General features: G+C 25.3%; 60 protein-coding genes and 2 pseudogenes. 18 read left to right on the top strand and 44 right to left on the bottom strand.

From position 1 onward, the window contains the following. Both BN7997_RS15840 and BN7997_RS12540 read right to left on the bottom strand, forming a co-directional pair. Positions 1-401: pseudogene (locus BN7997_RS15840) on the bottom strand (IS982 family transposase); the annotation flags it as partial. A gap of 132 nt (positions 402-533) precedes the next feature. After that, positions 534-2,228, bottom strand: a complete 1,695-nt coding sequence (locus BN7997_RS12540) for a M3 family oligoendopeptidase (RefSeq protein WP_071121091.1) — start codon at positions 2,226-2,228, stop codon at positions 534-536. A 186-nt stretch (positions 2,229-2,414) separates the two neighbouring features. On the opposite strand from BN7997_RS12540, the gene yidA reads away from it, so the two are divergent. Further along, positions 2,415-3,227, top strand: coding sequence for a sugar-phosphatase (yidA, locus tag BN7997_RS12545; protein WP_071121092.1), 813 nt, complete (start codon positions 2,415-2,417; stop codon positions 3,225-3,227). 233 nt (positions 3,228-3,460) lie between these two features. Here yidA and BN7997_RS12550 read toward each other — a convergent pair whose 3' ends face one another. From BN7997_RS12550 to BN7997_RS12560, 3 genes are all read right to left on the bottom strand, one after another. After that, a complete protein-coding gene (locus tag BN7997_RS12550) occupies positions 3,461-4,324 on the bottom strand; it encodes an Rpn family recombination-promoting nuclease/putative transposase (protein ID WP_071121093.1) in 864 nt (287 codons plus the stop codon). A gap of 542 nt (positions 4,325-4,866) precedes the next feature. After that, the gene (locus tag BN7997_RS12555; protein ID WP_071120551.1) at positions 4,867-6,108 is read right to left on the bottom strand and encodes an IS256 family transposase; all 1,242 of its coding nucleotides are present in this window, start codon (positions 6,106-6,108) and stop codon (positions 4,867-4,869) included. A 213-nt stretch (positions 6,109-6,321) separates the two neighbouring features. Continuing rightward, the gene (locus BN7997_RS12560; RefSeq protein WP_071121094.1) at positions 6,322-7,149 is read right to left on the bottom strand and encodes a hypothetical protein; all 828 of its coding nucleotides are present in this window, start codon (positions 7,147-7,149) and stop codon (positions 6,322-6,324) included. 265 nt (positions 7,150-7,414) lie between these two features. Between BN7997_RS12560 and BN7997_RS12565 the strand changes: the two genes are divergently transcribed. Continuing rightward, positions 7,415-7,966 (top strand): helix-turn-helix domain-containing protein, encoded by a 552-nt coding sequence (locus BN7997_RS12565; RefSeq protein WP_071121095.1) that lies wholly within the window; start codon positions 7,415-7,417, stop codon positions 7,964-7,966. A gap of 372 nt (positions 7,967-8,338) precedes the next feature. On the opposite strand, the gene BN7997_RS12570 is transcribed toward BN7997_RS12565, so the two are convergent. Then, entirely contained in the window at positions 8,339-8,590 is a 252-nt protein-coding gene (locus BN7997_RS12570) for a Mor transcription activator family protein (RefSeq protein WP_071121096.1), read from the bottom strand. Between the two features lie 143 nt (positions 8,591-8,733). Here BN7997_RS12570 and BN7997_RS12575 point away from each other — a divergent pair, with 143 nt between their 5' ends. After that, positions 8,734-9,396 (top strand): N-acetylmuramoyl-L-alanine amidase family protein, encoded by a 663-nt coding sequence (locus BN7997_RS12575; RefSeq protein WP_071121097.1) that lies wholly within the window; start codon positions 8,734-8,736, stop codon positions 9,394-9,396. Between the two features lie 321 nt (positions 9,397-9,717). On the opposite strand, the gene BN7997_RS12580 is transcribed toward BN7997_RS12575, so the two are convergent. Both BN7997_RS12580 and BN7997_RS12585 read right to left on the bottom strand, forming a co-directional pair. Beyond that, the gene (locus BN7997_RS12580; RefSeq protein ID WP_071121098.1) at positions 9,718-11,097 is read right to left on the bottom strand and encodes a cation:dicarboxylate symporter family transporter; all 1,380 of its coding nucleotides are present in this window, start codon (positions 11,095-11,097) and stop codon (positions 9,718-9,720) included. Positions 11,098-11,242: 145 nt separating this feature from the next. Beyond that, positions 11,243-11,842, bottom strand: a complete 600-nt coding sequence (locus tag BN7997_RS12585; protein ID WP_071121099.1) for a helix-turn-helix domain-containing protein — start codon at positions 11,840-11,842, stop codon at positions 11,243-11,245. A 248-nt stretch (positions 11,843-12,090) separates the two neighbouring features. On the opposite strand from BN7997_RS12585, the gene BN7997_RS12590 reads away from it, so the two are divergent. The 3 genes from BN7997_RS12590 to BN7997_RS12600 are packed head-to-tail and all read left to right on the top strand — an operon-like array spanning position 12,091 to position 12,757. Further along, positions 12,091-12,312, top strand: coding sequence for a DUF1659 domain-containing protein (locus BN7997_RS12590; RefSeq protein ID WP_071121100.1), 222 nt, complete (start codon positions 12,091-12,093; stop codon positions 12,310-12,312). 29 nt (positions 12,313-12,341) lie between these two features. Then, positions 12,342-12,569: a DUF2922 domain-containing protein gene (locus BN7997_RS12595; RefSeq protein ID WP_071121101.1), complete on the top strand. Its 228-nt coding sequence runs from the start codon at positions 12,342-12,344 to the stop codon at positions 12,567-12,569. Between the two features lie 41 nt (positions 12,570-12,610). Beyond that, complete coding sequence (locus tag BN7997_RS12600) at positions 12,611-12,757, top strand: YvrJ family protein (protein WP_071121102.1); 147 nt, start codon at positions 12,611-12,613, stop codon at positions 12,755-12,757. A 174-nt stretch (positions 12,758-12,931) separates the two neighbouring features. On the opposite strand, the gene BN7997_RS15845 is transcribed toward BN7997_RS12600, so the two are convergent. From BN7997_RS15845 to BN7997_RS12615, 4 genes are all read right to left on the bottom strand, one after another. Then, positions 12,932-13,099: a hypothetical protein gene (locus tag BN7997_RS15845; RefSeq protein WP_195906824.1), complete on the bottom strand. Its 168-nt coding sequence runs from the start codon at positions 13,097-13,099 to the stop codon at positions 12,932-12,934. Between the two features lie 458 nt (positions 13,100-13,557). Continuing rightward, positions 13,558-14,574 (bottom strand): hypothetical protein, encoded by a 1,017-nt coding sequence (locus BN7997_RS12605; protein ID WP_071121103.1) that lies wholly within the window; start codon positions 14,572-14,574, stop codon positions 13,558-13,560. Positions 14,575-14,955: 381 nt separating this feature from the next. Beyond that, positions 14,956-16,680, bottom strand: a complete 1,725-nt coding sequence (locus BN7997_RS12610) for an RNA-binding domain-containing protein (protein ID WP_071121104.1) — start codon at positions 16,678-16,680, stop codon at positions 14,956-14,958. Between the two features lie 97 nt (positions 16,681-16,777). Then, complete coding sequence (locus BN7997_RS12615) at positions 16,778-17,032, bottom strand: Mor transcription activator family protein (RefSeq protein WP_071121105.1); 255 nt, start codon at positions 17,030-17,032, stop codon at positions 16,778-16,780. Positions 17,033-17,182: 150 nt separating this feature from the next. Here BN7997_RS12615 and BN7997_RS12620 point away from each other — a divergent pair, with 150 nt between their 5' ends. From BN7997_RS12620 to BN7997_RS12635, 4 genes are all read left to right on the top strand, one after another. Continuing rightward, on the top strand, positions 17,183-17,845 hold the full coding sequence (locus BN7997_RS12620; RefSeq protein WP_071121106.1) for an N-acetylmuramoyl-L-alanine amidase: 663 nt from the start codon (positions 17,183-17,185) through the stop codon (positions 17,843-17,845). An 86-nt stretch (positions 17,846-17,931) separates the two neighbouring features. Beyond that, a complete protein-coding gene (locus tag BN7997_RS12625) occupies positions 17,932-18,156 on the top strand; it encodes a DUF1659 domain-containing protein (protein WP_071121107.1) in 225 nt (74 codons plus the stop codon). 29 nt (positions 18,157-18,185) lie between these two features. Continuing rightward, entirely contained in the window at positions 18,186-18,413 is a 228-nt protein-coding gene (locus BN7997_RS12630) for a DUF2922 domain-containing protein (protein WP_071121108.1), read from the top strand. Positions 18,414-18,476: 63 nt separating this feature from the next. Further along, positions 18,477-18,623 carry a YvrJ family protein gene (locus BN7997_RS12635; protein WP_071121109.1) on the top strand — a complete coding sequence of 49 codons (147 nt, stop codon included), beginning with the start codon at positions 18,477-18,479 and terminating at the stop codon, positions 18,621-18,623. 182 nt (positions 18,624-18,805) lie between these two features. Here the strand turns inward: BN7997_RS12635 and BN7997_RS12640 are convergent, their stop codons facing one another. Further along, positions 18,806-19,831 (bottom strand): DUF4179 domain-containing protein, encoded by a 1,026-nt coding sequence (locus BN7997_RS12640; RefSeq protein ID WP_071121110.1) that lies wholly within the window; start codon positions 19,829-19,831, stop codon positions 18,806-18,808. Between the two features lie 12 nt (positions 19,832-19,843). After that, positions 19,844-20,383 (bottom strand): sigma-70 family RNA polymerase sigma factor, encoded by a 540-nt coding sequence (locus tag BN7997_RS12645; protein WP_071121111.1) that lies wholly within the window; start codon positions 20,381-20,383, stop codon positions 19,844-19,846. Positions 20,384-21,035: 652 nt separating this feature from the next. Between BN7997_RS12645 and BN7997_RS12650 the strand changes: the two genes are divergently transcribed. The 4 genes from BN7997_RS12650 to BN7997_RS12665 all read left to right on the top strand — a co-directional run bounded on the left by BN7997_RS12650 (position 21,036) and on the right by BN7997_RS12665 (position 24,087). Continuing rightward, the gene (locus BN7997_RS12650) at positions 21,036-21,587 is read left to right on the top strand and encodes a hypothetical protein (RefSeq protein WP_071121112.1); all 552 of its coding nucleotides are present in this window, start codon (positions 21,036-21,038) and stop codon (positions 21,585-21,587) included. A 49-nt stretch (positions 21,588-21,636) separates the two neighbouring features. Further along, positions 21,637-22,695, top strand: coding sequence for an IS1595 family transposase (locus tag BN7997_RS12655; protein WP_071121113.1), 1,059 nt, complete (start codon positions 21,637-21,639; stop codon positions 22,693-22,695). 66 nt (positions 22,696-22,761) lie between these two features. Further along, complete coding sequence (locus tag BN7997_RS12660; RefSeq protein ID WP_071121114.1) at positions 22,762-23,559, top strand: CPBP family intramembrane glutamic endopeptidase; 798 nt, start codon at positions 22,762-22,764, stop codon at positions 23,557-23,559. A 246-nt stretch (positions 23,560-23,805) separates the two neighbouring features. Then, positions 23,806-24,087: a hypothetical protein gene (locus BN7997_RS12665; RefSeq protein ID WP_195906825.1), complete on the top strand. Its 282-nt coding sequence runs from the start codon at positions 23,806-23,808 to the stop codon at positions 24,085-24,087. Between the two features lie 1,176 nt (positions 24,088-25,263). Here BN7997_RS12665 and BN7997_RS12670 read toward each other — a convergent pair. The 5 genes from BN7997_RS12670 to BN7997_RS12690 form a co-directional block, all read right to left on the bottom strand. Continuing rightward, complete coding sequence (locus BN7997_RS12670) at positions 25,264-25,959, bottom strand: ATP-binding protein (protein ID WP_083335116.1); 696 nt, start codon at positions 25,957-25,959, stop codon at positions 25,264-25,266. Next, a complete protein-coding gene (locus tag BN7997_RS12675; RefSeq protein WP_071121116.1) occupies positions 25,928-26,887 on the bottom strand; it encodes a DnaD domain protein in 960 nt (319 codons plus the stop codon). Before BN7997_RS12675 ends, BN7997_RS12670 begins: the two co-directional genes overlap by 32 nt. Positions 26,888-26,983: 96 nt before the next feature. Further along, positions 26,984-28,261: a YqaJ viral recombinase family nuclease gene (locus BN7997_RS12680; protein WP_083335117.1), complete on the bottom strand. Its 1,278-nt coding sequence runs from the start codon at positions 28,259-28,261 to the stop codon at positions 26,984-26,986. 199 nt (positions 28,262-28,460) lie between these two features. Next, positions 28,461-29,294: a phage antirepressor KilAC domain-containing protein gene (locus tag BN7997_RS12685; RefSeq protein ID WP_071121117.1), complete on the bottom strand. Its 834-nt coding sequence runs from the start codon at positions 29,292-29,294 to the stop codon at positions 28,461-28,463. A 57-nt stretch (positions 29,295-29,351) separates the two neighbouring features. Continuing rightward, positions 29,352-29,567 (bottom strand): helix-turn-helix transcriptional regulator, encoded by a 216-nt coding sequence (locus BN7997_RS12690; protein ID WP_071121118.1) that lies wholly within the window; start codon positions 29,565-29,567, stop codon positions 29,352-29,354. 249 nt (positions 29,568-29,816) lie between these two features. Here BN7997_RS12690 and BN7997_RS12695 point away from each other — a divergent pair, with 249 nt between their 5' ends. Continuing rightward, complete coding sequence (locus BN7997_RS12695; protein ID WP_083335118.1) at positions 29,817-30,221, top strand: helix-turn-helix domain-containing protein; 405 nt, start codon at positions 29,817-29,819, stop codon at positions 30,219-30,221. Positions 30,222-30,305: 84 nt separating this feature from the next. Then, positions 30,306-30,824, top strand: coding sequence for an ImmA/IrrE family metallo-endopeptidase (locus tag BN7997_RS12700; protein WP_071121119.1), 519 nt, complete (start codon positions 30,306-30,308; stop codon positions 30,822-30,824). A gap of 211 nt (positions 30,825-31,035) precedes the next feature. On the opposite strand, the gene BN7997_RS12705 is transcribed toward BN7997_RS12700, so the two are convergent. Both BN7997_RS12705 and BN7997_RS12710 read right to left on the bottom strand, forming a co-directional pair. Beyond that, a complete protein-coding gene (locus tag BN7997_RS12705) occupies positions 31,036-31,503 on the bottom strand; it encodes a globin domain-containing protein (RefSeq protein WP_071121120.1) in 468 nt (155 codons plus the stop codon). A gap of 127 nt (positions 31,504-31,630) precedes the next feature. Next, positions 31,631-32,005 carry a YbaN family protein gene (locus tag BN7997_RS12710; protein ID WP_071121121.1) on the bottom strand — a complete coding sequence of 125 codons (375 nt, stop codon included), beginning with the start codon at positions 32,003-32,005 and terminating at the stop codon, positions 31,631-31,633. A gap of 147 nt (positions 32,006-32,152) precedes the next feature. Between BN7997_RS12710 and BN7997_RS12715 the strand changes: the two genes are divergently transcribed. After that, complete coding sequence (locus BN7997_RS12715; RefSeq protein WP_071121122.1) at positions 32,153-32,548, top strand: RrF2 family transcriptional regulator; 396 nt, start codon at positions 32,153-32,155, stop codon at positions 32,546-32,548. Positions 32,549-32,852: 304 nt separating this feature from the next. Then, positions 32,853-33,722: a hypothetical protein gene (locus BN7997_RS12720; RefSeq protein ID WP_071121123.1), complete on the top strand. Its 870-nt coding sequence runs from the start codon at positions 32,853-32,855 to the stop codon at positions 33,720-33,722. Between the two features lie 157 nt (positions 33,723-33,879). Here BN7997_RS12720 and BN7997_RS12725 read toward each other — a convergent pair whose 3' ends face one another. From BN7997_RS12725 to BN7997_RS15140, 23 genes and pseudogenes are all read right to left on the bottom strand, one after another. After that, positions 33,880-34,383, bottom strand: coding sequence for a GNAT family N-acetyltransferase (locus tag BN7997_RS12725; RefSeq protein ID WP_071121124.1), 504 nt, complete (start codon positions 34,381-34,383; stop codon positions 33,880-33,882). Between the two features lie 89 nt (positions 34,384-34,472). Next, positions 34,473-34,985, bottom strand: a complete 513-nt coding sequence (locus BN7997_RS12730) for a hypothetical protein (protein ID WP_071121125.1) — start codon at positions 34,983-34,985, stop codon at positions 34,473-34,475. A gap of 94 nt (positions 34,986-35,079) precedes the next feature. After that, positions 35,080-35,502 (bottom strand): DUF3997 domain-containing protein, encoded by a 423-nt coding sequence (locus tag BN7997_RS12735; RefSeq protein WP_071121126.1) that lies wholly within the window; start codon positions 35,500-35,502, stop codon positions 35,080-35,082. A 207-nt stretch (positions 35,503-35,709) separates the two neighbouring features. Next, positions 35,710-36,141, bottom strand: coding sequence for a MarR family winged helix-turn-helix transcriptional regulator (locus BN7997_RS12740; protein ID WP_071121127.1), 432 nt, complete (start codon positions 36,139-36,141; stop codon positions 35,710-35,712). A 159-nt stretch (positions 36,142-36,300) separates the two neighbouring features. Beyond that, entirely contained in the window at positions 36,301-36,585 is a 285-nt protein-coding gene (locus BN7997_RS12745) for a hypothetical protein (RefSeq protein ID WP_071121128.1), read from the bottom strand. Between the two features lie 70 nt (positions 36,586-36,655). Continuing rightward, complete coding sequence (locus tag BN7997_RS12750) at positions 36,656-37,339, bottom strand: IS1595 family transposase (RefSeq protein WP_083335120.1); 684 nt, start codon at positions 37,337-37,339, stop codon at positions 36,656-36,658. Between the two features lie 383 nt (positions 37,340-37,722). After that, positions 37,723-38,115, bottom strand: a complete 393-nt coding sequence (locus BN7997_RS12755) for a hypothetical protein (protein ID WP_071121129.1) — start codon at positions 38,113-38,115, stop codon at positions 37,723-37,725. 37 nt (positions 38,116-38,152) lie between these two features. Continuing rightward, positions 38,153-38,785 (bottom strand): ABC transporter ATP-binding protein, encoded by a 633-nt coding sequence (locus tag BN7997_RS12760; RefSeq protein ID WP_071121130.1) that lies wholly within the window; start codon positions 38,783-38,785, stop codon positions 38,153-38,155. Positions 38,786-38,796: 11 nt separating this feature from the next. Continuing rightward, the gene (locus BN7997_RS12765) at positions 38,797-40,155 is read right to left on the bottom strand and encodes an ABC transporter permease family protein (protein ID WP_071121131.1); all 1,359 of its coding nucleotides are present in this window, start codon (positions 40,153-40,155) and stop codon (positions 38,797-38,799) included. Between the two features lie 208 nt (positions 40,156-40,363). Further along, positions 40,364-41,821, bottom strand: a complete 1,458-nt coding sequence (locus BN7997_RS12770; protein WP_071121132.1) for a sensor histidine kinase — start codon at positions 41,819-41,821, stop codon at positions 40,364-40,366. Further along, positions 41,821-42,480, bottom strand: a complete 660-nt coding sequence (locus tag BN7997_RS12775; protein WP_207645597.1) for a response regulator transcription factor — start codon at positions 42,478-42,480, stop codon at positions 41,821-41,823. Before BN7997_RS12775 ends, BN7997_RS12770 begins: the two co-directional genes overlap by 1 nt. Before the next feature lie 266 nt (positions 42,481-42,746). Beyond that, positions 42,747-42,986 carry a hypothetical protein gene (locus BN7997_RS12780; RefSeq protein ID WP_071121134.1) on the bottom strand — a complete coding sequence of 80 codons (240 nt, stop codon included), beginning with the start codon at positions 42,984-42,986 and terminating at the stop codon, positions 42,747-42,749. A 33-nt stretch (positions 42,987-43,019) separates the two neighbouring features. Beyond that, complete coding sequence (locus BN7997_RS12785; RefSeq protein ID WP_278335273.1) at positions 43,020-43,823, bottom strand: recombinase zinc ribbon domain-containing protein; 804 nt, start codon at positions 43,821-43,823, stop codon at positions 43,020-43,022. After that, a pseudogene (locus BN7997_RS16255) lies at positions 43,821-44,126 on the bottom strand (recombinase family protein); the annotation flags it as partial. The pseudogene BN7997_RS16255 and the gene BN7997_RS12785, both read right to left, overlap by 3 nt. A 236-nt stretch (positions 44,127-44,362) precedes the next feature. After that, entirely contained in the window at positions 44,363-45,181 is an 819-nt protein-coding gene (locus BN7997_RS12790; protein WP_071121136.1) for a hypothetical protein, read from the bottom strand. Positions 45,182-45,200: 19 nt separating this feature from the next. Next, entirely contained in the window at positions 45,201-46,031 is an 831-nt protein-coding gene (locus BN7997_RS12795) for a hypothetical protein (protein WP_071121137.1), read from the bottom strand. 149 nt (positions 46,032-46,180) lie between these two features. Further along, positions 46,181-46,711, bottom strand: coding sequence for a recombinase family protein (locus BN7997_RS12800; RefSeq protein ID WP_071121138.1), 531 nt, complete (start codon positions 46,709-46,711; stop codon positions 46,181-46,183). A 181-nt stretch (positions 46,712-46,892) separates the two neighbouring features. Beyond that, positions 46,893-48,860 carry a hypothetical protein gene (locus BN7997_RS12805; RefSeq protein ID WP_071121139.1) on the bottom strand — a complete coding sequence of 656 codons (1,968 nt, stop codon included), beginning with the start codon at positions 48,858-48,860 and terminating at the stop codon, positions 46,893-46,895. A 17-nt stretch (positions 48,861-48,877) separates the two neighbouring features. After that, the gene (locus BN7997_RS12810) at positions 48,878-49,090 is read right to left on the bottom strand and encodes a hypothetical protein (protein ID WP_071121140.1); all 213 of its coding nucleotides are present in this window, start codon (positions 49,088-49,090) and stop codon (positions 48,878-48,880) included. 247 nt (positions 49,091-49,337) lie between these two features. After that, positions 49,338-49,706: a hypothetical protein gene (locus tag BN7997_RS12815; RefSeq protein ID WP_071121141.1), complete on the bottom strand. Its 369-nt coding sequence runs from the start codon at positions 49,704-49,706 to the stop codon at positions 49,338-49,340. 548 nt (positions 49,707-50,254) lie between these two features. Continuing rightward, positions 50,255-51,196, bottom strand: a complete 942-nt coding sequence (locus tag BN7997_RS12820) for an IS982 family transposase (RefSeq protein WP_071121436.1) — start codon at positions 51,194-51,196, stop codon at positions 50,255-50,257. Positions 51,197-51,294: 98 nt separating this feature from the next. Continuing rightward, on the bottom strand, positions 51,295-52,191 hold the full coding sequence (locus BN7997_RS12825; RefSeq protein WP_071121142.1) for a GH25 family lysozyme: 897 nt from the start codon (positions 52,189-52,191) through the stop codon (positions 51,295-51,297). A gap of 163 nt (positions 52,192-52,354) precedes the next feature. Next, on the bottom strand, positions 52,355-52,519 hold a 165-nt coding region (locus BN7997_RS15140; RefSeq protein WP_195906791.1), incomplete at its 5' end, for a transposase.

The following is a 52,519-nucleotide window of genomic DNA, read 5'->3' on the forward strand; positions in this document are numbered from 1 at the left end:
TCACATACAGGAATAGGCATACTATCTATAACTCTTATATTGTTAGAGTAAAGTTGCATAAATTCAGATATATATCCTCTTATTTTAGATATTACTAAATGTAAATTTCTTTTAGTTCTATTAAATCTAGTTCTATCTCCTAATCTTGGAAATAGTTCTTTATATTCTCTTTTTAATAAACTAAAAAATGATTTCTCTGAGTCAATAGTTAAAAGTTCTCCAACTATACTAATAGTAATTATCTCACTATCTGAAAGTTTGCTATCCTTAATATTACGTCTATTCATTATACCAATAGGTATAATTTCATTGTATATATCATCTATAATTACAAAAATATTTGTAAACAAATCTGTTAAATTTTCTAACTCCTGGATATAATAATTATTAAGCTCCAACATCATATAGTAAACCTCCTTTAAATTAGTATTGATAATCTTAGGTTGCTATATTTGTTGGAGTTTTATTATTGAAAAAATTAACTAGCACAACGAGTTAATTAACTTTTTCATGTTAGTTTATTATTTAACTGCCTAAAGAGACTTATCATCAACATTATCTATCCAATTTTCTATAGTTCCTATTACACTTTCAACACATCCATCTTCAAATGGAGATATTAAGTTACCTATTTTAACAATCTCTAAGAATGATTTAGTTCCTCCGACTTTGCATATATTTAAGTAATCATTCCATCCGTTTTCTTTATCTTCTCTTATTTTTTTCCAAAATTGAAGCGAACATATTTGAGCTAATGTATAGTCTATATAATAAAATGGATTTTTAAATATATGTCCTTGCTTAAACCACCATGTTCCTTTTTCTAAAAAATCACATCCTTCATAATTTTTATGAGGTAGGTATTTTTTTTCTAATTCTCTCCAAGTATTTTTTCGTTCTTCTTTTGTCATATTTGGATTTTCATATATATAGTGTTGGAATTCATCTACAACTATTCCATAAGGTATAAATTTAATAGCTGATCCCAAATGTATAAACTTATATTTTTCAGTGTCTTCTTTAAAGAATAAATCCATCCAAGGCCATGTTATAAATTCCATACTCATAGAGTGTATTTCACAACTTTCAAATGTTGGGAAATTTATTTCTGGCATATCAATCCAAGTTGACATATATAATTGAAATGCATGACCTGCTTCATGAGTTAATACATCTATGTCATCTGAAGTTTGATTAAAGTTTGAAAATATAAATGGTGCCTTGTAGTTTGGTATATATGTACAATACCCTCCTGCTGCTTTTCCTTTTTTAGTTACTAAGTCCATAAGCTCATTTTCCATCATAAAATCAAAAAACTCTTTAGTTTCCTTTGACAGTTCTGAATACATTTTTTTACCACTTTCCATTATATATTCAGAGCTTCCCTTTGGAGTTGCATTTCCACTTGAAAATTCAAACCCTTCATCTACATATGTAAGTTTATCTAATCCTAATCTTTCTTCTTGTCTTTTATAAAGCTTACTAGCAACAGGTACTATATATTTTAAAACTTGAGATCTGAAATTTTTAACCATTTCAGCATTGTAATCAGTTCTCATCATTCTTATATATCCTAATTCAACGAAGCTATCAAAATTTAATTTCTTAGCAATTGTAGTTCTTATCTTTACTAATTGATCAAAAATATCATCAAATTGCTCTTCATTTTCTTTAAAGAAATTATAATATGCGTTTGATGCTTTTATTCTAACATCTCTATCTGTTGATGACATGAATTTTCCCATACCAGATAGATTTCTTTCTTCTCCTTCAAAATCTATTTTTGCAGATGCTAATAATTTAGTGTATTTAGAACATAATTTATTTTCTTCCTGTAAATCCTTTATTATCTCTGATGAAAAAGATTTTAAAGAATAATCTGCTATATCTATAAATTGCTTTCCAAAGTCTTTTGCTATATTATCTTTGAATTTAGAATTTATAACTGACTTATAAAATAATGAATTTAATTCCTCATATAATGGAGAATACTCATCCCAATACTCTCTTTCTTTTTCGTAAAATTCATCTAAAGTATTTATGCTATGTCTTATAGATGATAATGTAGCCATAGTTTCTACATTATTTCTAAGTATATTAAGTTTTTTTATGTTTTCTTTTTGTTCTTCATATGTACAAGAATTATTTATCTTATCAATTATACTTATAAATTCTTTTTTAACTTCTTCATATATTGGTCTTTCATATTTATAATCTGAAAATTTCATAATATCACTCCTTCATATTAATTATATCCTAAGTTGTATGTTTTTTTATATATCAAATAAATAGTTTAATCAATAGATTATTAAGTGTATATTTCTGTAACTAAGTAATGTTAATTTATTATTTATAAAATTAATAAATATTGATATAATTATTTTAAGTTTTAAATATATACTCTGGAGGGAAATATGTATAAATTAATAGCTTTAGATATTGATGGTACGTTATTAAATAGTGAAAAAAAAATAACAAATGAAGTTTTTAATTCTATTCAAGAAGCAAAAAAATCTGGTGCAAAAGTAGTTTTATCTACTGGTAGACCATTACCTGGGGTTACACCTTTACTTGATGAATTAAACTTAAATGATGATGGGGATTATGTTATATGTTTTAATGGTGCTGTAGTTCAAGAGGTTAAGAGTAAAAAGATTTTATCTAATATTGAAATGTGCCATGATGATTTTGTATTAATAAATAATTTAGCTAAAGAGAATAATACTCATGTACATATAAATACGCCAACTAATCTTATAATACCAGAAGAGACTCCAAGCAAATATACAATACATGAAGCAACTCTTAATAATATCGATATAGTTTCTATGAATGAAGAAGATATAAATGATGATATAACATTCTGTAAGATAATGATTATAGATGAACCTGAGAAATTAGAAGAGGTTATAAAAAATATACCTAAAGATTTATTTGATAAGTATACTATAGTTAGGTCTGCTCCATTTTTCTTAGAGTTTTTAAATAAGAATGCTAATAAGGGTACTGCTCTTGAAGCTCTATGTAATACTATAAATATACCTTTAAGTAAGTCAATTGCTGTTGGTGATGAGGAAAATGACCAACATATGATAAAAATGGCTGGTCTTGGTGTTGCTATGGGTAATGCTAGGGATAGTATCAAGGAGATTGCTAATTATGTGACTTGTAGTAATAATGAGCATGGCGTGGCTAAGGTTATAGATAAGTTTATATTAAATAGATAGTGTTAATTAGACTGTAAGTAAGTTTTTGAAATATAATGTTACCTACAGTCCCTTTTTATGATGATATTATTTTGCTAGGATATTTTAGCTGACTTTGAGATAATGTTGTAATAAAAATAACCATACCTTTGTATTTTCAATGATTTGAATTATAAGGTATGGTTATTTTATAATTTTATATACATTATTTGTAATATATTAAAATTATTCACTACATCTTATATATATTTATTCTACTTTTTCATTACTGCAATATCTTCTATTTCCTTTATACTAAGCCCTGTCTTTATAGATATAGTTTCTATATCAAGTACATCTAAAAGTGATTTAGCTATTTCAATAGCTTTATTTCTTTCTCCTTTCTTAATTCCTCTTTCCATCCCCTTTTCCTCTGCATTAGCTAAAGCACTTATCTCATCCCTTATAGATTTCTCCCTTATAAAATATAACGCTCTTTCTTTTTCATCCATACTCAATCTATAAAGTTCATCTTTAGCTTCTCTAATTTCTTTATTAGTCATTTCTAACTTTCTTACTACTTCACTTTCAGGATCCCTTAAAAACTCTACCCATCCCTCTAATACATCTACTATATCTTTTTCTGAGTTTATCTTTTTAAGTTTCGGTATTTCTATAAAATGAATTTCTTCTAAATCTGTTAATTCTTCATTAGTTTCAATTTCCTTTAATCTATATCCATTATGTAACCTATCATTTTTTAAATATTTAAAATCTAATATATTTATGCATACTGTTCTACACAGCTTATCATATCTATCCCCTTCTTCTAGTTGCTCTTCATATAATTTGCTCCAATAGTATAAACTTCTTTGTATCATATTGTATTCATTTTTTAATTGAATTTCTATATTTATAATTTCATTTTTACTTGTTACTGCCTTTACATCCAATCTTGAAAACTTATCCTCTATGTACGACTTATCTATATCTGTATTTTTTATTTCAACATCTGTTATATTATTTTTAGGTTTTAGTACTGCATTTAAAAATGATATTAACACCCCTGGATGTTTCTCTGAGCCAAATATCTTCTTAAATACAAAATCTATTTTAGGATTTAATAATCTTCTTTCCATATTAATATCTCCTTTTTATTTTTGATTTTATTATATCATATCTGTATTTTATTAGTATTATTATTTGGCTCTGTTAGACAATTGTGTGATTAATTATATAGAGATGGTTTATAATGCTGTGAATTAATGATAAGATGTAAAAAGTACACAATTGTTATATAATGCGAATAGGGGGGGTAGAAAAAAGAAGTGAAAATTATGGTGGGTGTATTGACGAAGCTACATATGACTTCTTATAGTTTTTCTGTTACAAGATATTTTTGATAAAAATATTTAAAATTTTTATATGTACAAATATGATTTTGGATTCTACATTAGAAATGTATAATCAGGATAATAATCATTATATACTCAGATGTAAATTTGAGAATGTCTATAGATTTGTGTAAATAAGATTTTTTATAATTTATATTACTGGAAATTTCAAATTCCAGTAATATTTTTTTATTTTTGAGAAATACTAATACTGGAATTCTTTACACAATTATTATGTGTTTAATTTAGTTATTTATACACTAAATTTTCCATAATTTCAAAAAAATTTATATTGTGTAAGAGTTAGGTATCCTTTCTCCAAACATAATTGTAAGCTGTCCTAAAGTAGACGCCCAATTTTGGTTTGGAGAGGTCCATTTCTCCATAATTTTCATGGTAGATAAATATAGTGATTTTCTTAGTGACTCATCTGTTGGGAATACAGTTCTTACCTTAGTATATTTTCTTAACTGTCTATTAAATCCCTCAAGAGCATTTGTAGTATAAATAATTCTTCTAATTTCATGTGGATACTCAAAATACGTATTCAGATTACTCCAGTTATTGTACCATGAATCTATTACAACAGAATATTTTGAATACCATTTTTCCTTAAGAATATCTAAATTTTTAAGTGCTGTTTCTTCGTTAAATGCCCTATAAACACTTTTTAAATCTTTCATAAACTCTCTCTGATCTTTTGATGCTATATATTTAAGAGAGTTTCTAATTTGATGAACTATACAAGTTTGAATACTTACATCTGGATACACAGTTTTAATTGCTTCAGGTAGACCTTTTAAACCATCCATACATGCAATTAAAATATCATCTACGCCTCTATTTTTCAAATCATTACAAACTGATAGCCAAAATTTTGCGCCTTCTGATTCACCAATCCAAATACCTAATATATCTTTTTTTCCTTTCATATCTAAAGCCATACATATATATGCTGCCTTTGAAACTATTTTATTATCATCTCTTACTTTAAAATGCATAGCATCCATATATACGATTGGGTATATTTCATTAAGTTCTCTGCTTTGCCATTCGGCGGCAGCCTCTACAACCTTATCTGTTATCTTAGATATCATTGCAGGAGACACATCAATGCCATATAGTTCTTCCATTTCAGATTGGATATCTCTTACACTCATACCACAGGCATAAAGACCTATTATTTTTTTATCTAGTTCATTACATACAGTTTCATACTTTTTAACAACCTTCGGTTCAAATTGTGCTTTTCTATCTCTTGGTATATCTAGGCCAACTTCACCAAAACTACTTTCAATAGTTTTAGAACTATATCCATTCCTATAGTTTGGATTAGCTTCATTACTTCTTTCATGTCTTTCTCTTCCCAGATGCTCTTCCATTTCTGCTTCTAGCAATTGTTGGATAATATCTTTGAACAGCTTTTGCATTAATCCATTTTTACCAACTACATCTTCCATGGTTTTACATTTTCTTACTTCAGCTTGGTAGTCTAAATCTGGAATAATTATTTCTCTTTGATCTTTCATTTCTTTACCTCCAAAAGTTTAATATGAATATTATTCCAAACTTACCAATTTTACATTCAAAAAAGACTGTAGGTAAGTTTGTATTTACACAAAACTACCTACAGTCCCGTAAATTCATGCTTATATTGATTAACAATTTTGACGTATCAAATTACTAATAAAATAGATAGCTATACAAAATGAATGTATCTATCCATTTTATATAGCTATCTACTAAATTTTATCAAGTAATTTTTGTAGAGATAATTTTAAGTTTTTTACAAATTTATCTCTAAGCTTAGGTGAAATATCTAAAAGTGATAGATAAGGGTTTAAGTCCTCTAATTCAACTAATAAAAGTTTACCATTATTATCTCTACAAGCATCAACTCTTTGGATTCCATGATTTATATTATTCCACTCGATAAAACTATTTGCAAAATCTAAATCTTCTTTAGTTGCTTTGTATTCTTTAAGTTCCCATCTTCTATTTTTATCAGGAGCATAAAGGGCATATTGGAACTCTTTATCTATAAAATAAAATGATACTTCATACTCAAAGTTTATAAGTGGTTGAATTAAAGTATTTTTATCATTTTTATCTACTCTTCTTAAAAGAACTTCTTTAGATAAAAACTCCATACCTATAGAATCAGCACCATCTTTTGGTTTTATGACATATGTTTCAACCTCTGGAAGTTTAGAAAAATCATTTATAGTATCAATAGTCTTTATAACATCAAAATTTTTCTTTGTTAATTCAATTAAATAATCTTTTCCATTCATATCTCCTTTGCCATTAAAAGAATTATATGTTTTTAAATTTTTTAATTTCACATTATTTCTAAATAGCTCATACTCATCTTTAAAATTAGCTACTGGACCAGCATTTCTAAATATAGTTAAATCAAAATCATCTGTAAAACTATTCATATCCTTAGGATTACAGATAACTAAATTAAAATCTTTTCTTAATTCTGAAGTAAGAAATAAATCTTCTTCATAATAAAGTCTTCCTTTTGCTTCATAATATAAATCTGTAACAAATAGTATTTTTTTCATCGAGTATTCCTCCATTAAATTGTATATTTTATTACTTATATAATTTGAACCTATAACAAATAATATCTACTAATAAATAAAATTTTAATTTAAATACTAAAAAAAAAGTAATATAATTATACTTATAAACAGATAAGTTATAGGGAAATAATACCAACAATTCGATATATCGATAAAAATTTCGGTATATAAGATTAATAGTATTATAAATTTAGAAAATAATTATGTCAAGTATTAATAAACTAAAAAGGAAAGAAATTAATTTATGAGAGATATTAATATCAATATTGGAAAAAATTTAAAAAGTATTAGAAAAAATAGAGGGTTAACAATAGAGGAACTATCTACTAATTCTAATGTAAGTAAAAGTATGATTAGTGAAATTGAAAGAGGTATTAGAAATCCATCAATAACTGTTTTATGGAATATAGCAAATAGCTTAAAAATACCTTTAAATTATTTCTTAAAAGAAGAAAATAGTCATACTGCAAAAATATATAAATTTTCTGAAAAACAAGCTATTGGAGAAAATGGTTATTCTTGTTATCCATTAGTAAATTTTGATAATGATAAAAACCTTGAAATTTATTTTAACGAATATCTTCCAAAATCTAAAACAGAAGAATCAGCTCACTATGAAAATGTAGAAGAATATGCACTAATAACATCTGGAACATTAACATTAAATTTAAACGGTGAAGAATTTATTGTTAATGAAGGAGAGGTAATACATTTTATAGCGAATAAATCACACTATTATTTTAATAAAACAGATACTATAGCTAAAGCATTCATATTAATGTTTTATCCAAAATAGTATTCTGAAACAATATTAATAAATTACGAAAATAGTTTACATAAAGATAGCTATACAATGGAAACTCCAATATGTATAGCTATCTTTATTACTTATTTATCACACAATTATCTAACAGAGCCTATTATTTAAATAACTACACTCATATCAAATATTTTAATTAATATTATAATTTACTCATTTTCTATAAGTTTTTAGCATCTTTTAGAAAAACATATAGATTACAAGACTTAATAGTACAAAATAAAAATAACCATACCTTTGTATTTTTAATGATTTGAATTATAAGGTATGGTTATTTATATAATTTGATATATATAATAAATTATTCTTAATGTATAACAATTGTAATTTAAATACGTTCTATTTTCTTTATTTATTGATAATATTTCTAACCTGAATTTCACTTATTCCATACTTCATAGAAATATCTTTGTAACTTCCCTTAAATTCATCTCTTATCATCCTATTTCTAATAGGCTTAACCAAATTACTTTCATTAGGAATATACAAATTACTCCCACCAGCCAACTTAACCAAATCCTTAAAAGCATCCATACCTATAACCTCAACCACATCCTTAACACTATCAGGAACATCACTTTCAGTTAAAAACTCCAACATACTATCCCTCCTCATAAATTTAATCATATATATAAATTCGACACCTAATAATTAACCTCCTACAAAATAATAAAATCCTTATATATCAAACTTAATAAAAAACATTGTAACCTTTAAGAAAACAACTAAAGGAGGAATAAACTATGAAATGGTATCTAGACTTTGGACATGGAGGAAAAGATCCTGGAGCAATCGGTCCTACAAATTTAAAAGAAAGTGATGTAGCTTTAAAAATAGGAATGATAATAAAAGAAAATCTTGAAAATGCACTTGAAAAAGTAATAACTACTCGTGAAGATGATAAATACTACTCACTAGACTATAGAACTAAAAAAGCAAACAACGAAAACTGTGACTACTTTATAAGCATACATCTAAATTCAGCAACTAACTCATCTGCAAAAGGATGCGAAGTATGGCTATATAATGAAAATAGCAAACTTAAAAATTTAGCTAACAATCTATGTAATAACCTATCAACTAAAATGGATACACCTAATAGTGGAGTTAAATACTCTAAAAATTTATCAGTACTTAAAAATACTAAAATGCCATCTCTTTTAATTGAAATAGACTTTATATCAAATAAAGAAGTAGAAAATAATCTAAGAAATGATAATCACCTAAAAAACATAGCCGATACAATATCATCTACTCTACTTTCATTTGTAAATAAATCTATTGTTGAAGATAAAGTATTTTATAGAGTATGTATAGGCTCATTTAGCAATAAAGATAATGCAGTAAACCTTAAAAATGAAGCTATTTGTAAAGGATTTAAAGATACTCATATATACACTACCTAATAAAATTTTTATAAAATACTTTAATATAACATGGCCTTAAAACTGTAAATAACCATACCTTAGTATTTTCAATAATTTGAATTATAAGGTATGGTTATTTATCTAATTTAATATAAATTTTTCAAAATATTTTAAAACTATGATTTTTATTAATATAAATTTTTAATACTTTTATCATAAGTATTAATACATATATTCAAACCCGTACACTGATAATAGCATAATAAAATTTATATATGCTAAAACCATAAAATCCCCCTATTTTTCTAAACCGACATTATATTAAAATTCCCAACTACTTACTGTCTAATTAATCCGTTTTTATACTATATCTTCAACAAATTCATTTTTACATACTTTTCCAAGTGAATTTGCAACTGTTATAGCTGAAGTCATTGTTCCATTAACATTTAGCATAGTTCTTCCCATATCTAGTATCGGATCTATAGCAAGTATTCCTCCTGCTAATTGGAAATATGAACCTAACCCTAGTCCTGATAAAACTACTGATACAGCCATAGTAGCCGTTCCTGGAAGACCTGCTATACCTAAAGAACTTATAGTTATTACTATTAATGCCATAGCATAAAAACTAAAGTCCATGTTTATACCTGCCATATTTGCTATAGTAACTATCATAAGTGCTGGATATATGCCTGAACATCCGTTAAGCCCCATATTTGAGCCTAAACTTCCAATAAAACTTGCAGTTCCTGATTCAACCCCAATATTATCAGTTAATGCTTCTATTGTAACTGGTAATGTAGCTAAACTTGAACGTGAAGTAAATGCCAGTAATAAAGCTTTAGATACATTTTTTAAATAAGTTATTGGATTTACTCCATTAAATGTTACTATTATTAAATGAACTACAAACATTATGATAACACTTACATATAAAGCTATTATAAAGTTTAATACTTCAAATATTGACTCTATACCATTTTGTGCTATTGTATTAGCCATTAATGCAATAACTGCATATGGCATCATTTTAATTATTGTTATAGAAACACTTACTATTATCTTATAAAAAGCTTCAATTAAATCTACAAATGGTCTTATTAGCTCACTATATTTTTTATTAAGTCTTTTTATTGCATTTCCTATAAATGCTGCAAATATAACTACTGCAACTATATTTGCATTTGCCATAGATGCTACTATATTTGAGGGTAATAATCCTCTTAAGGTATCTACTACTGAACTAATCTCTCTTATTTCAGTAGTACTAGTTACAACTTTAGTACCAATACCTAATTTAAATAAATTACCTACAATTAGTCCTATTGATGCTGCTATAGCCGTTGTTCCTAATAACATTAATATGGTTCTAGATGTTAATTTTCCCAAATTCTCATCTTTATTCATATTCATAATAACTCTTATTATTGATGTTAATACTAATGGTATAACTAACATCTTTAATAAATCCATAAATCCATATCCCACAAGACCATACCAAGTAGTTACTTCTTTTAGCCAACTAATTTGTGTTGGGTCTTTAGGAAACTTAGCTATGTACTGAATTATAAATCCTAAAATTGTACCCATTCCCATTGATACTAGCATTAACTTAGTGAAATTTAAACTTTTCTTTATTTTGTTGATTACAAAAAATAGTCCTATTAGTAATGCTATAAATAAAACTGTATTGATATTTGAAATCATCATAAATTCCGATAAAAATGTACTTCCCATATTAATCTCCTTTATTTTATTATCATTTTGATAATTGCTATTATACTATTATCAAAATGATAATGCAATAATAATTTATATAAAAAATAACCATACTAAATTATTGAAAACATTTTAGTATGGTTATTTTTATATTATTAAAAGTTTACTCACCAGTTTTTATATTATATTTTTTCACTTTTCGATACAAAGTAGCAATTCCAATGTTTAAAGCTTTAGCTACTTGTTTCATTTCTTGAGTATTACTGCCGTACTTATTTATTGCTTTTTCAATTTCTTCTTTTTCTAGTTGTTCAACAGTTTTTATTTCTGCTTTATATAATTCATCTAATTTATATGATATTAAGTTTGACATACTATTTATAAATGCACATAGTTCTTGGTCTTTAGAAAGAATTTTATTTTTTTGTTCTTCTGTAAAGGCAGCAATTCCTAAAATCCCTAAGTTATTACTTCCTAGCATTATTGGAGAGCAAATATCTACTAATTCTTTGCAATCTTCTTTATGAACACAAATTTTACAATTATCTTCTAAATCACGATTAATAATATAAGGCTTCTGTGACTTTAATACTTTTGAAAAAGCTGAATGATCTGAAATTTTTTCATATATTTTATCCTTAAAGACGCCTGTTCCAGCAATTCTAATTAAATCTTTAGAAACTACAGTTACATCAACATCTAAAACAGTACATATATTTTCACATATACTTTGTATATAATTAGTTATATCGTCAAGTTTCACTTTTAAACCTCCCAACATATTTTTAGTAAAAAAGTGGTTTTCTTAAGTATATCATAATATGAATAATAATTATTATTAAATTTAATCTTTTACAAATTCTTATTTATTATAGCACTCTTTAATTTCATTTATTAGCATTTAATATATTTTACAAAGTACGTATAAAATTTTTTTATAAAATACTTTAATATAACATAAAATTAAAACCTCCTATACTTATATTAAATAGTAAATAAGGAGGTAATAACATGGCTGTTACAACTATGAATAACCCATCTAGCTTAAGAGTAAAGTTAGATGCTGGACTAAATGATTCTACTGGGAATACTATAGTAAAATCTAAAACTTACTCTAATTTAAAACATGATGCTAATAATCAAGATGTATATGATGTAGCACAAGCTCTTATGGGATTTCAAGATTATCCTGTACTTGAAGTGTTAAAGCAAGACTCTACAACTTTAGCGTAATGCATGTAAAAAAGAAGGGAGAATAAATTATGGAAACTACTAAAAAACTTATTATGTCATTTTTAACAAGTAATGATAGAAAAGTATCTTTATCAGTTGATAACCCTAGAGAGGATATTACAGAAACAGAAATTAAATCAGCAATGGACTTAGTTGTTGAAAGAAATATATTTGCTCCAAATGGTGGTGATATAGTAGCTACTGTAGAAGCTAAGGTTGTAGTAACTGATACTACTGAGTATGATTTGGTGTTGTAATATAAAATGGTTGGCATAGCTTTTTTGAAAGGAGTATTTTTTTGGAGTTTGATTTACAAAATCTTATAGCGTCTGTTGGTTTTCCTATAACCCTTAGTATGTATTTACTTGTAAGGATTGAAGGTAAATTGCAGACTCTATCTGATAGTATAAATGAGTTATCTAAAAATATTATAAGTATGAAATAATATAAATTTAGTTTGTAGTTATTATATATTGCAAAATAAATTTATATAAAAATAATTAAAATATGATATAATAATATAAATAAAAAATACTCAGTGCTGCCAACACTGAGTATCCTTAGAACATTTATTTTGTTTTGGGGCTATCAGATTATAAATAAAAAATATTTCAAGAATTTAGCGCTTATCTTTGCAGGATGGGGCGCTTTTTTCTTTGCTTTTAATTTCTATATCAAGTCCAATTACTTTGATTTTAATTCTTATGTAATTAAAAAATATGCTACTTTTTATATTTAAGTTAATAAAAACTAACAAAAGTAGCATTACTAATATAAATTCAAGCATATCTGATACCACCTCCTTTGAGCATAGTGAAAAATCACTGATAACCCATGGAGGATAAAAATATTCAAAAAACCCCCGTAGCCATCCACCTACGGTATTAACTTTATCAGTATACCATAAAGTTAAATTAAAATATAGTTATAAATATTGTTATATTCATAACTTTAATATATTGATATTACAAATATTCATATTATTGAAAGGAGTATTTTTATAGAGTTTGCTTTACAAAATCTTATAGCTTCTGTTACTTTTCCTATAACTCTTAATATGTATTTACTTGTAAGGATTGAGGACTCTATCTGATAGTATAAATAAATTATCTAAAAATATTATAAGTATAAAATAATTTAAGGAGTGTATATCATAACTAAATATACACTCCTTAAATTTAAGTAAAAATTAATCTTTTATACTATCACTTTTTCTCCTTAGCAATTTGCTTAATACATAAGTTATCATTTATTTTTACAATAATAATTATAACTATCTTCAAGAAGTATGTGTCTTTCTGAACTTCCAATTTCACTTAAATTACTTACTAAACTTAATCTCATCTGCATATCAAAAAATGAAAATATATAAATAAAGTTATTTAAAAGTGTATTAAAATCTAAATTTCCTTCAATCCATTTTCTACTTACACTGACTCTGCATATATTTTTATCAACTGAATATATTACAGGTTCTTCTTGATTTTTATCATATGTTACTTCAACTTCTGTTTCTATACCTGTGCTATTTTTAAATATTTTATTACTCTCCTGTATATACCTACCCTTTGCTTTTAATTTAATTTTGTCACTAATATTTAATTCTTTAAATTTATTTGGAAAATTAATTACCATTCCAAGATATCTTAGATTAACATTTTCAGATTCAATATATTTAACAATTATTTCCTCTTTGTTATTTTGAGTTAATGATTTAGGTAAATATATTTCATCTCTATTTTGATTTTTTTCATATATATATTTACCAATTATAATTTCCGCACATTCACTATCTTCTATCATATATTTAGTTATAATTTCATCAAATTTTTTTACTATTTTTTCATGTTTAAGTATTAAATTATAATGAAAATTAGGATTATTTAATAACTCTTCAAAGTCTAAATCTTTAATATTATTCAAAATATCATCCCGTTTTATTAATTCAAAAAAATCTTCTCTATATATAAAATCTACTTCATTATATAAACTTAAAAAGCTTTCTTTATTTTTTCCATTAAACTTCCCTATTCTTCTTTGTATGATCTTTAATACCTCATCAAATTTTTTATTTGTTTCATTTATAATTCTTTCTTTAATCTCATTATCTTTACTAAATTTAATTATATTAAAATATTCTAATACATCATTTATATTATATTCTTCTATTTCATAATTAAAGTTATTAGTAAAATTAATAATATTATTTATATTCATATTAGTTGTAAGGTCATATTTAGAATAAATTTTAACTCTGTCCATACTATTTCTCCTAATGCATAAATATTAACACCTATATTAATTTATAAAAACTATCGTCTCCATTTATAATATTTTATAATATTCAAAATCATTTCTTAAATCATATAAGTATACTTTAAATCTTATTTATTTTAAACAATTATAAAAAATTCGCTTCGCTCATGTCGCCAACGACTTCGTCCGTTGCTTGAGCCACTGCGTGGGCGAAGCATTTCAAAATCTTTTTTTACGCTCAAAACCAGTTGATTGATATTACTTACATTCAGAAGTTATCCACATTTTTTAAAATATTATAATATCCTTAAGCGTAAAATATAACGCGTCATACTTAAATAATGACGCGTCATTGTTATTAAAGGACACGTCATCATTTAAATCATTTTATAAGGACGCGTCATCTTCTTTATAATTACTTAATACATACCTTACTTTATTAGAAGTTCCTATTTTCTTTATTAATCCTTTATTTATTAATTTATTACACAACCTTAAATTTTTATTTTTATCAAATCCAAGATGTATTTCACTTAAACTTCTATTTGTATACCCATTAGTCACAATAAAATCTAATAGCTTTTTTTCATCTCCTGTAATAGAGTCTAAATCAATATTTGCATCCTCAGCTTCATTGTAATTTTTATTTATATGATATATCTTCCCACGTCCATATCCTTCTTCTACAAGAAACTCTTTCTGAACTAATCCATATAAAATTTTAGTAATATCATTAGGATGATTGTTGCAAATAGTTTGTAACCTTGAATTAGTGACGCGTCCTTCTAAGTACGCTGTAACTATAGCTAATATTTCTAATTCATCAAGAGAGTCAAACTTTTTACCATATAACTCTTTTATTTTTATTATACACTCTTCTGGTATAAGTGATACCATCCATAAATTCAGTGTCACTATATTTAAATTTGTATTTTCTTCTAATTGAGGTAATCTCCAATGTTGTTGATTCCATGCTTTAAGTATTGTAGGAAATCCAGACCCTATATTTTCTCCAAGACCTATCAGCCTTAATATTGTTTGTATTTTAGGGTTTCTTGATTTAGAATTTCCACCGCTAAATATATCCTCTTTTGATATTTTCAAATTCCCAGCATTAGAAAACTCATAATGATCTTTATATCTAATAACTTTTAATGTACCTTGACTATTATAATCTCCATGTACTATTGCATTTACAAATGCTTCTCTTAATGCTTTATGTACTAATGTATCATCTATTCTAGTTAGATTTTCCATATAAAATGGTACTTTTAGCCCTTCGGTTAATTTAGGAATTACCATTGTATAAAAATTATATAAATTATTTTCCCACGTACCATCTATAGTGATTCTATCATTATATCTGACCTCTTCATTGCTATCTCTTTCATCTCTGAAGTCTATGTTTATATATGGATAAGCTTCCCTTATACTTAGTCCCTTCCCAAACATTAAAAGCCCTGCTAATGTTAATCCCTCTTGTTTTGTACTTCTATTTTTTGAAATAGCACCTAATTGTCTTAAAAAGTCCTCATCAGATAATTCATTCCATATATGATCTGGATTTACTACTACAAATCTATTTCGATATCTCTTTAAAGTATTTGCATCTATATCACACATATCATAGCCTTCTAAAATTATCGAATCTCCGCCTTGTTCTGAGGCATCTCTTATCATTGCCTTTACTTCATCCTCATGACATTTATAGTCTCCCTCATAATTTCTCTTATATGTTCCTTTATAAGGGTTTCCATTTATAAATATCGGCTTGTCTTTATAGTATGCTCTTGGTATATTTATTTTTATAACAGATTTATTATCTATATCTATAACTTCTAAATCTTCATTTTTTAATATATTTTTATTAACTTTTTCTCCATTTAATATGCTCCAAAAGTCTTTTATAACTTTGTCTACACTTTCAACTCCAGTTATTATTAGTTCATTATCTACTTCATCTATTCCTAATAATATAATACCCCCGTTTGTATTAGCCATTGCTGAATATGTATCCCATAACGATTTAGGAACTTCATTTTTAGATTTTTTGCATTCTAAATCTTCACTTTCTCCTAATTTAAGAATATCTAGTAATTGTAATGGATTCATAATGTCACCTCCTGATACTTAATACTAATATAATTGTATCATAAAAATAATTTATTTTTATTCTATAATTTCAAAATAAATCTATAATAAAATCAATTCACTCTTTATTAATAATATTCCTAACCTGAACTTCACTTATCCCATACTTCATGGAAATATCCCTATAACTACCCTTAAACTCCTCCCTTATCCTTCTATTCCTAATAGGCTTAACCAAATTACTTTCATTAGGAATATACAACAAACTTCCACCAGCTAACTTCACCAAATCCTTAAAAGCATCTATACCTATAACATCAACCACATCCTTAACACTATCAGGAACATCACTTTCTGTTAAAAACTCTAACATACAACTCCCCCTATCCAATTTAGTTACATATAATTTCTACATCAAATAATTATCATCCTACCAAATAGTAAAATCCTTCTATATCAAACTTAATAAAAACTATTATAACCTTTAATAAATAATGATTTTAAAACTAAGGAGGAATAAAATATGAAATGGTATCTAGACTTTGGACATGGAGGAAAAGATTCTGGAGCAATAGGTCCTACAAACTTAAAAGAAAGTGATATAGCCTTAAAAATAGGCATGATTATAAAAGAAAATCTTGAAAATGCATTTGAAAAAGTAATAACTACTCGTGATAATGACAAATACTATTCACTAGATTATAGAACTAAAAAAGCAAACAATGAAAACTCTGACTACTTTATAAGCATACATCTAAATTCAGCAACTAACACATCTGCAAAAGGATGTGAAGTATGGTTATATGATGATAATAGTAAACTTCAAACACTTGCTAATAATCTATGCAATAACCTAGCAACTAAAATAAATACACCCAATCGTGGAGTTAAATATTCTAAAAAATTATCAGTACTCAAAAACTCAAAAATGCCTGCTCTTTTAATTGAGATAGACTTTATATCAAATAAAGAAGTAGAAAACTATTTAAGAAATGATAAAAACCTAAAAAACATATCAGATACAATATCATCAACCCTACTTTCATTTGTAAATAAATCTATTATTGACGATGGAGTATTTTACCGAGTATGTATAGGCTCATTTAATAATAAAGATAATGCAGTTAATCTAAAAAATGAAGCTATCTCAAAAGGATTTAAAGATACTCATATATACACTACTTAATAAAATTTTTTTATAAAATACTTTAATATAACATAAAATTAAAACTTTCTATAATTATATTAAATAACAAATAAGGAGGTAATAACATGGCTGTTACAACTATGAATAACCCATCTAGCTTAAGAGTAAAATTAGATGCTGGAAGAGATGACTCTACAGGAAACACTATAGTAAAATCTAAAACTTACTCAAACTTAAAATATGATGCTAATAACCAAGATGTATATGATGTAGCACAAGCTCTTATGGGACTTCAAGATTATCCTGTACTTGAAGTATTAAAACAAGATTCTACCACTCTAGAAGGGTAACTGAAATAAAAAAGAAAGGAGAATAAATTATGGAAACTACTAAAAAACTTATTATGTCATTTTTAACAAGTGATGATAGAAAAGTTTCTTTATCAGTTGATAATCCAAGAGAGGATATTACAGAAACAGAAATTAAATCAGCAATGGACTTAGTTGTTGAAAAAAATATATTCGCTCCAAATGGTGGTAATATAGTAGCTACTGTGGAAGCTAAGGTAGTAGTAACTGATACTACTGAATACGACTTAGTCTTATAATAAAAAGCTATGCATTAAGTTGCATAGCTTTTATCTTTATAAGTTTTGAAAGGAGTATATTTTATGGAATTTGATTTACAAAATCTTATAGCTTCTGTAGGCTTTCCTATAACCCTTAGTATGTATTTACTTGTAAGGATTGAGGGAAAATTACAGACTCTATCTGACAGTATAAATGAATTATCTAAAAATATTATAGGTATGAAGTAAAACCTAATAATTCAAAAGAGAGTATATAAAAAATAGATATACTCTCTTTTTTATACTATTTAGTTGTTAAATAAGATATTAGTTCGCAATATATTAATATTGTCTATGAAATCCTTTAATTAAAATTTAAATTGTAATTATGTTCGTACAGAAGTTAATTATTATTGATATTTATTATAGCCTTACTTTCCTATTGTAAACTCATCACTTACTTTTTTAAAATCACTATCAAAAGTCATATATCCACTTTGTACTTCTGCTACATATACTGTAAATTTCATATTTTCTAAGTCTAAATCTATTCCTGTATAATGTCTTTCTAGTATAGGTTCTTCGCTAATACAATTTGTCATATTGAATACTACTTCTAATCCTTTTTTATCTACACCTTTTATTTTAATATCATAGTACTTTTCATAATTATAGTTTTCTATACTTAAATAAAATTTTTCTCCAATTTTATTTTTTGTAAACTTTTCAAGTTTAATCTTTGCTCCACTTTCTAGTTCTATAGTTTTATTAATATTTACTTCTTCTGTATCTAGTGCTAATTGTTTTCCATTTGCTTTAAATTCAAACACCCATGGTCTACCTTTTACCTTACCTTCATTCCATAATTCAAACTTTATTTTTATATCTACATTCCCTTTTAATTCATTTTTATCTATACCAAATAATGTTCCAGTCATAATAGTTTTTGCAGTATAATCATCAATATAATCAATTCCACTTCCTCCAAGTACACTTATATCTTTATCATTAATAGAAATTTCTGTTACTAAAAGGTCATCATATCCTATTTCATCTAATTTTTTATGACTTTTTGTTGTGTAAGTAAAATTAATTTCATCATTGTTTAATACAACATCATTTAGAGTTAATTCTATTCCATTTTTTGTTATGCTTTGATTTATGACATCTGTGTAATCATCTAAATCATATGGTAGATATAGTGCTTTTGATAATTTGTACCCTACATCCTCTATTATTTCCTTAGCATAAGATACAAAGTCTTTATTTATAAGACAAATACTAATTATTAAAATAGATGCTATTAGACTATATTTTTTATAATTATTATTTTTACTTAGTTTTTTTATTATTCTTTTTTTAACTATAGTTTTATCAATATCACTAAATTTTGCATTATCTAATTCTTCTAAATCTATATCAACATCGTTCAATAGTTCATATATATTTTTACTCATATTTACCTTCTCCTATTTTCTTAGCATTCTTCTTACTTTAACTTTTCCTTTACTTACTCTGTTGTAGATATTATTTTTATGTATGTTCATTTCTTTACTTACATTTTCGACTTCTTTCCCTTCCACAAAAAGTTTTATAAATATTTTTTTATCTTCGCTACTTAAACAATCTAATATTTGTTCTACTTCTTTATCTAATTCATTTTTTGTTACTATTTCAAAGGTATCTTCCTTTGAAGGTATATTTAATTCATATATATTTTCTTCTTGCATATATTTGTGATACTTTCTTTTATAATCTATAGTTTTGTACTTTGATATTGCTGCTACCCAATTTTTAAAGGAATTTTTTGTTTCGTCATAACTATTAATATTGTTCCATATACCTAAAAGAATATCATCAAAGCATTCTTCTTGATATTCTTTTAAGTTATAGAGATATTTCTTTATAGATGAATTTATAATCCATCCATAGTTATCTATTACATAAACTAAAGCCTTTTCATTTTTTAGTTTTAGTTGGTCTATAAAGTTATTTTCATTTACTTTCATCCAATTTTCCCCTTCATAAATTTTCTTAAAATTGACATCTATATATTAATTCGTTCTAAATGATAAGTAACCTATTCAATAAATTAATTTTTTTATTTTTAATTCTTGATAATATTCCTGTAATTAAAAAAGAAGGTCAATAATATTATCAAGAATAAATTTAAAAAAATATTAAAAAACCTAAATTTAACATATTACATATGTATAGTATGTTAATACTAAAAATGGGATAACTCTATTTTGAGCTATCCCATTTTTAGTTCGTAATTTATAACAATTACGAACATTAATTATATTATACATAATATTCCATTATACTCTAATTATAAATAACCTTATAAGTTAAAGCAGAATTGACTTTTTAAGCTAATTCAAAAATCTATTTTTAATAGTAGTTCTAGTTATATCTGGACAAAATAGAGGTATTTTGTCTTTGGTAATTCTGGTTTGATTATAGTCTAGTCATTTCTTATTTAGCAACAAAATAGTTTAACATAATTTTATAAAAAGATTTATAGGTTTTTAATATAATTAAATAACATATTAATATATACACATATTAAGCAAAATGTACATATTTTTTAGTATGAAGAACTAAGCTATAAAATATAGTATCTTCAATAAATCTAACATAAATATGGGGGCAACAAATATGAGTAATTCAGACTTTGAAAAAAATTTATTCATAACATACTTAGATGAAGTTGAGAGTTATAATCTGGGTGATTATTCTTTTATGTCTATTGTAAGTATATCTATGAGGAAAAATTATTATAAAAATGTGATTGAGCCTAAGTGGAAGAAGCTTCGAGAAAAATATTGTATACCAGATGGTGCTTGCTTACATTTTACAGATATAAAAGCATTATTAAATAAAAAGTATTTTGATAGACCAGAAAAAGAACGTAATTTAGATTTAGAAAAAGCATTTTGTAATGGAAATATTTTGGATAAAAGTAAGTTATATAATTTTTATATAGATATTATAGATATTATAGATGAATGTGAAATTGATGTTTTAGTAACTGGAATTAGACAAGATAAAAATAGTAAATTTAATCAATGTAAAAAGCAATTGCAAAATATATATTATATTTTATTAAGAGAACATTTGGATAATTTAGCCGAGTATATGACCTTTAAGTCAGATAATAACGATACGCTATGTTTAAGAAAGTTGTTGATTTTTGATATAGTATTATGATATGTAGGGTATAATATAGATATATTAAAATTTCGGAGGATTTAATTGGATGAATGCAAATTCTATAATAAAGTATTTATTGACTTTAGATAAAAATGAACAACAAAAAGTATTTAATTTTTTAGAAGAAAAGTTAATTATAGGTTCTTTAACAACTCAAATTAAAGAGGATATTAAAGAGAATAGGTTTGCATCAGGCAAAGTATGTCCTCATTGTAAAAGCAATGAAGTCTCAAGAAATGGAAAATATAAAGGTAAGCAAAGATATATGTGTAAATCATGTAATAAAACATTTACTGACTTTACGTTCTCTCCTTGCTATCACTCCAAAAAAGATTTCTCAAAGTGGTTAGAATATATCAAATGTATGGTCGCTGGGTATTCTATTCGAAAATGTGCTGAAATAGTTGAAATAACTGTACCAACTTCATTTTCTTGGAGACATAAAATTTTAGATGCATTAAGATTATATATAGGAACAGGTCATGTATCAGGTCTTGTTGAAGCAGATGAAACATTTTTTAGATTATCGTATAAAGGTAATCATAGTAAGAATGCACTATTTACTATGCCTAGAAAATCTAATAAAAGAGGTCCTAACAGTAAAAAATCTATTGATGAAGAACCCAAAAAGAGAGGTATATCAAAAAATCAAGTTGCAGTAATGTGTGCTTTAGATAGAAACGGAAATATAATTTCAGAGTTGATTTGCAATGGAAGAATGAAATATAAAGATGTAGAGCGATTATTTAAAGATAGAATAGAAGAAAAATCAACATTGTGTATAGATTCTCATAAAAGTTATATTCGTTTAGATAGTAACTTTGACGTAGATATACAAAAAATAGAAACTGGAAAGTTTAAAAAAGGTATCTATCATATTCAACATATAAATTCTTATCATAGTAGATTAAAAAAATGGATGGATAGATTTAATGGGGTTGCAACCAAATATTTGAACAACTATATGTACTGGTTTAAATGGATTGAATTATTTAAAACAGACAAAGATTCTATGAAGTGTAAGAGATTATTTGTTCAATCTCATACATCTTATTCAAATACTAAAATCGAAGATTTTAAAAATAGAAAGCCATTGTATATATAAATTATATTTGTTATATTATCAATTGTAGAGTTTATAAAAAATGTTATATATACAGGGGGATATTTAATGAGGAAGTTATTTATAACAATTTCAAAAACTATTTTATTCTTTGTTGGGTGGGCAGTGTTAGTAGGTTTTACGCCCGATATTCCAACAGATAATCCAGCAATTCTAAGATTAGGGTGGGAATTCACTCCTTTGTTAACTATAATAGTATTTACTTTAGTTTTCGTATTTGTATTAGAAAAGAGAAATATAAAAGTCCCAATATTCAATGATTTTTACAAGAATTTTTTTATAGGAATTGTAACAGGATTTTTATGGTTAGGTAGTGTTGTTGTCATATTGATGCTTACTGGAATCATGGTAATACAAGGTGAAAATAAAGTAGAATACATTCTTATCTGGATGCTGTCTTCACTACTAAATGTAGTAATGCAAGAATTATTAATAAGAGGTTATTTATATCAGTTGTTCAAGAAGAACTACAATGCAATTATTTCAGGATTTTTAACTACTATATTATTTACGGCTATGCATGGAGGGGCTTTTGAAGCAGGGATTATTCCTGTTCTTAACATTATAACAATGAGTATATTTGTAATTCTTTTGTTAGAGTATACAGGCACATTGTTAGCACCTATAATTGTTCACTTTGTGTGGAATACAATAGGTTGCATTATACTTGGGGGAGTTTCTTTGGCTAGTGATTATCCTAATTTACTTAATAGTATATTTAAGGGAAACATACTTTTATCAGGTGGAATTTACAAAATTGAAGGTAGTATAATAGTATTGGTTATAAATATCCTTTTAATTGTAACTTTCTTCTTATTAAACAAGAATAAAAATAGCAAAAATTAATTACATTTACATATAAATTATATCGGATAGAAAAGAGGGCTTAAATTAGTCCTCTTTGTTTTTGTTAGTATACTACTTTTTCAACATTATTCTTAAACATAGCGTAACGATAATAAAAAAAGAAAACTTTATGCAACTCAATTGATATTTGATGGAGATCAAAGTTTTAAGCCTAAAAAACATATTATATATGCTTTTTCAGATATTATATGTAATGGGACTAAAAGATTTAATGCAAAATACTGTATGTCATGCTTTGATAATCTTGAATTTGTAGGTAAAGATGAAGTAGGTTTAGCAAGTGGAGAAAGTCATGCAGGTAATGAACTTTTAGATTTTATAGCTTTATATGCAGCTAAATATTTTTCTAAAGATATGATGATAGATGACTATATCAAGTTTAAAGGAGTAGGTGAGGCAGAAGCTAAAGAGTATGTTGATAAAAATATAAAAATCTATATAGGTAAAAAAGATATCTATCCACATAAATCAATAGAGAAAAAAATATATAAAAATAAATCCTTTTAAGTGAACAATATTTTATTTTAAATCATATACTTTTATTATATGGAGGGAATTTACCTGTACCATATTTATAAAAAATATAATTGTAGAAAGCTGAGATTTAAAACATTAAATTATAGTAATTGAAAGGATGATATATATCAGAAGTATAATATTAAGGCTAAATAAAAAATATGCTGAGAAATAATGTAATGGTATCTCTATTCATACCTGAAATTAATATTTGAATAGATTAAAAATATTAAAATAGTCTAAGATCATACTAAAATAAGGTAAGAATATAGAGTCTTAAAATGTATAAACAAATTGATTGGAGTTATATTTTGCATAAATACTTCAATTAAACTGTTAATTTGCTAAGCTTAGATACTCAAGGGTTTAAGGTAATAATTGCTATTGGTACGATTTTGCAATAAGTAGATTATTTTTATATAACAGAGGCAATTTAGCTGTACTGTGAACTCTTATAGGAGATTTATTCTATAAGAATATAAAAATAACTAGATATTGCTCAATTAAAACAAAAAGACTAGAGTTTTATTATTCTAGTCTTTTTTATTTGATAGATTGTCAATATAAAAAACATACAAAACAATATAATATTGACAGCATTGCAATTGAAAACATATATAAAATCTTTCCATTAGCAAATCAATAACCATAATCTACTTATTATTATTATAGCTATAACTATCATAGCGATAGATTCAATTATTATAATAAATAAAACATTCCATCTATTATAATTTGATATATCTCCAAATAAAGATAATCCATAACCTACAATTAAACATATAAAGGCAAACCTATTTATATAAATAACTTCAACTTTTTTCGTAATTTCTTTTTATCTAAACATACCTTGTTATCTTTACTTCTTTCTGCTATATTACTTCCTAGAAAATATGATTGAATTACTTTTTCTTTAATACTTCCTAAACTCCATAGTAATAAAATTAATCCACCCGATACTTGAAAGGATATTGATAATATATATATGTGTAGAACTCAGTTTTTTCATTTCCTTATATTTTACATATTCCATTATACTACTATATTACAACTTATATATTTAACATATATAATCATAATTTATAGCAATTATAAACTCTTATATTTATTATATAGTATCATTTTCAACTACATCATAGAAAATAAATAGTCACATAGCCTTTTATATCATCCATATATCCTATAATTAAGCTCTCTCCCCCTTAACTCAACCACTCTACCCTTAGTCATCTCAACCAACCTACTACCCAAAGCCTCATCAACATCAATCAACCTACTCACACTAAGCTCGCTACTAATAATAACTGGCAAATTATTAAAATACCTGTGATTTATAAGCTCAAACATAATATTTACATCACTATCAGTAATCTTGCCCTTAAACAAATCATCAATAAAAAGCACCCTAGCACTTTTATACCTATTCATCATCTTATTGTAATACACACTATCCATCATATTCTGCTTAATACCAGTAATAGCATCACGATAACCCATATAAACAACACTAATACCCCTATCCATAAGCTCATTACAAATAGCCATACTAAGATGGGTCTTTCCAGACCCAACTTGTCCCAAAAACATAACAGAATTACACCTATTATTTTCAATATCTAAAAACTCATTTTCATAATCCATAGCTTTTTTATAACCTTCCATAGTAGCCATACTTCTAGAAAAATCAAAATTATCAAACCTCTTATTCCTAAACTCTTTACCTATACCGCTCTTTTTAAGAATATCTTCAGCTTCTCTTAATGCTCTACATTCACATGGAGTAGCTATACCATCATCTATTATAAAAGTCATATCCCTACACTTTTTACATCTATAGTTGTCCTCTGTTTCTTCGCATTTCATCAATGGATCTTCTAATTTCTTCAACTTCTTCTGCTGTTGGCTTTCTAGTATACTCTTCATTCTCTCTTTCATTTGCATTGGCATATTTATATTGGCTATACTCTCCACTTTCATCTCTCCTGTTCTTAACCCCTATTTCATAAGCTTTTAAATCTTCATAACTTCTAATGTTATTATCTAACCACTGCTTTATAATTCCTGCTACATATCCTTTATTGCACTTTCCTTTGTTTGTCGCTATCTCTATAGCTCTTTTAAATAACTCATAATCTATAAGTTCCGATATTTCAAATAACCACTCTGCAACTATCCCATTTATAAGACCAATATTTTGTTCATACAATTTTTTAAACCTACCTACACTATACGTAGGTTCTTCTTCTTTTTGTTTTTCTTTTTGTTTTTCTTTTTGTTTTTCTTTTTGTTTTTCTTTTTGTTTTTCTTTTTCCCCATACCCATACTCAAAGTTGTTTTCTACTTCTGGTATGGGTATCGATACCCTATCCATACCCATATTTATTTTTAATTCATTTTTATCTAATGTGTATCCATACCCTTCACATTGCTTAAAAAATAAATTTACCATATCCATACTCTTTATTTTTTTTAATTCTTCATAAACACACTTTTTAACTTTTGGACTTACTATTTTATTGTGCTTTATCCAATTCATTAAAAATACTTCTCTAGTTTCTTCACAATACACAATCTTTTTATACTCTACAAATCTATCTAAAAGCTTGTCTACAGTTTCTCTGTTATATCCTGTTTCAGTTTCTATTATTCTTTTAGGTAATTCATATATTCCACATTGACTTGTCTTACTATTTGTCATTAAATATATATAAAAATATTTTTCCTCAGGTGTTAAATCAAGTACAAATCCATCTTGCCAATAGTCTATGTGTATATGCCTATAAACTGCCATATTAAACTCCCCCTTAGTCTAATTTTTTGTATTATTTATCTATTTATATTTACATATTTTCTATATTTGTTTATAATTAATTTAATTTCACATAATTTATATAATTTTTAACACTCTAGAAGTTGTAGTTTTCATATACCCAGCTACAATTTCAGGGTGTTCTTTTTTTAATCTAGTTGTATCTATAGTATTTCTCTCTTGTTTTTTCCAAGTAATTTTTCTATCTCCAACATAAGCAATTTCATAATTTTTCATTTGAAGTTTTAAATATTGCTCTATTGCCTTTTTCTCTTTTTCAAAATCTTTATATATTTTTACAACTTCATCATATCTTTCAAGTATTTTTTCAGCTTCAAATAATATTAATTCTTCACACTTACTATCTTTATATAATATATCTAAAGTTTTAGAATAATCACTACTTCCATCAGGTATTGGTAGTTCATTTCCTAATATACAATTGTTCCAAAACATTTCTTCTAATTTCATGATTTCTTCTATATAATCTTCATCTCTTTCTAACTTATGAATTACTAACTCTTCATTTCCTATAAGTACAGCAACATAACAATGACTAGCTCCAGTAACTGCCATGTAGTGATTCATTTGTATTTTATAGTGAATTGGTATAGTTTTTATCCATTCTTTTTTATTAAAGCTATTGGTAACCTTACATTCTAAAAATGCTTTTTCTCCAACAACTGCTCTATCAATATTTGCTATTGCAAATGGATATTTATCATTTCTTAAAATTCCATTTATATTCCTAACCTTCTTGCCAGTCTTTAGTGTGAACTCATTTGCTACAAAACTTTTTAACTTATTACTAAGCTCCATTTTATAGCTATTTTTATCATCTTGAATAAAATAATCTTCTTTTAAGTCCTTATCAAATTTATCATCACTATTTTGATCAACAGGCTTGTCTTTCAAACCACTGTCCCTATGAGCATCACTATCTTGAGCAACTGGCTTGTCTTTTAAACCGCCTAAGACGTGAGCGTAGCGAATTTCATCTTCTTGAGCTTCTTCGCTTTGAATATGGCAATTTTGAACATCAACCTTTTCTTTTGAGCCACTCTCCTTATTAGCATTGATATTTTGAGCAACGGTCTTTCCTTTTGAGTCGCCTAAGAGATTAGCGTAGCAATTTTGAGCAACGGGCTCGCCTTTTGAGCCGTTGGCGACATGAGCGAAGCGAATCTCATCATCTATCTTATCTAAATAAACTGCCATTGAGCTTTTATATGGATTAAACCCAAGTATACTCGAAGCATCACTTCCACCTATTCCACATTTTCTTTTCTTTAACCATTCATCCTTTGGCATATCTTTAGTGTTTGCTATTATATTTGCATCTAAATATTTTCTCATTTATAGCCCCCAAATCTATAATTTAAAATTTACTAATTTTAGTATTAATTTTCTGATCTGTTTTTAGTATTACTAAAACTTTTTTACGCTTAATATTTCTAAAATTTCTTAATCTACAAAACTTTTACTATCATTTTACTTTCTTACACTAAATATAAGTTACTCTCTAAATCATAAGCTCTTTTAGAAATAATAACTCTTATGAAATATAAGTTTTATTTTCGGTTAAATTACTAAATAGCTCTAAAAAGTACATCTGACCTTTTCCTGTTATAAGTGTCGTAGCTGTAAGTAATTCACCTTTAACAGTTTTTACTATACTTTCAGCAACCTTAAAAAGACCCTGCTTAACGTAGATTTGTTTGGGCATATTTTTATCCTTACCAACTTTTATAAGGTATCCATTATCCCTTAATATAGTAAATAATCTGTTTCTACCAATATTTATATTATTATTGTTTAAAACCTTTGCAAATTGCCCTATAGTTATTGCATCAGATGAAGTTGCAATACTTTTTCCAAAGTTTGTGTATGGCTTATCTATTGTTATAGTAGCTTCAAGATGTTTAGCTTTTTCCTCAAGTAATCTTCTTTGCTCTCTTTCATATTTTAATTTAGTAGCCATTTCTATTATAAAATCTGGATCATCTAAAGTTTTATTTATAACCTCTTCACTCATATAAGCTCCATGTTTTCTTATACTCGGAAGTACTTCATCCATAACCCACTTTTCAAATCTTCTAGCACTAGGTAGTTTTGATTTTATAATAAGCCTGTATAAATTTCCTTCATCTATAAATTTTTTAGTAACTACTTTAAAAGCTTTACTATTATCTTTTTTAATTCCTGTTACTACCCTTACGTCGGAAAACACGACCCCCTCTTCATTACAATGTCTAGATATTGCATCTCTAGGATTTGAGTATCCAAGTATAGTAGCAACTTCTATTGCTTCTATATATTCTTTGTTATTTTTTACAATTACACTTAATTGTCCAAATTCATCATTTTCAAATACTTTTAAATTATCCATTCTATTATCCCCTTAAAAAAAATTATCAAATTGGAAAGTTTTAATTTAAAATTTTTTCTATCTACTTATAGCTGAATTAAAAAATATATCATTTACTTCGTTTAAATTAAGCTTAAGTAAACTACTTATTTTCTTAGCTTCATCTAATGTAAATTCCCTTTTACCATTTTCTTTTGCATTATAACTTTTTATGGTAATTCCAAGTTCTTTTGCTATTTCTTCTTGTGTTAAATCAAATAATACTCTCTTTGATTTAAGTATTCTAGGTCCCATTTTTATTCTCCCCTTTCTATATTTTGTTTTATAAAATTCTATTTTTCTTTCCTTTGTGATAATTTTATAATATATCCAAAAATTGTTAAGGTCAATAGTTTTTTGTCATTTTTATTATCAAAATTATCATTTTCATTATAACTTTGTCATTTTTTACTTATTTTATTACCATAAATACTTTTTTATTGTCATTTTTATTTTAAAATGATATTATCTAATTAGAAAAATTTGTTAAAGGAGTGATTCTTAGTGGGAATTATAGCAGAACGAATAACTAAAGCTAGAAAAGAATTAGGATTAAATCAAAAAGAACTAGCTAAAAAAGCTAATTTAACAGAAGCTAATTTATCTAGATACGAAAACGGAATAAGAGAGCCAAAGTCTGCTGTACTTGCAAGACTTGCAGATGCCCTAGAGGTAAGTACTGATTATTTAGTTGGTCTTACTGATGAAAAAAATTATGATTCTTATGATGTAAATAAAAAAGACGAGGACGATATCCTTTTAGCACTTAAAGATTTAGAATCTCGTTTAAAAAATAGTGATTCTATAACATTTTGTGGTCAACCTGCATCTGATGAAGCTATCGATGGAATACTTCACTCTATAAAAGCTGGTATATCTTTAGCCATTAGCGATATAAAGCGAAAATAAATTTACTTACATTTGAGCAACGGAAAAGTTCGTTAGCGATATTAGCAAAGCGAATTTTATTATCATTTAAAAGGGGAGATATATTTGAATATAGAGCTTATAAAGGAAAAAGTTAGATTAGTTAAATTAAGCCATGAAGGTAAAAGTATTATTGAAATTTTTAGGGATTTAAATTTTGTAATTGGTTATTTAGATGATAATTATCCATATATAAATGAAACTAAAGGGTGTAATATTAAAACTACTAAATTAAGAGCTGTACTTCTTAACCCTAATCTTTGTGAAAATGAATTGATAGAAGTATTAACTCATGAACTTGGACATGTTTATGTTCATCCTAATATTAATACTTTTAAGATACATGAAATAGATCCTGTTTGGGTTAAACATCTTGAACTAGAAGCCGATACTTTCGCTTCTGAGTATTTATTAGATGATGATATTTTTGAAAAATATATTGATTTGAGTTTTGAACAACTAGCTTCTGAATTAGGAATTTCTACTCACCTTGTTATGCTTAAATTTAATAATTTAAGTAATGATAAGAAAAAAGAACTTGAAGAAATTTATATAAATAATTATTCACTTTTTAATTCTATATAATTTTAGGCTATGTTTGATAATTATGTTATAAATTTAAAATAAAAGTAGCTAGGCATTTGGTAGTGATATGCTACCTTTATGGTGGCCAGTTAAAATAATAAAGCTGTCATCATGAAGGAAGCATATCATTTTACCTCATCTAGCTTTCTCATAGTTATAATATATATTTTAGTCTCCTAATATATCAATACTTTAATGACCTTTTAATAAATTACATTTTTTGATGTATTTGATTATCTCTACATACTTGATCTATATACATATCTTTTTCTACATCTATAAATACTTTAGCTATAACTTCATAAGCTTCTGCCCATGCATTTAAAACATCTTCTGTTGCTGCATCCCCTAAAACTTCTTTTATTGCTAATAATAAATTCTTACCTACTATTGGATAATGCTCTGGTTTTACATTTGAATTAACATGAATGTTTCCTATTTTCTTTACTGCTGGTAATAATACCTCTAAATTATCTATATTTTGAGCTGCTGCTAGTATTGTCATTGCTAGTGCCTTTGGTTGTTCTCCAGATTCTTGTTTATCCATATTAAACATTTCTTTTACTTCTGGATTATTCGTAAACATTGTTTTGTAGAAAGTTTTTGTTATTTCTAATCCATGCTCCTTTAATACTGGTACTGTACTTTTTACTATTTCTATTGTTTTTTGACTTAACATACTTACTCACTCCTTTTTAATGTGTATTTTATATGCACTTTTTATTTATTAAATAATTTACCCAATTGTTTTTTATATAAACATTTTTTTAAAGATAATATATTCTTTATTCTCAATTCAATTTAAATCATATCTTTATAGTTTTAATTTTAAATATAAAGTAATAATATTTAAATATAATAACTATTATTAAAAATAACTTTATATATAAGTTATTTAAAATTACCAATGGAAATGCAATCATTATATCCGCAAAAGTTGATATATATATCTTTTGTTTTAAGGTCATAGACTTATTAAGTATAAAATTTTCTAAGTACTTTTTGTATATTTTGCTAGATTTAAACCAAGCTTCAAATTTATTTGACCCTCTAGCAAAACAATATGATGTTAAAAGTAAAAATGGTACTGTAGGTAATATAGGAAGTACTGTCCCGATTATCCCTAATAAAAGAGATATAACTCCTACAATAACAAATATTATTTTTTTAATTCTATTCATAAAACTCTCCTATTTTTTAAATATGTATTCTATATACCCTTTTTAGTTTTGTATAACATATAATTTTTTAATTATAGTTAATATTGTATTCAAGCTAATATAATTTATAATAATATATAATAATCAAATTATATTAAGGAGAATTTTATGTATTTATCTAAATTTACTGATTATAGTTTTAGAATATTAATTTATCTAGGCAATAACCCAAATAAACTTTTTACAGTAGATGAATTATCAAATACACTTAATTTATCTACTCATCATATAAAAAAAATAATTTATAAATTAGCTAAAAATGGATATATTTCATCTTCTAAAGGAAGAAATGGTGGTATAAAGCTAGGAATGGATTCAAAAAATATAAACTTAGGTAAACTTCTTGAAATAACAGAAGATAATTTAAATATTGTAGAATGTTTTTCTACTGATAATAACACTTGCAATCTTAATGATTCTTGTAAATTAAAACCAATTATAAATGATGCTTTAAGTTCATTTATAACTGAATTTTATAAATATACCTTATATGATATCCTTTAATATTAAAATATTATATCTCCTAAGATGATATGAGCCCTTTATGACAAAAGTTTTATTATTTTAACGGTCTACAATAAAGGTCTCATATCAAAATTAGTATAGTCTATTTATAATTTTTCTTACAAAAACACGCTTCGTTACTTGTTATACAGTTTATTATTATCAATTCTAAACGTTCTATAAATTTATTCTAATAATATAAGCCTCATTAACTAATGATAAAAAATTCATAATTGTTATATTCTTAGAGATAACGATAGTTTTAATATCATCTAAATAAATGTAATTTGTGGGAGGAATATAAGTGAAATTAGATAAACAGGATAAAAAAATATTAATATGGGGATTTATAATAGGAACAATATTAAACCTTTTTATAGATAAAGCCATAGATTCAGTAATTATGTTAGGGGTATTATATTTTATACATAAATATGTAGATGTTAATAAATATACGGAAAATATAGAATTTATAAATAAAGAAAAGTACATTGAAAGCTTAAATAAAATAATTAAGTTTTTAGATATTTATATAATAATAAAGATTATATTAATACTAGTTACCAAGATGGGTGGGTTTAATGGAGTAGAGCTTGTTTTACTTGGACAAATTATATTAATATATAATGAAAAACTTCAAAGAAAATACATAAAATCTATAAATGGTGTTGAAATAGAAAAAAAGAAAAATTTACTTAACAATAAAGCTTTGACAGGTGTGATACTAATTGTATTTATAGGCTTTACATACAATTATTTTAATAAGATAGAATTTGAAGATAATCACATAAATTCACCAAAATATAAATATGAGTTAACTTATGATAAAGAAAATAAAAGGATTGTAGATTTTAGTGGAAATGGATTTTCTATGGTGGCTACAGAAAATGAAGAAAATACGAAATATTTTAATAGATATATAAAAGATATTGAATTATTGTCAGTTATAGATGTTTTAGAAGATTATTCTAAGGATGCACTATTATTTATGTTTGTATTAGCTTTTAGTCAATTTAATTTTAAAGATAAAAATAAAAATAAAAAGGCAGATTCGGTATTTTTTAATATATTTTTAATTTTAGCATTGATATTTAGCTCTGTAGCATTTAATACTTATAGCATAGATTTAGAATTTAAAGTTATGTCAAATTTTGCTGATTATAGTTTATATTAATAGGCTTTGTTAGATAATTTCGTTATAAATATTAGTTAAAAAGGCTAGAAACGTTACAATGTATTGATTTCTAGCCTTTTTATATTAAAAAATAATAGTTCATAATATATTAAAATTGTATATTAACTAATAATTTTGATTAGAAAAAATATTATCATTAAGCAAAAATACTTAAGTTTTTCCATATAAGTTTTTCTGAATTTGATTTTACTCCTCCAAAATCATCAATAAAATATTTATAATGAACTGCACCAAGTTTTTCATATATCCTTTTAGCATTATCATTTCCTTTAACAATACAAATACTCATGCATTCATATCCATGTTTTAAAGCATACTGCCCTACTCTATAAATTAATTTCGTTCCTATTCCTTTTCCTCTTGAATTTTTTGTTATATGTAAAGAATCTAAATACCAATAATTTTCTTCCTCATCATCTTTTTTAGATGCTACAAAACCTAAAAATTCATTTTCTTCATACGCAACAAAAATATGATTTTCATTTTTTAAATATTTACTCCACTTTTCTACTGCATACTCTTTAGTTAAACTATTTAAATAATCTTCAGATAGTAATCCTTTATAAGTTTCCTTCCAATTTGAAATATATAATTTCGCTATATTATCTATATCATCATATACTGCATCTCTTATAATCATAAAACCACTCCTTTAATAATATTTGTTATAAAAGTATATTTACTTCGTATTATATAACAATTGCGAATTGAATTTGCAATTTAATTTCATTAAGTATTTTCATTTATAAATTCTACTAATTTTTCAGAATCTATAATATAAGATTTTTGCATAACCCCATCTGTATTAAAACTATTATCATTTCTAAGTTTATTTATCTCTAAAAAAACATATACACTATCTTTATCTATAGGAGTTAAAGTTATGCCTCTTTCAAATTCAAATGATGTACCACCATCTACTTCTCTTGTATTTCCATCAAGTAAAATAGTCAAACTTCCTAAAGTATTAGATGGAGAATCATTTATAGTGGATTTTTTTAATTTTGAATTTGTAAGTATATCACTTAAAAAATCAATACCATTACTTTCCATTTTATAATTGTAATCGTGAATGTCTTCACCCTTTTTTACTATCCAAATTGAAACCACATTTTCATTTTTAAATACAAAAACATCTTTTAAAATATTATATTCTCTTATTTTAGAGTAACTAAATATAGTTAAAATCAAAACTATTATTGAAGCCAACCCTAAAACCAATTTATTTTTTAATATTTTCAACTTTATTTCCCCCTTACAAAATTATATATTATCTCTAAAGTTTATTTACCTCATATTAGGATTACAAATATTTATCAATATAGCTATCCTAAATCTATTCTTTTTTGTATTTACCTAAACTTTCTAACGAAACATCCTCTGAAATTCCGAGTTCTTTTTTCTTTAGGTTAAATTCATACTCTGATTTAAATTCAAGTACACTTTCTTCTTTTGTATCTAATATATAATATCTGTCCATATTTTTTTGAGCTATTATATATGTACTATCCTGTCCTACTTTAATTACAGATTCTTTTTCATATTCTTCATCATTTTCTTTATTATATACAGGTATTGATGGAGCTCTTCCTGTAATATCTTTATCTTCTATTTTAAATATTTTTGCATTATTTGCAGAAGTTTTTGCAATATAGTAATCATTATTTAAAATAATTCTATAGTCAGTTACACCTGAACATCCGGTCATTATCATTCCTAAGCATAAACTGCATATTATTTTTTTGATAATATTTTTCATGGTTTACTCCTATTAATTTTTATCCTCTAGATATTTTATTATATTCAACGTTAAACCTCTTCTTTGTATAAAATTTTATCAGGATAAAATATATAATGATTATATGTTTTAATTTAACGTCTAAAATTTGTTATTAAACATTATCTTTTTATGTATTCTAAAATATATACTTAACAATTTCATATTAAAGTTAATTTTTCACAATACTTATTTTTGAAACCAATTTTCACTTAAACATTGTTTTAATATTTGAAATTTATCCTCACCTATAGCATTTATAATATCAATTTCAAATTTTTCTTTTAAAATTAATGTTTCTCTACAAAATCTTAATCCTTTTTCAGTTAAAAAAAGTATCTTATCTCTAGAGTTTACATTTTGATTCTCTATAATAATATATCCTCTTTCAATTAATCCTTTTGCACATTTATGAGCTCCTTGGCGTGATATTCCTATTATCCTTCCAATCTGCGCCACTGTCAATTCATTCTTTTCTATTAGAGCAAGCATATATGATTCTGTATCACTAACCCTTTCTTCACCACTTTCAACCCAAGCCTCTATTACCATTTTTCTAAGTTTTGCATGTTTTTCACTTATTAAATCTATTATATTTAAACCTTGAAAATTTGAACACATATAAATACTCCTTTATCTTAATTGAATCTATCTATATTATATATAATTTTTACGCTATGTTTAAAGATAATGTTGAAAAATCAGGTATTATTAAAGAGGGCTAATAATCCCCCTCTTTAATAATACTTTTTATGCGTAATATATTAAAATTTACTACAATTAGAATAATTTAATTGGAGCAGGAATACCTGCCTCTGGAAGTAAGTAGATAAACACAGTAAATAGAATTTGAGTAATACTTATTAGAATAAATAATAGTTTAAAATTCCCTTTATTTATAATATTCATCATACTTAAAATTAAACTTAATATACTTATTATTGCACTTAGCCAAAACGTAAAATAAATATTATTTATACTACTTGTTGCAAAATATAATAGAATATAAAGTATTTGTAAACTTATTATTATTCTTTGAACTAATTTATTATTTAGATTTTTCAATATAATTCTCCCTCTTAATATTTATTATTTTGTATTATATAACAATCACGAATAATACAACAAATAAAACCTATATATACAATGGTTTTCTGTTTTTAAAATCCTTTATTCGTGTATTTGAATAAGATGCATGAGACTGTATAAACAATCTTTTATATTTCTTAGCATCTTTATCTGTTTTAAATAACTCAATCCACTTAAACCAATACATATAATTAGCCAAATATTTCGTTGCAACACCATTAAAGTTATCCATCCACTTTTTAAGTCTGCTATGGTATGAGTTTATATGTTGAATATGATAAATACCTTTTTTAAACTTTCCTGTCTCTATTTTCTGTATATCCACATCAAAATTATTATCTAAACGGATATAACTCTTGTGTGAGTCTATACACAATGTTGAGTTTTCCTCTATTCTCCCTTTAAACAATCTTTCTACATCTTTATATTTCATTCTCCCATTACATATCAATTCTGAAATTATATTCCCAGTTCTATCTATTGCACACATTACAGCAACTTGATTTCTTGATATCCCTCTTGGTTTAGGTTCTTCATTTTCAGATTTTTTACTTTTTGGACCTCTTAAATAAGGTTTTTGAGGCATAGTAAACCCCTTACTCTTACTATGATTTCCTTTATATGATAACCTAAAGAATGTTTCATCTGCTTCAACAAGACCAGATACATGACCTGTTCCTATGTATAATCTTAATGCATCTAAAATTTTCCCACCAATTTCAAGTATCAATGAACAAATAAATGAAGAGATAAATGCTATATAATAATGAACCGTATCACTTGCTTGCGATACGGTTCTCCGTATCGGTGTTAAGTGAGGTTGTAAACTTGCTCATTACTTTTCTCCTTTTCTAATATACTTTTAAAATTATAATTTAATTACGAGCTACATCCCCATATTATTCTATATAGTAATGTTCAAATTCAACATAGTTGCTCCAAAATTTCTTAACCTAAAAGAAGAAGGAGCATCCTTAACTGATACTCCTTCTCAAAACTTACTTTATATCCAATTGCTTGTTATCCTTTACCATCTTACCCCATTCCCCTAACATCATAATAACTTTCTCAAGTGAATATCAAAAGTTTTCTAAATTAATCCTTAACAGCTAGTTAATCTTTTAAATATTCTATTAATTCTTCTAATTCATTATCATCTTTATTTAATTTATCAAAGTCTTCTAAATCTTTATTTAATTTATCAAAGTCTTCTAAATCACTTTTTATATCTTTTTTTACTTCCTTTTTAACATTTAATCCACTGATAATATATCCCATAGAAAATGTTGCTATTGAATAAAATGCATATGGTAATGATGAATTAATGTAATATGTTATTACCATTAATATACTTTCACTTACCACAATCCTATTTGATGCTACAAGTGATGATATATATACATGTGAATTATATATAGTTAATAATGTATATACTAATATAATTATTGAAATAACATATAATACTTTACTTATTAAATTTATATCTTTAAAATGTTTTACTTCCATACTTAAGCCACCTCTTATAAAATCTTATTAATTTTTATTAATTAATCTGTATTAGTTTTTTATTTTTTAACACAAGTACAACATCCGCTTTTTTAGCTAATTCCTTACTATGAGTAACCACTATTACGCATTTTTCATGTTTATGTGCACTTACTTTTAATATTTCTATAATTTCATCAGCTGTATCACTATCTAAATTTCCTGTTGGCTCATCTGCTAATATTACTGGTGAATCTGTAACAAGTGTTCTTGCAATGGCAACACGCTGTTGCTGCCCCCCTGATAATTGTAATACGTTTCTATTAACTTCATCATCAGTTAATCCTAAATCGTTTAAAATTTTCTTATCTGCCTTAGGATTAACTATCTTTAAATTTTCTAAAGGTGTCATATAATCAATTAAATTATAATTTTGAAAAATTAATGAAATATTGCTTTTTCTATGATTCTCATACCCTTTTACTTTTATATTTTGATTATTATATAATATTTCACCATTTCTAGGTTCATCTAATCCAGCCAGTAATGATAATAATGTTGTTTTTCCTGAACCAGAAACCCCTAAAATAGCATAAAATTTTCCTTTTTCAAATTCCATGCTTATATCATTTAAAACTTTTTTTCCATTTTTATATGAATAATTAACTTTATTTAATGCTAAAATTGACATTTATTTTCCTCCTAGCTCATTTTAGATAATATTTCTTTTGGTTTTAATCTAATTATTGATACTGATGATGCCATTACTGAAAGTATGATAATAACTGTTCCTATAACATATACATAAATTAATTCTTCAACATCTACTTTTACATCTATTTCATCTACTGTACGAGTTGCTAAAGAACTATTAACATCATTTCCTAATGAAAATCCTCCAAATCCACTTTGAACGTCTTGAACCGCTTGCTTACTTGCTTGTGCAACTATTGTATTTCCTATATTTTGTGAAATTACCTTGCTTGAGAAATATGATCCTCCAAAAGCTAATATACTTATAAGTAATAATTCAATTATATATTGAGAAATAATATTAAACTTTGAAACTCCTATTGAAAGTAATATACCGGTTTCATGAACTCTTCCTTGAATCCAAAATGCTAACACTAATGAAAGTATTATTATTCCAGCTATTATTGCTCCAATTAAAACCATATTTATAATCTTATCTAAAGAATCAAAAGACTTAGATAAAGCTAAAAATGTATCTTCACTTTTTACTATTGTATACTTATTCCAATCAGCAGGAATATCTTTAAATTTTGATGTTACTTTATCTACATCAGTATCTGTATTGAAAGTAGCATTTGTATATTTTACATTTCCATCTGAATATCCATATAAAGTTTTAACAGTATCTACATCAGTTATTAAAAGATTTTCTGGCATTTCTAATTTGTGACCAACTCTTTCAGTATTTTCACTTTCAAAAATACCTACAATTTCAAGGTCATAATCATTTTTAGATAAAGTTGATGCATTAAAATCACCAGCACTCTTTTTAGCCTTTATAGTATCTCCAACTTTTAAATTATTTGCTTCTGCTAAAGCCTTATGAATTAATACCTTACCTTTATCAGTAGGCACAATATGTCTACCATCAACAAGCTTTAATGATTTACTTATAAACTTAGTATCATACTCAGAGCTCTTATGTGCTTCTACAGAAAAAAGTTTTTCATATTTATAATCATCATTATATTGAACTGCATTTTTTTCTGGTTTTATATAATTTACATTTTCTAAATCTAAACCAGCTCCTTGAATTGCTGCATCATAATTCTTAACACCTTCTACCTTTGAAACCTTATCAATTAAATTTTCTGGAATTGTTCCTTCAAAATTACCCGTAAAATTAGCTTGTAATTCAAAAGTATTTGCCATATCCTTATTTGAATCTTGTCTTGCTATATTTGCTGCCTTTTTAATTGAAATTCCACTTAAAACTGCCGTTGATATTCCAAATAATATAAATAACATAATAATACTTTTTATTTTTTTTCTTGTTATATATAATATTGATCTCTTAAATACATTCATATTTATGTCCTCCTTGTTTATTAACTTGAGTACATTCTATCAACCTAATATGAAATATTTATGAAATTAAAAAATTAAATTTATAAAATTCATTAAGAATCGTATTAATTAAATTATTTTTTATAAAAAAATAAGGATATTATTAATCTAATACCCGTTATTTTTCAACTATTTTATTTTTTATTAAACATGAACAAATTTCAAATATTTAATTAAAATCAACTTCAAAACTCATTCCAGTTAATATTGATTTAAAAGAATAATCTAAATTATACATTTTTAAAATTTGTTGAACTATGTATAATCCTAACCCATTTCCCCCACTACTCTTATTTCTATCAAAATCAACTCTATAAAATGCCTCAAAAATATGTTCTAAATGTTCTTCTGAAATTGGCTTACAATCATTTTCTATAATAAGTTTTTTATCTTTTATATATATTCTTATTTCCTTTCCCTCATCAGTATAATTTACTGCATTAGAAATAATATTAGAAATTGCTTTAGTAAATAATTTTTCATCTACTTTAATATTAAAAGACTCTTTTAAATTCATTTTAATATTAATTTTCTTTGACTTAGCTATTAATTTATATGGTTCTATGTTCTTTTGAACTAAACTACCTAAATCTAATACACTTTCATTTTTATTATTTATTATATTAAGTTTTGAAGTATCTAAAATTTCCTGAACCATTTTACTTAATTCACTAACTATATCCTTACATTTTTCTAAATATATATAATGATTTTTATATTTTCCTATATCATATAACATATTTTCAATCATTATATTCATACTCATTAGTGGTGTCTTAAGTTCATGTGATGCGCTTCTTAAAAAATCCACCTTTATTTTTTCAGATTCACTTACATTTTTTATTTCCTCTTCCAATGATACAATTGTATTTAATAAATTTTCATATAAACTATTTACATTAGCTGCTAATATTCCTATTTCATCTTCAGTTTCTACCTTACAAAAGGCTTCTTTATTTAAATTCTCCATTTTTTTTGTAACATCACAAATTTCTTTTATTGGAGTTGTAATTTTTCTTGCATATATATATGATGCAATAAGTGCTATAAGCAAACTTATAAAAATAGAATATGGAAGTATTTTTAATATAACATCTCTTGTTTCTGTAAATGATTCTAAATCCATTACTATTTTAGCACTTCCATTTACATCATTACTTTTTTTAAAGTCCCTACTTTTTATTATTGATAAATTATTTATATTAATATATTGACCGAATCCATCATCACCTATAACTTCTCTATTTTCATCATTAAAATTTTCTATAATATTTTCACCAATTAAATTAGGAATTATTAAAGAGTTTTCTGTAATTTCCTCTTCATTAACATATATATCTACTTTGTGCAAACCTTGAAATACCCTTTTTTCATCTCCTATAGTAAGTAAAACTTGAATATTATATTTTTCAGCAAAATTCTTTGCTATCTTAAATGATTCCTCATTATCAGATTTACTTACTTGTTCAATTAAAGCTTCAATAATTTTATCAGCTTCCTTTTGTTTATTATTCACATATACCTTGGGTAATGCTAAATAAATTAAAACATTTGAAATTAAAATTATTAAACTTATTATCCCCATGGTAAATATATATGTTTTTGAAAATAACTTTAACTTATTCATCATTGCTCCTCAAATTTATATCCAATTCCCTTAACTGTTACTATACAATCTAATAACAACTTTTTTCTTATATTTTTAATATATACATCAATAACCCTATCATTTGGTGATTCTTCAATATTCCATAAATTATCTAAGATTTGTGCTCTTGTTAAAACCTTTCCCTCATACTTTAATAATAACTCTATTAATTTTATTTCCTTAGGTTTTAAATCTATATTTTCGCCATTCTTTCTTGCTGAGTATCCTTCAAAATCAATTTCTATGTCTCCATAGAACCACTTTTTATTTTCGCTAACTTTTACTCCTCTTCTAAGAAGTGCTTCTATTCTTTTATGTAAAACTATTATTGAAAATGGCTTTGTAATATAATCGTCTGCCTTTTCATCAAAACTCATAATTTGGGTATAATCATCACTCATTGCTGTTAACATAATTACTGGAACATTGCTTTCTTGTCTAATTTTATTTAAAACAACAAATCCGTTAGCTTTGGGAAGCATTATATCTAAAATTACTAAATCAATTTTACTATTCTTAAATAATTCTATTGCTTGCATTCCATCTTCTGCACTTATAACGTTATATCCAACTTCTGATAGATATTCACTTACGCCTTCCCTTATTTCTTTTTCATCTTCAACAATTAATATATTAATTTTCATTTATATTTTCCTCCATTTTATATAATATATATCAAAATGAATTTATTTTATAAATACATAATAACATAAAGATTCAATTATATTATAGATATAAAAATGATAATTTCATAAATTAACACTTTTAACATTAAATTACTAATATTATTTATATACCAATTCCACATATAATTTATCACTAAAGTTCTATCTATAAAGGCTTACTTAAATGACAGTATTATCAACCCTCTCCTTCTCAACTCCCTTTATTCATTAACCTAATTTCAAATTATATCCTTTATATCATTATTTTCTAATACTGCTAAATCAATTCTAGAATTTATGGCTTTTATGCTGTGTTCCCTCGCAACAATTGAATTCTTTAACTCTAAGTGTAACTTGTATGCTATTCTATCCCTTATTACTGATTCATTCTTGCTAGTTAATGAAAGATATGCTAACTCATTTTCTCCAAATAACTCTCTGCTTTCTTGTATTACTTTCACTAATTCTTCTATTTTCAATTTTAAACTCCCACTATTCAACTATCATACTTATTATATTACTATTTTCAGATTTATACAATTCATTCCAAGTAAATGTAAAAAGGATAGGTTACCTTGTTCTTTAGGTAACCTATCCTTCATTAAGTATGTTATCACATCATCATTTATTTGTATTTCTATGCTATCTATTTCTCTTTCTTTATTTATTGTTATCTTTGAAACTAGTAGATGTATTAGTTGTTTCCTTTGTTGACTTGTACTCATTTCAAAGAATACTTCTTTGAATCTTTTCATTACTTCATTTACTATCTCAAATGGTATTGGATCTCCTTCTGCTAGTTGAAGATCTTGTTTTAACTCTTGCTCTCTGTATTTTAGTTTCTCAATGTCATCATTTATTACTTTTATTCTTGGTGACAACTCACTTTTATCTAATATTCCATCTTCAAATAGTTCTATGTTTTTATTCTTCTTACTTGTTAGTTTCTCTATCTCTTTATTTATCTGTTCTAAGTGCTCTAGTATTGGTTTTAACTTAGTAGATTTATTCTGATTTATATTATCTACTACCTTCCTTAATATAGTTTCATCATTGATTAGTTCCATTATCTTATTTAGTACATATTCATCAGCTAATTCTACTCTTATTGAGTTTGAATTACATACTGCTGTTCCTTTATTCTTCCAATTTCCACAAGAATAGTATTCATTTATTCTTCTAGTTCCATCTTTCCTTTTAGCAGTAGACCTACTAATTGTCATTCCTGCTCCACATACAGGACACCTTAGTATTCCAGTTAAAGGAAATTCACAATCGTAGACCTTATTATGTTTCTTACTTCTTTCCTTTAGTATTACTTGTACTTTATTCCATGTTTCCAAATCAATTATTGGTTCATGTATTCCATCTGAAAGTATTGGATTTGCATTTATATTATTTCTTCTTTTCTTGCTCCAATCTTGCCTTACATTGTACCTTATCTTACCAATTTATACTGGATTTTGAAGTATCTCCTTTACTGTACTTACTGCGAACAAACCATTTCTTTTCGTCTTATGACCTTCCTTGTTTACTCTATTTACTACTGCCTTGTATCCATGACCTTGGCTGTATAGTTCAAATATTCTTCTTACTGTATTTGCCTCTTTTTCATTTATTTCTAATCTAGTATTCTTTCTTTTCTTTCCCTCATTAGGTAATTCTACTAAATCATGAGTTTAAAAATCATTTTACTAATAATGAAAAATCTAAACTTTGGCTTGAGAATTTTATAGAAAAAAATAAGGCTTAATTTAAGCCTTATTTTTTAAGAAATAATATACCTTACCAACTCAATAAGGTTGAAACAAATACTTTATAGACACAGTTTCCAGCTTTATATACATTATATATATTACATTTCAAATACTTTCATAGCTCCATCAATTTCAAATTCTATTTTTAAACTATCTACTTTGTCTAAATTTTCTTCTAAGAGATATATTAATCTAGTTATACATATATTTTTCATATTATCATTAATAAGATTTTCTTCCTTATATTTTAAGTATATCATTGAGTCAAATGCATTTTTTCTATCTTCTAAATCATTATTTTCTAATATAAAAATATTGTGACTAGAGTATAGTTCAAGATTTAAATCATTTACATTTATATTTTCAATATATAATGATGTACCAATCTCCTCAATTTCATCTTGATTATTATAAATAAACCTAACTTCAGATAAAATATCTAATATAAAATAATTCTGAACCTTTTTCATAGCTAATATTTTTATATTTTTTTCATTTACTAATAAAGTATTTATATTCTCTAATTTGAATTGACCTATTGTTATTAGTGTATTTTTTTCAAAAAAAATATTTTCATCTACATCTTTTATTTTTAAATTAACTTTTTCTAAATCATTATCTTCATTACAATAAATTTCAATCGCATTAAATCCATTAAATATATTACACTTTATTATTTTATTGATTAACTCTATAACTTTTTCTTGCAAATACGTATTTGTTTTTTCAAACTCTACCTCATATACAAAATTGTTTTTTAGTAAATTTCTTATATTTATATTTATATAGTCTAATTCTTTCAAAATAATTAATTTATTATTACTTTTTCGTTTAGAATATATACTCACATGATCTTTTAATTCATTACTTAATTCAACTGGATATTCAGTTGATATATAATATTTTAATATACTCATTTTATTATCCTTTTAATTATTAGTATCCACTAAACCAGCTAGTAACAGTTTTGTGAATTGATTTTGGTAAATGTATTAAATTAGAAAAACTATTATCTACACCATATGCTAATGGCTTTATGTGATGAACATCATATAATGATGAATTTAAAGTTACTCCATATCTACGCTTATATTCATTATAATATGTTGTGTTTAAATTACTAGGCCTTTTATGTATAGTATTTTTTACATAATCAGCTCTAGGTTTACCTAATGTTTTTCCTGATTTTTTATCTGTATATGATGCATTCCATAACTTTCCAGTTCTATTTAGCAATCCATAATAAGTATTTACTGTTTTAGCTGGTAAATATGAATTTGATCCATCTGGCTTTAGTTGAGATATAAGTTTAACTTTATAATATCCTGTTTTAGCTGGAACAGAATGCTTATAGTTTTTTATAGTGTTTACATTTCCAAAATCCTTTAATATACCATAGTTACTATAAGTACCATTTTCTGTATTTGACCTTAGTATCTGTACTTTTAACTTTAATGGAGGCTTAACAAATATAGATATTGGTATATCAACATTGAAATTCCATACATGCATCTTATTCTTTGAGTCATAACTTGCACTTATTTTAACCTTTATATATTCAATTCCTAATATATTTCTTGCTTTATTATCTAGTTCAATCTTTACTATTTTTTCTTCTTCTAAGTCAATATCTTCAGTCTCTTTTATAATGCTCGATTCTAAATTATTATAAATATCATTTGCAAAAATATTTAATGTATTTGAAAAAATAATCATAAGTGCCATCGCTATACTAGATATAAATTTTAATAATTTTTTCTTCTTCATAAATATACATCTCTTAATTAACTATACCTTAATTTCTTATATTTTCTATTTTTATATTAATTGTATTTTTTTTCCAATAAAAGCCTTTTATTATCAGAATATTTATGCTATTATAAAATAATGATTTAACCATGCAATAAATCTTTTATTTATAAACATACTTGTAAACTAATCTTTAAATTTGGCTTTAGGGTATACCCTAAAACTACACCACCATTCCATCTTCCTTCTCTTGCTCTTGCTAATAATCCCATCTTCACATTTTCAGCAATAGTTTCTCTTTCAAATTCCCCTATTGCTCCCATTATGTTAAGTTGAAGTTTACCTGATGGTGTTTCTGTTTCAAAGTTCTCTGTTAATGAACGAAATGCTATATTATGCTTATTTAGTAAGTCTACTATATTAAGTATATCTAGTAATTTTCTACTTATCCTATTTAATTTCCAAACAACTACTAAATCAAACTTATTCTTAGTAGCATCCTCTAGCAATTGTTTTATTCCTGGTCTATTTGTTATATTCTTTCCACTTATTCCTCTATCTTCGTAAAGGTTATAGATTTCATGACCTTGATTCTTACAGTATTCTTTAATATTATGATATTGACTGTCAATTGAGAAACCTTCTTCAGCTTGTTCTATCGTTGATACCCTACAATATATTGCTACTTTTTTACTCATTGTCATCTCCTCCATTTTCTTCATTAGTCTTTATTATGTGTTTTTGAATTATATCACTTAGTATATTTATTATTTCATCTCCATTTATCTGTTCCATTGTCACAGTATCCATAGTTATCCTCCAAATTATGATTATATATACTAGGAATACTAAAATACCCCTAGTACATTTTTAAATTTATTACATTCTAGTTATTTTGATTTCTCTGTTTTTACCTTTACTTCTTTCAAATTCAATACCTACATCTAGTAAATTGCTCTTTATCTCATTCAATCTTTTTGATAATACATTTGGTGTTTTAGCCCAATTACTATTTGTGGTATCTATCTTTTCAAAACCTGCAACTATTTCTAATTCAGATAAAAGTTTTGTAGGTGAACCCGACCATACAGTCTTGTCTTCCATGAACTTATACATTGCAAATCCTACAGGATGAGATTCTAAAACTTCTATATTAGCATTATTTTGGTTATTCAAGTAAGCTTCTAAAAACTTATCTCCTCCTATACCTAAAACTTCTGCTATTGCATATCCCCATCTTGTGAAATCTGCCATTCTACCTAAGTTATTTAACTCGACTTGGTCATATATACTCATTGCTTTAGATAGTGTTTCAAATATTGCACCTAGTATTATAGGTTTGTCCTTCTCAAACTCTTCTCTAAGTACTTTTTCTTCTTTTCTCTCATTTGGAGGTATTCTTTCTAGTTCTAATAATATACATCTATCTAAAAGGTCTGGTCTTGTTGCTACCACATTAATTCCATTTAATACTATGAATCTTTGGAAGAACATAACTTGCTCTTCATCATCTGTATACAACTTTCTCTTTGTGTGTCCACCACCTGTGACAGCTATACATAATAAATCACTAACTTGATTACTTATTGTATCTATGTTATCAAAACAAGGAACATAGTTCTTTGAAATATATACTGCTAAATCATCTATTGTTTTAGGGATAGATACTACTGGAACGATTGCTGGATCAATTATATCTCTTACCAGCTTCATTGTACTCGTCTTAGATGAACCTTTTTCTCCATGTAGTACTTGTATTGGTCTTGCTATGTTTGGTATAAGTGAAGCTACTAATATTACTTTTTGAATTATTAAATGGTTTTCATCTTTGTATCTAAACCATTTATCTAATATATCAAGATTACCATTTCTTTCTGGTGTCACTTGTCTATACATTGTTTTTGTTCTAGCAAATATAACAGGTGGATCTTTAATAATTTCCCAACCATCTCTTGATACCTTTACAACGTTACAGCTATCATCTTTTAAATCATAATAAATGCAATTATCAACTGTAGCGCATCTTCTTTCTACTAACACTTCATTTACTTCATTCATTGCTCTAGATTCTAAAAGTAGTATTATCTTAGCTATATTGTCATTCGTAGGTATTTTCGATTCTATATTGTAAAATTGTGAAACAATCCATTTTTTAAAACGTTCCGATTTTACATTTACATTTTCATTATTTTCTCTAATTTGGATGGTTACATATGTCTCATCCATAGATGTCCTATATGTTTCTATATCTTCAACGATATCTATTAATATATCTATTTGACCTTTTTTATCTTCATTTTTACCGTCATATTTGTCGATATTTTCATTAGTAACTTTATTTGTAGGTTCATATTTACTTCTAAGTGTACTCCAGTTATTTTCTGAACAAGAATTATGATGACATCCTGCTACTATGTTTCCATTATTATATTGGATAACATATGCACTTTTATCTGTATGCTCTTCATTCCAAGGACATTGCTTTAATACATATATTATTTTATCTGCCTCTTCTTTACGATGAGAAACTTGTATTTCATATTTTTCTAACCATTCAGCTTCATCTTTTTTCTTGTTCACATTTTTTAATTTTTTATTGGTTATTTCTGCTGTTACTTCAGTATTTATATTATGTTTATCCTGTAGTTTAGATACTATTTTAGTTATCTGAGATATAGTAACTATCTCACCTTCACCTCTAATTGAAATTATTATCGCTTGCCTATGTGGTCTTGTTGGTATATTGTCTCCTTTACATGCTATTGTTCCGTATAGTCTACAAATACGAGATGGATTATAAGTAGTTTTATCAACCTCAACTTTGTCATCTGAGAACTCTATGCTCAACTCATTTAAGAAATTTTTTATTGTATCTTATTTTTTAGTAGATTTTCCTTTAGTTCTTTTATTCCTTCTTCATCTGTTAGTGCAATAAATCCTCCAAGGTCTTCTTCTGTCCTTTCTTCTCCGTACTCTTCTACTAAAATCTGTACATTTTCTTTTATAACTTCTTTTACTTGCTTAGGTAGTTCACTTACTAACTCTAAATCTTGCTCTTTCCAAATTTTAATTATCATTTTATTTTCTCCTTATTTTATTATTAAAAAAGAGATGTTGCTTTTATTGCAACATCTCCTTATATTAATTTTTTGTGTCCTATCTAATAGACTATCTTCTATTTAATATAGATTCAAAATTATAATATATATTTATAATTTCATTTATTACGTTTTGTTTATTAACTTATATATAAATCAATTATTCTATCTACTGTTCTAAATAGATTTTGCATTATAACTCTATTAACCTCTATAAATCTATTTTTTATTCACTTACTATTATATCAACTTTTGATAAATTAAATTTATAAGAATCTTGAACTAATTCTGAAATAATATTTTCTAAATAATATACATCTTTTTTCAGAAAATCATATTTAAAATCAGTTTTAAAAACCCTTATATTATTGATTATAAGTAAAATCGAACCATTTTCTTGCGTAACTTCGATTTTTAAACTTCTTTCATTTGAAGTATTTAAGATATTTAAAAGTTTTTTTAAAAGAGCGTCTATAGCTATATGTTTATGAGCTAAGTCAAAATTCTTCTTACAGTTACTGCAATAAGTATATGTGGAATTTGTATCAGATAATAAATATTCAAGTTTTGTGCTTTTACAATAGTTGCAATTCATTTTTAACATTCCCCTATTCATTATATTTACTACGTGAAAAAATTTTCACTCAACTCCGACATTATAACACCTTTATACTGTTATATTTTGGTGAAACTTGTCATTTTTATCGATTACCATTATTTACATGTATTGTGATAAAAATTCTTATATTCTATATACAGAAGCTTCATCAGCTTCAAGATAACAGAATTTCCTTATAAACAAAATACCCTATAGGTCAGACCTTTTATTAGGTGTCTACTCTATAGGGTACATTTTATATTAAGATATTATTTTTATATTATTTAATCATTATTCACATTTTCTATGATATTTTAATATATATGCACTAATATATTAGAAACAACTAGATTATTTACAAAATATATCGATAATCTAATCATTTTTTAGTTTATTTAATATTTTACTTAACATGCAAATAGCTTGACATATACTATTGTAAGTTTTTATTACTTAATCTGTTGTGCTAGTTAAAATTATTTTCCAAATAAAGTAAGTTGATTTTTCAAAAAACAATATCCCATAAAGATTAGTATTTGTAAATATTAACCAAATACTAATCTTTTTATCTTAGCCATAGAATCATCATTTCTCATCAATTTATTTATTAGAAATGAAATATTATGAGCCAAAACTTTTATTGAGGTTCTAGTCATAAATCCTAGCATTGATTTACTTTTAACCTTATTTAAATTTAATTGTTCTGTTAATTGAGAAAAACTAGTTTCTATCCTTCTTCTAACTTTAAATAATAGTTGTCTTACTTCTTTTGGATAGTTATCTCTACTATTTTCTCTTTTTAAGAATAGTAAATTTATATCTCTTTCACCTTTTAATTCAGGCGTTAGCCTTTTGTTAATGTATCCTTTATCTCCGATTATAGAGATAGATCTATATTTATCGCATAAATCCCATACCGCATTTCTATCATCTATGTTTGCTGGAGTTATAACATAATCAGTTAAAAATCCATCTACAGTAGTAAGTGCATGAAATTTAAATCCGAAATAAGTTTCTTTTTTAGAAGCGCATATTCCATAGGAGGCTTCGCCTTTGAAACATTTACTAAAATGAGCTCTTCCAAACTCACATACAGGAATAGGCATACTATCTATAACTCTTATATTGTTAGAATAAAGTTGCATAAATTCAGATATATATCCTCTTATTTTAGATATTACTAAATGTAAATTTCTTTTAGTTCTATTAAATCTAGTTCTATCTCCTAATCTTGGAAATAGTTCTTTATATTCTCTTTTTAATAAACTAAAAAATGATTTCTCTGAGTCAATAGTTAAAAGTTCTCCAACTATACTAATAGTAATTATCTCACTATCTGAAAGTTTGCTATCCTTAATATTACATCTATTCATTATACCAATAGGTATAATTTCATTGTATATATCATCTATAATTACAAAAATATTTGTAAACAAATCTGTTAAATTTTCTAACTCCTGGATATAATAATTATTAAGCTCCAACATCATATAGTAAACCTCCTTTAAATTAGTATTGATAATCTTAGGTTGCTATATTTGTTGGAGTTTTATTATTGAAAAAATTAACTAGCACAACGAGTTACTTATATTTTTAATACTTGGCCAATATAAATTTTATTTACATCTTTTATGTTATTCTTTTTTGCAATACTATTTACTGTTGTATTATACTTTTTAGCAATTTCATCTAATGTATCACCACTTTTAACTATATAAGTATCTTCATTATTAGCATTTAATAATTCATTTACTTTATTTTGAACTTCCTGTGCATTATAACCAGCAACAGTTAATTTATTTACTCTATCCTCACCATTTCCCCACAATCCATTTATTACTTCCTGAGCAACTTCATCTATTGATTTTTTAATTGTATCATCTGGTTCTTTATTTGATAGATAATCATCATTCGCAATGTTCATATCTACATATCCATTTATACCATCTACAATCCCTCTAGAAGTATATTGCCATACATTATAATCTATAGAAGGTCTATTATTTGGTATCTGTCCATTATTACTTCCATACATTGCAATCCATATTGAACAATCTTGAAATTTACTTAAATCAATTTTATTTCTTGCCCAATTCATATTACAATAAATACCTGCATCATATCCTGCTGCTTTTATTGTATCAACAAACTCTCTTACTACATCATTAATACATTTCATAGAATTATCTTCTATATCATAATAAATTGGTAAATCAAGTTTTTTATTATTTAAATATTTTAAACAATTTTCTGCTTCTTTTTTACCTTCTCCAATTGCATTTGCATAGGCATAATAATATCCTCCAATAGGTATCTTACCATATAAACCTTTATAATGATTTTCAAATTGGTTATCTTTTTGTGATTCAGGCAAATAGTTAACCCCAAAACCAACTCTTAAAATAGCAAAATTTATATTTTTAATTACCTTATTATAATCTATATTTCTTTGGTAAGAACTTATATCAATTCCATACTTCATAATATTCACCTTTTTATTTTAATTTATTGTAAGTTATACTTTATATTAAAAAATAATTAGTAAAATACGCAAAATACCTCAATTATTATAACCTACAATATATTATATGATTTATTATTTATTTAGAAACTATTATTTTTTTGATTACTTATAGTAGTCGAACTTAAAAAAGTTCGTAAATAGATTCTTCAAGGCTCTTGTTATTTTTAGTTATTTTTTTCAAATTTTTCTTTAATGTTGCCCAATACTTTTCTATAGGATTTAAATTTGGAGAATATGGTGGTAAAAATATTAGTTTTAGATTTTTATTAGCATTTTTACATAATTC

This window comes from Romboutsia timonensis (assembly GCF_900106845.1).
GTDB lineage: Bacteria > Bacillota > Clostridia > Peptostreptococcales > Peptostreptococcaceae > Romboutsia > Romboutsia timonensis.

What these genes read in the sequence shown, in the direction of transcription:
- BN7997_RS12740 (WP_071121127.1), bottom strand. Translation starts at nt 36,141, where the DNA reads ATGTGTTCAAATTTTCAAGGTTTAAATATAATAGATTTAATAAGTGAA.
- BN7997_RS12820 (WP_071121436.1), bottom strand. Translation starts at nt 51,196, where the DNA reads ATGTTGGAGCTTAATAATTATTATATCCAGGAGTTAGAAAATTTAACA.
- BN7997_RS12630 (WP_071121108.1), top strand. Translation starts at nt 18,186, where the DNA reads ATGGAAACTACTAAAAAACTTATTATGTCATTTTTAACAAGTGATGAT.
- BN7997_RS12580 (WP_071121098.1), bottom strand. Translation starts at nt 11,097, where the DNA reads ATGGGAAGTACATTTTTATCGGAATTTATGATGATTTCAAATATCAAT.
- BN7997_RS12690 (WP_071121118.1), bottom strand. Translation starts at nt 29,567, where the DNA reads ATGGGACCTAGAATACTTAAATCAAAGAGAGTATTATTTGATTTAACA.
- BN7997_RS12680 (WP_083335117.1), bottom strand. Translation starts at nt 28,261, where the DNA reads ATGAGAAAATATTTAGATGCAAATATAATAGCAAACACTAAAGATATG.
- BN7997_RS12670 (WP_083335116.1), bottom strand. Translation starts at nt 25,959, where the DNA reads ATGAAATGCGAAGAAACAGAGGACAACTATAGATGTAAAAAGTGTAGG.
- BN7997_RS12625 (WP_071121107.1), top strand. Translation starts at nt 17,932, where the DNA reads ATGGCTGTTACAACTATGAATAACCCATCTAGCTTAAGAGTAAAATTA.
- BN7997_RS12660 (WP_071121114.1), top strand. Translation starts at nt 22,762, where the DNA reads ATGAGGAAGTTATTTATAACAATTTCAAAAACTATTTTATTCTTTGTT.
- BN7997_RS12550 (WP_071121093.1), bottom strand. Translation starts at nt 4,324, where the DNA reads ATGGAAAGAAGATTATTAAATCCTAAAATAGATTTTGTATTTAAGAAG.
- BN7997_RS12590 (WP_071121100.1), top strand. Translation starts at nt 12,091, where the DNA reads ATGGCTGTTACAACTATGAATAACCCATCTAGCTTAAGAGTAAAGTTA.
- BN7997_RS15845 (WP_195906824.1), bottom strand. Translation starts at nt 13,099, where the DNA reads ATGCTTGAATTTATATTAGTAATGCTACTTTTGTTAGTTTTTATTAAC.
- BN7997_RS12810 (WP_071121140.1), bottom strand. Translation starts at nt 49,090, where the DNA reads ATGATAATTAAAATTTGGAAAGAGCAAGATTTAGAGTTAGTAAGTGAA.
- BN7997_RS12605 (WP_071121103.1), bottom strand. Translation starts at nt 14,574, where the DNA reads ATGGACAGAGTTAAAATTTATTCTAAATATGACCTTACAACTAATATG.
- BN7997_RS12710 (WP_071121121.1), bottom strand. Translation starts at nt 32,005, where the DNA reads ATGAATAGAATTAAAAAAATAATATTTGTTATTGTAGGAGTTATATCT.
- BN7997_RS12615 (WP_071121105.1), bottom strand. Translation starts at nt 17,032, where the DNA reads ATGTTAGAGTTTTTAACAGAAAGTGATGTTCCTGATAGTGTTAAGGAT.
- BN7997_RS12765 (WP_071121131.1), bottom strand. Translation starts at nt 40,155, where the DNA reads ATGAATGTATTTAAGAGATCAATATTATATATAACAAGAAAAAAAATA.
- BN7997_RS12570 (WP_071121096.1), bottom strand. Translation starts at nt 8,590, where the DNA reads ATGTTGGAGTTTTTAACTGAAAGTGATGTTCCTGATAGTGTTAAGGAT.
- BN7997_RS12735 (WP_071121126.1), bottom strand. Translation starts at nt 35,502, where the DNA reads ATGAAAAATATTATCAAAAAAATAATATGCAGTTTATGCTTAGGAATG.
- BN7997_RS12825 (WP_071121142.1), bottom strand. Translation starts at nt 52,191, where the DNA reads ATGAAGTATGGAATTGATATAAGTTCTTACCAAAGAAATATAGATTAT.
- yidA (WP_071121092.1), top strand. Translation starts at nt 2,415, where the DNA reads ATGTATAAATTAATAGCTTTAGATATTGATGGTACGTTATTAAATAGT.
- BN7997_RS12595 (WP_071121101.1), top strand. Translation starts at nt 12,342, where the DNA reads ATGGAAACTACTAAAAAACTTATTATGTCATTTTTAACAAGTAATGAT.
- BN7997_RS12665 (WP_195906825.1), top strand. Translation starts at nt 23,806, where the DNA reads ATGTCATGCTTTGATAATCTTGAATTTGTAGGTAAAGATGAAGTAGGT.
- BN7997_RS12575 (WP_071121097.1), top strand. Translation starts at nt 8,734, where the DNA reads ATGAAATGGTATCTAGACTTTGGACATGGAGGAAAAGATCCTGGAGCA.
- BN7997_RS12760 (WP_071121130.1), bottom strand. Translation starts at nt 38,785, where the DNA reads ATGTCAATTTTAGCATTAAATAAAGTTAATTATTCATATAAAAATGGA.
- BN7997_RS12650 (WP_071121112.1), top strand. Translation starts at nt 21,036, where the DNA reads ATGAGTAATTCAGACTTTGAAAAAAATTTATTCATAACATACTTAGAT.
- BN7997_RS12755 (WP_071121129.1), bottom strand. Translation starts at nt 38,115, where the DNA reads ATGGAAGTAAAACATTTTAAAGATATAAATTTAATAAGTAAAGTATTA.
- BN7997_RS12790 (WP_071121136.1), bottom strand. Translation starts at nt 45,181, where the DNA reads ATGAGTATATTAAAATATTATATATCAACTGAATATCCAGTTGAATTA.
- BN7997_RS12655 (WP_071121113.1), top strand. Translation starts at nt 21,637, where the DNA reads ATGAATGCAAATTCTATAATAAAGTATTTATTGACTTTAGATAAAAAT.
- BN7997_RS12675 (WP_071121116.1), bottom strand. Translation starts at nt 26,887, where the DNA reads ATGGCAGTTTATAGGCATATACACATAGACTATTGGCAAGATGGATTT.
- BN7997_RS12565 (WP_071121095.1), top strand. Translation starts at nt 7,415, where the DNA reads ATGAGAGATATTAATATCAATATTGGAAAAAATTTAAAAAGTATTAGA.
- BN7997_RS12725 (WP_071121124.1), bottom strand. Translation starts at nt 34,383, where the DNA reads ATGATTATAAGAGATGCAGTATATGATGATATAGATAATATAGCGAAA.
- BN7997_RS12815 (WP_071121141.1), bottom strand. Translation starts at nt 49,706, where the DNA reads ATGAATTGCAACTATTGTAAAAGCACAAAACTTGAATATTTATTATCT.
- BN7997_RS12640 (WP_071121110.1), bottom strand. Translation starts at nt 19,831, where the DNA reads ATGAGTAAAAATATATATGAACTATTGAACGATGTTGATATAGATTTA.
- BN7997_RS12645 (WP_071121111.1), bottom strand. Translation starts at nt 20,383, where the DNA reads ATGAAAGTAAATGAAAATAACTTTATAGACCAACTAAAACTAAAAAAT.
- BN7997_RS12620 (WP_071121106.1), top strand. Translation starts at nt 17,183, where the DNA reads ATGAAATGGTATCTAGACTTTGGACATGGAGGAAAAGATTCTGGAGCA.
- BN7997_RS12770 (WP_071121132.1), bottom strand. Translation starts at nt 41,821, where the DNA reads ATGAATAAGTTAAAGTTATTTTCAAAAACATATATATTTACCATGGGG.
- BN7997_RS12705 (WP_071121120.1), bottom strand. Translation starts at nt 31,503, where the DNA reads ATGTTAAGTCAAAAAACAATAGAAATAGTAAAAAGTACAGTACCAGTA.
- BN7997_RS12555 (WP_071120551.1), bottom strand. Translation starts at nt 6,108, where the DNA reads ATGAAAGATCAAAGAGAAATAATTATTCCAGATTTAGACTACCAAGCT.
- BN7997_RS12800 (WP_071121138.1), bottom strand. Translation starts at nt 46,711, where the DNA reads ATGAGTAAAAAAGTAGCAATATATTGTAGGGTATCAACGATAGAACAA.
- BN7997_RS12715 (WP_071121122.1), top strand. Translation starts at nt 32,153, where the DNA reads ATGTATTTATCTAAATTTACTGATTATAGTTTTAGAATATTAATTTAT.
- BN7997_RS12560 (WP_071121094.1), bottom strand. Translation starts at nt 7,149, where the DNA reads ATGAAAAAAATACTATTTGTTACAGATTTATATTATGAAGCAAAAGGA.
- BN7997_RS12610 (WP_071121104.1), bottom strand. Translation starts at nt 16,680, where the DNA reads ATGAATCCATTACAATTACTAGATATTCTTAAATTAGGAGAAAGTGAA.
- BN7997_RS12635 (WP_071121109.1), top strand. Translation starts at nt 18,477, where the DNA reads ATGGAATTTGATTTACAAAATCTTATAGCTTCTGTAGGCTTTCCTATA.
- BN7997_RS12685 (WP_071121117.1), bottom strand. Translation starts at nt 29,294, where the DNA reads ATGGATAATTTAAAAGTATTTGAAAATGATGAATTTGGACAATTAAGT.
- BN7997_RS12540 (WP_071121091.1), bottom strand. Translation starts at nt 2,228, where the DNA reads ATGAAATTTTCAGATTATAAATATGAAAGACCAATATATGAAGAAGTT.
- BN7997_RS12795 (WP_071121137.1), bottom strand. Translation starts at nt 46,031, where the DNA reads ATGAAGAAGAAAAAATTATTAAAATTTATATCTAGTATAGCGATGGCA.